At 73.2% G+C, this 57671-nt stretch carries 17 protein-coding genes (1 of these 17 running past the window's edge); 4 read left to right on the forward strand and 13 right to left on the reverse strand.

Translation table 11 applies throughout. The features are described 5' to 3' along the window. Nucleotides 1-292 precede the first annotated feature (292 nt). The 6 genes from NOD94_RS09610 to NOD94_RS09635 form a co-directional block, all read right to left on the reverse strand. On the reverse strand, nucleotides 293-15052 hold the full coding sequence (locus NOD94_RS09610) for a non-ribosomal peptide synthetase (RefSeq protein ID WP_281205366.1): 14760 nt from the start codon (nucleotides 15050-15052) through the stop codon (nucleotides 293-295). Between the two features lie 17 nt (nucleotides 15053-15069). After that, entirely contained in the window at nucleotides 15070-30591 is a 15522-nt protein-coding gene (locus NOD94_RS09615) for a non-ribosomal peptide synthetase (protein WP_281205367.1), read from the reverse strand. After that, a complete protein-coding gene (locus NOD94_RS09620) occupies nucleotides 30592-36891 on the reverse strand; it encodes a non-ribosomal peptide synthetase (RefSeq protein ID WP_281205368.1) in 6300 nt (2099 codons plus the stop codon). A gap of 262 nt (nucleotides 36892-37153) precedes the next feature. Continuing rightward, the gene (locus tag NOD94_RS09625; protein WP_281205369.1) at nucleotides 37154-38386 is read right to left on the reverse strand and encodes a cytochrome P450; all 1233 of its coding nucleotides are present in this window, start codon (nucleotides 38384-38386) and stop codon (nucleotides 37154-37156) included. Between the two features lie 2 nt (nucleotides 38387-38388). Beyond that, entirely contained in the window at nucleotides 38389-39357 is a 969-nt protein-coding gene (locus tag NOD94_RS09630; protein ID WP_281205370.1) for a TauD/TfdA family dioxygenase, read from the reverse strand. Then, a complete protein-coding gene (locus NOD94_RS09635; protein WP_281205371.1) occupies nucleotides 39357-43415 on the reverse strand; it encodes a PA14 domain-containing protein in 4059 nt (1352 codons plus the stop codon). Before NOD94_RS09635 ends, NOD94_RS09630 begins: the two co-directional genes overlap by 1 nt. 159 nt (nucleotides 43416-43574) lie before the next feature. Here NOD94_RS09635 and NOD94_RS09640 point away from each other — a divergent pair, with 159 nt between their 5' ends. Then, nucleotides 43575-44225 carry a response regulator transcription factor gene (locus NOD94_RS09640; RefSeq protein WP_281205372.1) on the forward strand — a complete coding sequence of 217 codons (651 nt, stop codon included), beginning with the start codon at nucleotides 43575-43577 and terminating at the stop codon, nucleotides 44223-44225. Nucleotides 44226-44258: 33 nt separating this feature from the next. Here the strand turns inward: NOD94_RS09640 and NOD94_RS09645 are convergent, their stop codons facing one another. The 3 genes from NOD94_RS09645 to NOD94_RS09655 all read right to left on the reverse strand — a co-directional run bounded on the left by NOD94_RS09645 (nucleotide 44259) and on the right by NOD94_RS09655 (nucleotide 48090). Further along, a complete protein-coding gene (locus tag NOD94_RS09645; RefSeq protein WP_281205373.1) occupies nucleotides 44259-44513 on the reverse strand; it encodes a LysR family transcriptional regulator in 255 nt (84 codons plus the stop codon). A gap of 248 nt (nucleotides 44514-44761) precedes the next feature. Then, nucleotides 44762-47302, reverse strand: a complete 2541-nt coding sequence (locus NOD94_RS09650; RefSeq protein WP_281205374.1) for an ABC transporter permease — start codon at nucleotides 47300-47302, stop codon at nucleotides 44762-44764. Beyond that, entirely contained in the window at nucleotides 47302-48090 is a 789-nt protein-coding gene (locus NOD94_RS09655; protein WP_281205375.1) for an ABC transporter ATP-binding protein, read from the reverse strand. The genes NOD94_RS09650 and NOD94_RS09655 overlap by 1 nt, the downstream gene beginning before the upstream one ends. Before the next feature lie 242 nt (nucleotides 48091-48332). Between NOD94_RS09655 and NOD94_RS09660 the strand changes: the two genes are divergently transcribed. Next, nucleotides 48333-49550 (forward strand): cytochrome P450, encoded by a 1218-nt coding sequence (locus NOD94_RS09660; RefSeq protein ID WP_281205376.1) that lies wholly within the window; start codon nucleotides 48333-48335, stop codon nucleotides 49548-49550. An 18-nt stretch (nucleotides 49551-49568) separates the two neighbouring features. Here NOD94_RS09660 and NOD94_RS09665 read toward each other — a convergent pair whose 3' ends face one another. Further along, entirely contained in the window at nucleotides 49569-51656 is a 2088-nt protein-coding gene (locus tag NOD94_RS09665; protein WP_281205377.1) for an AarF/UbiB family protein, read from the reverse strand. Nucleotides 51657-51728: 72 nt separating this feature from the next. Then, nucleotides 51729-53282, reverse strand: coding sequence for a tryptophan 7-halogenase (locus NOD94_RS09670; protein ID WP_281205378.1), 1554 nt, complete (start codon nucleotides 53280-53282; stop codon nucleotides 51729-51731). Between the two features lie 159 nt (nucleotides 53283-53441). On the opposite strand from NOD94_RS09670, the gene NOD94_RS09675 reads away from it, so the two are divergent. Continuing rightward, nucleotides 53442-53684 carry a DUF6269 family protein gene (locus NOD94_RS09675; protein ID WP_281205379.1) on the forward strand — a complete coding sequence of 81 codons (243 nt, stop codon included), beginning with the start codon at nucleotides 53442-53444 and terminating at the stop codon, nucleotides 53682-53684. A gap of 168 nt (nucleotides 53685-53852) precedes the next feature. Here NOD94_RS09675 and NOD94_RS09680 read toward each other — a convergent pair whose 3' ends face one another. Next, a complete protein-coding gene (locus NOD94_RS09680; protein WP_281205380.1) occupies nucleotides 53853-55730 on the reverse strand; it encodes a transcriptional regulator in 1878 nt (625 codons plus the stop codon). 215 nt (nucleotides 55731-55945) lie between these two features. Here NOD94_RS09680 and NOD94_RS09685 point away from each other — a divergent pair, with 215 nt between their 5' ends. Next, nucleotides 55946-56278: a hypothetical protein gene (locus NOD94_RS09685; RefSeq protein WP_281205381.1), complete on the forward strand. Its 333-nt coding sequence runs from the start codon at nucleotides 55946-55948 to the stop codon at nucleotides 56276-56278. Between the two features lie 30 nt (nucleotides 56279-56308). On the opposite strand, the gene NOD94_RS09690 is transcribed toward NOD94_RS09685, so the two are convergent. Next, on the reverse strand, nucleotides 56309-57671 hold the final stretch of the coding sequence (locus tag NOD94_RS09690; protein WP_281205382.1) for an AfsR/SARP family transcriptional regulator. It continues 1634 nt past the right edge of the window; 1363 of the gene's 2997 nt are visible here — the last part of the coding sequence; its start codon lies off the right edge, out of view; the stop codon is at nucleotides 56309-56311.

Genomic DNA, 57671 nt, shown 5'->3' on the forward strand with positions numbered 1-57671 from the left:
AGCAGCACCAGGAAGGCCACGTACCCGATCCAGCGCGGCCAGCCGGCCAACCGACGGCGCACGACGCCCGGGGTACGAGCCTGTCGGGGTAGGACCGGGCTTTCGGTCACCTGTGTCATGGTGCTGCCTCCTTGGTGTTCTGAAATCCAGCATTCCTTGCGGGGGGGCCGGCGCACATCTGCCGAACGGCAGACCCGGGGCCGCCCGTGGAAGGCGGCAGCAGGAGGGCCCGACGCCCGTCCGCGCCGAGGCGGAGGGCGCCGGGACCCCGTCGTCCGGTGATGCCCCGCGGTCAGTCCCGCGCGGCGCGGAGCCTGTCCTGGAGGGCGCGGCCGATCTCGGCGACCGGTCCGGTCTGGAGCAACTGCCGGTGTTCGCAGTCGACCTCGACGACTTCGATGCCGCCGCTCACGTACGGGCGGAGGCCGGCCACCGAGTGCTCGGCCTTGTCGTCGGGGTGGTCGTCGTCCCGGGTGGCGACGAAGAGCAGCACGTCGCCTTCGAAGACGTCGGGCACGTAGTCGACCGTCAGTCCCCAGTTGTTGTTGTTGACCGCTCCGATCCGCAGGATGTGCTCGTCGTCGAAGGTCGCGAGCGCGCTTCCCTCCTCGCGCAGGACGGCCATGACCTCGTCGTACCGCAGCTGTTCGTCACCGAACATCCCCGGATCGCGTCCGACGAAGTCCAGCAGGGCCAGGAGGACCTTCTGTTCGTCGGCGGCCACGTACTCACCACCGAGGTCCTCGGACTTGACCGGGACCTGGTCGAGGTTGGCCAGCAGGGCGACCGTCCGGCCCTGCCGCTGGAGCTGGACGGCCACCTCGTGGGCCAGCAGCGCGCCCATCGACCAGCCCACCAGGTGGTAGGGGCCGGAGGGTTGGACCTCCAGGATCCGTTCCACGTAGTGCTCGGCCATCTGCGGTATGGACGTGGGCAGTTCCTCGGTGGCTGTCAGGCCACGGGCCTGGATCCCGTAGATCGGACGGTTCCCGTCGACGTACCGCATCAGACCCGAGTACATCCAGCTGACGCCACCCACCGGGTGCAGGCAGAACAGCGGGGGCTCCTCCCCTCCGGTACGCAGCGGCAGCACCACGTCGAAGGAGTCCTCCTGCTGTCCGCCGGACCCCATCAGGTCCATGAGGGCGGCCACGGTGGGGGCCTGGAAGACCGCCCGGTTGGACAGTTCGACGCCGAACACCGAGCGGATCCGGCTGGTCAGCTGGATGGAGACGATGCTGTCGCCGCCGAGTTCGAAGAAGTTGTCGTCGATGCCGATCCGGTCGAGCTTGAGCAGTTCGGCCCAGAGCCGGCAGAGCAGCTCCTCGCGCGGGTTGCGCGGTCCCCGGCCGCCGGCCGCGGGGCCGAAGTCCGGGGCGGGCAGGGCCTTGCGGTCGATCTTCCCGTTGGCGTTCAGGGGGAGGTCCTCAAGGACCACGAACGCCGACGGGACCATGTAGTCCGGCAGCCGTTGCGCGACCGCGTCGCGCAGTCCGGCGGTCGGGGCGCCTGCGGTCGGGACGACGTACGCGACCAGCTTCTTGTTGCCGGGCTGGTCCTCCCACACGGTCACCAGGACCCGGGAGACCTCCGGTCGGTCCTCCAGGGCCGCCTCGATCTCGCCGAGTTCGATGCGCAGGCCGCGGATCTTGACCTGGTGGTCGGCCCGGCCGACGAACTCGATCTCGGCCGCCTCGTTCCGGCGCACCACGTCGCCGGTGCGGTACATGCGCTCCCCCGCCGTCCCGAACGGGTCGGCCACGAATCGTTCCGCGGTCATGCCGGGCAGTCCGAAGTAGCCGCGCGCCGTGCCGGCGCCCGCCAGGTACAGCTCGCCGGCCACACCGGCCGGCACGGGACGCAGACGGTCGTCCAGCACGTAGGCGCGCTGGTTGTCCATCGGACGGCCGATCGGCACGTTCCGGCCGGTCCGGTACGGGGCTCGCAGGGGGTGGCAGGTGGCGTACACGGTGGTCTCGGTGGGTCCGTAGACGTGCACCACCCCGGTGTCCGGGCAGGCGTCGAGCACCCGTTGGAAGGCGGCCGGGGAGACCTGTTCGCCGCCGGTCCAGACCTCGGTGAGCCCGCCGAACACGGACGGGTCCTCCTCGGCCACCAGGTTGAACAGCGCCGTGGTCATGAACATGGCCGTGAGGCCCTCCTCCGCGACCAGCGTGCGGAGCCCGTCCGCGTCGAGCTGACCGGGGGGTGCCACCACGATCCGGCCGCCGCCCAGCAGGGGTGCCCACATCTCGTACGTCGAGGCGTCGAAGGCGTGCGGCGAGTGCAGCAGGACCCGCTCGTGTCCGGTGGTCCACCGGGCGTCGGCCGCGAGGGCGACGACGTTGCGGTGGGTGATGCCGATGCCCTTCGGCTTACCCGTGGACCCGGAGGTGTACATGATGTAGGCCAACCGGTCGGGGTGCTGCGCCACCTCGGGCGCGGTGGTGTCGTACCCGTCCGCCGGGCCGGATCCGTCGAGGGGGTCGACGGTCAGCACCTCGGCGTCGTGGCGAAACTCCACTCCGGCCATCGCCCGGTCGACGAGGAGCACCCCGCACCGGGTCTCCTCGACGATGCCCTCCAGGCGCGGCACCGGATGCCGGGCGTCGAGCGGTACGTACGCCGCCCCCGCCTTCAGTACCGCGAGGGTGGACACCACGAGGGCCACGGAGCGTTCCTGGAGGATCGCGACCCGGTCGCCCGGGGTGACACCCGCGTCGATCAGCCGGCGGGCCAGGGCGTTGGCGCGGGCATCGAGTTCCGCGTAGTCGAGGCGTTCTCCGCCGCCGACGAGGGCGAGGGCCCGCGGGGTGGCGGTGGCGCGCGCCTGGAACAGGGCGGGGACGGTGTCCTGCGGGAAGTCCCGGGCGGTGTCGTTGACCTCGCGCAGGAGGGACTCCTCCCGCGCGGAGAGCAGGTCGAGCGCGCCGACGGGCGCGGCCGGGTCGGTGACGGCTCCTTCCAGCAGCCGCACCAGGCGGTCGGCGAGGGCCTCGGCCGTGGAGCGGTCGAAGAGAGCGGTGCCGTACTCCAGGCGGCCGCCCAGGACGGTCGTCCCGTCGGGCAGCCGCTCCTCACCGAAGTGGAACGAGAGGTCGAACTTGGCGACCTCCGCGTCGGTCGGCCGCGGTGCCAGGGTCAGGCCGGGCAGCACCAGGTCGGCCTCCTCGTTGTTCTCCAGGCTGATCGCGACCTGGAACAGGGGGTTGCGGGACAGCGTGCGGACCGGATTGAGCTCCTCCACCAGCCGTTCGAAGGGCACGTCCTGATGGGAGAAGGCCGCCAGGTCCGTCGCCTTGACGCGCTCCACCAACTCCAGGAAGCCCGGGTCGCCCGAGAGGTCGGTGCGCAGGACGAGGGTGTTGACGAAGAAGCCGACGAGTTCTTCGAGGGCTTCGTCGCCTCGGCCGGCGACGACGGTGCCGAGCGGGATGTCCGTACCGGCCCCGAGGCGGTGCAGCAGGGCCGCGACGGCGGCGTGCAGCACCATGAACAGGCTGGCGCCGCTCTCGGCGGCCAGCCGGTGCACCTCTCGCGAGAGCTCCGCCGGGATCTGCAGCGGCACGTGCCCGCCGGCATTGCCCGCTTCGGCGGCGCGCGGCCGGTCGAAGGGGAGCTCCAGTTCCTCCGGCAGCCCGGCGAGGGCGGTGCGCCAGTGGTCGAGCTGTCGTCCGAAGGCGCTGTCGGGGTCGTTCTCGTCGCCGAGGACGCGCCGCTGCCACAGGGCGTAGTCGGCGTACTGGACGGGCAGCGGCACGAACTCGGGTGCGCGGCCGTCGACGCGGGCCGCGTAGGCGGTCCCGAGGTCGCGGGCCAGGGGGGCCAGCGAGGAACCGTCGCCGGCGATGTGGTGCAGGACGAGCACCAGTACGTGCTCGCGGGGGGCCGACCGCAGCAGGCGGGCGCGCAGCGGGAGGTCCTGGCTCAGGTCGAAGTCCGACACCGCGAACGTGCGGATTTCCTCGTTCAGTTCGGTCCCCGTCACCCGGAGGGTGTCGAGGGTGAACGCGTGGCCTCCGGCGGGGAGGATCCGCTGGCGCGGTACGCCCGCCTCGGCGGGGAAGACGGTGCGCAGGCTCTCGTGGCGGTCCACGACGTCGGCGAGCGCCTCCCGCAACGCGGGCTCGTCCAGTTCGCCGAGCAGCCGTACGGCGAGCTGGATGTTGTACGAGCCGGTGGTGTCCGAGACGGAGTCGATGAACCACAGCCTGCGCTGGGCGTGGGACAGCGGGATCACCTCCGGCCGTTCCACGGGGGCGAGGCGCCCGCGCGCCGCGGCGGCGTCGGTCAGTCGGGCGGCGAGTGCCGCCACCGAGGGCGCCTCGAACACCGCGCGCACGGGCACTTCGGCGCCGAAGGCGGTACGGATCCGGTTGACGAGCCGGGTCGCGAGCAGCGAGTGGCCGCCCAGGTCGAAGAAGCTGTCGTCGATGCCCACGTCCGGTACGCCGAGGACATCGGCGTACAGGGCGCACAGCACCGTCTCCCGTTCGTCGCGCGGGGCCCGCCGTCCCGCGGTGCTCGCGTACTCGGGGGCGGGCAGGGCCTTGCGGTCGATCTTCCCGTTCGCGGTGAGCGGCAAGGAGGCGACGGCCAGCAGCGCCGAGGGCACCATGTAGTCCGGCAGTTCGCCGCTCAGGTACTCCTTCAGCGCACCGGTGTCCACGGCGCCCGCGGCGCCGACCACGTATCCGACGAGGCGCTTGTCGCCGGGCCGGTCCTCGCGGATGATCACCGCTGCCTGGGAGACGTCCGGGTGGCGGGACAGCCGGTCCTCGATCTCGCCGGGTTCGATGCGGAAGCCGCGCAGCTTGACCTGCTCGTCGGCGCGGCCGACGAACTCCACGACGCCGTCGCCGCTCCACCGGGCCAGGTCGCCGGTGCGGTACATCCGGGCGCCGGCGGGGCCGAACGGGTCGGCCACGAACCGTTCGGCGGTGAGGGCCCGCCGACCGGTGTAGCCGCGGGCGAGGCCGGCGCCCCCGATGTACAGCTCGCCGGCGACCGATACCGGGACGGGGCGCAGCGCCGCGTCCAGGACGTAGACCCGCATGTTGTCGAGCGGCCGTCCGACGGGGACGTGGGCCGGTACGGGCTGGTCCGTGGCGATGACGTGGCCGAGGGCGAAGGTGGTCGTCTCGGTGGGGCCGTAGCCGTCGGCGACGACGGTGTCGGGGCAGGCCTCGCGGACCCGGCGGACCGCCGCGGCCGGTACGACGTCGCCGCCCGTCCACACCTCGCGGACGCCTGCCAGGGAGCCGGGTGCCTCTTCGGCGACGAGCCGGAACAGTCCGGCGGTGAGCCAGAGTCCGGTCACCCGGTGTTCGGTGAGGACCCGTTCCAGGCCGGCGACGTCGAGTTCCCGCGGCGGGGCGACGACCACGCAGCCGCCGGTGAGCAGCGGGACCCATACCTCGTAGGTCGAGGCGTCGAAGGCCGTCGGGGAGTGCATGAGCACCCGTCGGTGGGCCTCGCCCTCCCAGCGTCGGTCGAAGGCGAGTTCGACCACGTCCCGATGGGTGATCTCCACGCCCTTCGGCAGGCCGGTGGATCCGGACGTGTACATGATGTAGGCGAGCTGGTCGGGGAGGACGGTCACCTCCGGCGCCCCGGCCGGCGCGTCCTCGTGCGCGGGCAGGACGTGGACGCCGAGTTCCGCGGCACGTGCGGCCAGCGCGCGGTCGGTGACGACGACGGGGGCGCCCGTGTCGTCCATGACGTGCCGCAGCCGCGTCACCGGGTCGGTGTCGCGCAGCGGCACGTACGCACCGCCCGCCTTGAGGACGGCCAGCAGTGCGACCGGGAGGTCGGCGGAACCTTCCATCAACACGGCGACGGGCGTCTCGGTGCCCACTCCGAGCGCGGCGAGCCGGCCGGCCAGCCGGTCGGACCGCTCGTCGAGCTGCCGGTAGTCGAGGCGTTCGGCGCCGAAGACGACGGCCGGGGCGTCCGGGGTACGGGCGGCCTGGGCCCGGAAGAGTTCGGCGACGCTGCCCGACGGCACGGCGCGGGTCGTGTCGTTCCATGCCACGAGCAGGGTGTGGCGCTCCGCGGCGGACAGCGGGTCGAGGGCGTCGACGAGCTGACCCGGATCGGCGGCGAAGCGTTCGAGGATCAGCCGCAGCCGCTCGGCGAGGGCGGCGGCTGTCCCTTCGTCGAACAGGTCGGCCCGGTAATCGATCTTGAGGGTGATCAGCTGCCCGTTGTCCCTGGCGCCCAGTGCCAGCGGGTAGTGGGTGCCGTCCTGGATCTGGGCGTCGACGACACCGATCCCCGCGGCGGTCTCCTCCAGGGTCTCCGCGTCGACCGGGTAGTTGCTGAACTCGGTGGAGGTGTCGAAGAGCGCTCCGGTGCCGGCGATCCGCTGGATGTCGGTGAGGCCCAGGTACTTGTGCGGCAGCAGTTCGTACTGCTGCTCCTGGAGCCTGGAGAAGAGGGCCAGCAGCGAGTCGCCCCGCTCGACGCGCACCCGTACGGGCAGGGTGTTGATGAAGAGGCCCACCATCGACTCGACTCCGGGCAGGTCGGCCGGGCGGCCGTTGACCGTCTCCCCGAAGAGCACGTCGTCGCGGCCGGTGAGGCCGGAGAGCAGCAGGCCCCAGGCGCCCTGGATCACGGTGTTCTTGGTGAGTCCGTGGCGGCGCGCCTGCTCGGTGAGGGCGGCCGTCGTCGCGGCGGGGACCTCCACCTCCAGCACCCGCGGGCGCATCGGGGCGCGGGCCGGGTCGGCGGGGGCGACGAACGTGGGCTCGTCGACCCCGTCGAGCGTCCGGCGCCAGGCCTCCTCCGCGGCGGTGCGGTCCTGGCCCGCGAGCCAGGCCAGGTACTCCTTGTACGGGGTGACGCGCGGCAGGGCCGAGTCGTCGCCGCCGGTGCGGTAGAGCTCGAAGAGTTCGGCCGACAGGACCGGCCCGGACCAGCCGTCGAACAGGATGTGGTGGCTGGCGAGCATCAGACGGTGCGCCTCGGCACCCGACTTGACGAGGGTGAAGCGCAGCAGCGGCGCCCGGCGCGGGTCGAAGCGTTCGGCCAGCGCCCGCGAGGTCAGCCGGTCCAGCTCCCGGTCGCGTTCCGCCGCGTCCAGCGCGCTCAGGTCCACCTCGCTCCAGGGCAGCTCCACCTCGCGCGGGATGACCTGGAGGGACTGGCCGGAGGCACCGGGCCGGAAGGCCGCCCGCAGGTTGTCGTGCCGGCGGAGCAGGGCCTCGGCCGCCCCGCGCAGCGCGGCCGCGTCGAGTTCTCCCCGCAGTTCGAAGGCGAGGAGCGTGGTGTAGATGTCGGCCCCCCGCTCGTCGTAGAGCGCGTGGAAGAGGAGACCTTCCTGGAGCGGGGAAAGGGGCAGCACGTCGCTGATCGCGCTCTGGGCGGATTCCAGCCGTTCGATCTCGTCCTGACCGAGCGTGACGAGGGTGAGGTCGGACGGGCTGAGCCCACCGGCTCCCTGCGTGCCCTCGGCGTGCAGGACGAGGGCCTCCAGGGCCCGGAACCAGGTCTCGGCGAGGTCGCGGACGTCCTCGTCGGAGAAGAGCTGCTGGGCCCAGATCCAATGGGCGACCAGGTGCGGGCCGTCGGGGTAGGTGACGGCCGTCGCGGTGAGGTCCATCGCGTGGGGCAGCGCCATGGCCGCGTCGGCGACGCCCGAGAGGTCGTGGTCGACCTCCGGCCGCCCGGTGGGGGCGGCCTCCTCTGCTACACCCAGCCGTCCAAGGTAGTTGAAGCCGAGCTGGGGCTGCGCGTACCGGCCCAGGACCTGCGCGGTCTGCGGGTTGAGGTGGCGCAGCAGGCCGAAGCCGATGCCGTTGTCCGGCAGCGCCCGCAACTGCTCCTTGATCCGCTTGACGGCCCGGCCGGCCCCCGGGCCGCCCGCCCACAGCTCGTCGGACGGTGTTTCGCCAGGGGTCAGGCGCAGCGGGTAGAGGCTGGTGAACCAGCCCACGGTGCGGGAGAGGTCCACGCCGTCGGCGATCTCCTCGCGGCCGTGTCCCTCCAGGTCGATCAGGACGTCCGCTCCCCCGCCGCGCCCGGACCTCTCCCGCCAGTCGATGACGGCCAGCGCCAGCGCGGTCAGCAGGACGTCGTTGATCCCGGCGTTGAACAGGGCGGGAATGCGGCCCAGCAGGGGCTGGGTCAGGGCGGCGGGCAGGTTCAGGCTGAGCGCGGCCGCCGTACCGAAGGTGTCCCGGGCGGGGTCCAGCGGCTGGGGGGTCAGCAGCGGATCGGGTCCGTCGAGGATCCCCCGCCACAGCGCGAGCTCCCGCATCCGGTCCGGCTCGCCGGCCAGTTCGGTCAGCTGCTGCGCCCAACGGCGGAAGGAGGTGCCGACCGGTTCCAGCAGCACCGGCCGACCCGCCGTCAGCGCCTCGAAGGCAGCCTCCAGGTCGGGCAGCAGGATCCGCCAGGACACGCCGTCGATGACCAGGTGGTGGGCGACGACGGTCAGCCGGCCGGGGGCGTCGCCGCCCGCGTCGAACCAGACGCACCGGACCATCGCCCCGGCTCCGGGATCCAACCGGCCCTGGGCCGCGGTGATCTCCCGGGCGGCGCGGTCATCGAGCTCCGCGTCCGTCAGGCCGGAGGCGATCAGGGCGGCCGCGTCCACGCGGTGGACGAGGTCCTCGGCCCGGACCGTGCCTGCCGGGGCGGTCTCCATCGACCAGCCGAAGTCGTCCCCGATGCGTGACAGGGTCATCCGCAGGGCGTCGTGGTGGTCGAGGACCGCCTGCAGCGCCGCGGCCACCAGTGCGGCGTCCGCGCCCGCGGGAACCGGGAGGGACATGGTCTGGTTGAACTGGTCGATGGCTCCGCCGCGTTCACGGATCCAGTGGATGATCGGCGTCAGCGGAACGTCACCGACCCCGTCTCCCGCGACGGGCGCCGGAGCGGCATCCGTCTCCCGAGCCGCCTCCACCACCGCGACGAGGGCCTCCACGGTCTTCGCGGCGAAGACGTCGCGCGGGCTGAAGTGCAACCCGGCCCGGCGGGCACGGCCGACCAGTTGGATGGTGAGGATGCTGTCGCCGCCGAGCGCGAAGAAGCTGTCGTCGACGCCGACCCGCTCCACGCCGAGGACCTCGGCGTAGAGCGCCGCGAGGGTCTCCTCCGCCTGCGTGCGCGGCGGGCGCGAAGCCTCGTCGGCGTGGAACTCGGGGGCGGGCAGGGCCTTGCGGTCCACCTTGCCGTTCGGGGTCAGCGGCAGCCGGTCCAGCACCACGAACGCCGCCGGCACCATGTAGCCGGGCAACGCGCCGGCGACGTGGTCGCGCAGTACGGCCGGGTCCGCGGTGCGTCCTTCGGCGGGCATCACGTGAGCGACCAGCCGCCGGTCCCCGGGCCGATCCTCGCGCACCCCGGCCACGGCACGGCCGACGTCGGCGTGAGCGTTCAGCACTTCCTCGATCTCACCGAGCTCGATCCGGAAGCCCCGCAGTTTCACCTGGAAGTCGGTGCGGCCGAGGTAGTCGATCCGTCCCCCGTCGGTCCAGCGCACCAGGTCGCCGGTGCGGTACATCCGGGAACCCCCGGGGCCGAACGGGTCCGCCACGAACCGCTCCGCCGTCAGTGCCCGGCGGCCGTGGTAGCCGCGTGCCACCCCGGCCCCGGCGATGTACAGCTCACCGGCCACACCGGGCAGGACCGGGCGCAGCGCCGCGTCCAGGACGTACACCCTGGTGTTGGCGACCGGCCCGCCGATGGTGACCGGCTCGGCGGCGCCGATCTCGGTGCCGGTGGAGTAGACCGTCGTCTCGGTGGGGCCGTACAGGTTCGTCAGCGTGCCCCCCAGCCCGCACAGCCGGCGGGCCAGGTCGGCGGGGAGCGCCTCGCCCGCCGTGACCTTGTGCAGCCCGCGCAGCGCGTCGGGGACGGCGCTCTCCAGCACGTGCCACAGGCTCGGGGGCGCCTCCATGACGGTCGTCCCGGTCCGGGCGATCAGGGCGGCCAGCTCGTCGGGGTTCTTCACCGTCTCCGAGCCGGCGAGGACCACCGCGGCGCCGTTGAGCAGCGGAACGAAGAGCTCCATGACCGCGATGTCGAAACTGACCGTGGCCAGCGCGGCCAGCCGGTCCGCCGGGGTGACCCCCAGCCGCTGCTGCACCGCCGCCAGCAGGTTGCTCATCGCACCGCCGGGTACCACGACGCCCTTCGGCAGGCCGGTGGAACCCGAGGTGTAGATGACGTAGGAGGCCTGCGAGGGCAGCCGCGTCAGGCCCGGCGCCGTGGCCGGGTACGCGTCCAGTCCCGCGCCGGCGATCTCGTCCTCGGTCAGGGTGAGGACCGGCGCGGCATCCTCCAGCATGTAGGCGATCCGGTCCGCCGGCAGCGTGGGGTCGACCGGCACGTAGGCCGCCCCCGCCTTGAGCACGGCCAGCAGGGCCGCGACCAGGTCGGCGGAGCGGGGCAGCAGTACGGCGACGAACGTCTCGGGTCCTGCCCCGCGTGCGCGCAGCCAGTGGGCCATCCGGTTCGCCCTGGCGTCGAGCTCCCCGTAGGACAGTTCCCGGTTCTCGGTGATGAGGGCGACCGCCTTCGGGGTCCCGGCGGCCCGCGCCTCGAACAGCTCGGTCACCGAGCCGGCCGGGAACACGGCCTCGCTGTCGTTCCACTCCACCAGCAGGCGCCGGCGCTCGGCCCCGGTCAGCAGGTTGAGGTCCGCGACGGGCCGCTCGGGATCGGCCGCGAACGCCCGCAGCACACCGAGGAAGCGGTCGGCGACGGCGAGCAGCCGGTCCCCGTCCAGCAGGTCCGGTCGGTAGGACCAGTCCACCGTGATCCGGTCACCGCGCTGGGCAGCCAGCAGGGCCAGCGGGTAGTGGACGGCGTCCCGCACCTCGGCGTCGACGACGCCGAGCTCCTGCGCGGACTCCCGGAGCGGCTCGGACTCCACCGGATAGTTCTCGAACACCACGAGCGTGTCGAACAGTTCGCCGGTCCCGGCCAGGCGCTGCACGTCGGCGAGTCCCAGGTACTGGTGGGCCATCAGCCGTGACTGCTGCTCCTGGAGCCGTTGGAACAGCCCGGCCAGCGTGAGGGTGTGATCGATGTCCAGCCGCACGGGCAGGGTGTTGATGAACAGGCCGATCATGCCCTCCACCCCGGCGAGCTCCGGCGGGCGGCCCGAGACGGTGGCGCCGAACACCACGTCGTCGCGGCCCGTCAGCGCCGAGAGGACCAGGCTCCACGCGCCCTGCACCAGCGTGTTGACCGTCAGGCCGTGCCAGCGGGCCGCGTCGGTGAGTGCGACGGCCAGATCGTCCGGGATCTCCGTGCGCCGACGCTCGGGCACGGCGGGTTCCCCGGCGCCGTCCGCCGCGGGCGCGATGAGGGTGACCTCCTCGATGCCGGCCAGCGCCGCGCGCCAGGCCTCGTCGGATGCAGTCCGGTCCTGGGCGGCCAGCCAGCCCAGGTACTCCTTGTACGGGGTGACGGGCGGCAGTGCGCTCCCGTCGCCGCCGCGCCGGTACTCCCCGTACAGCTGGAAGAGGTCCCGGACGAGCAGCGGCATCGACCAGCCGTCGACGGCGATGTGGTGGACGGTGAGGACGAAGCGGTGCCGGTCGCCGCCGAGCCGGATCAGTGTGCAGCGGACCAGCGGCGGCCGGGACAGGTCGAAGCGCAGCGCCCGGTCCTCGGCGAGCAGGGCGTCCACCCGCTCGGCCGCCTCCTCCTCGCCGAGATCACTGAAGTCGACCTCCGACCAGGGCAGTTCCGCCTGGACGGGGACCACCTGGAGGGTGCGGCCGGCCGCGCCCTCGACGAAGTGGGCGCGCAGGTTGTCGTGGCGGCGCAGCAGGCCGCGGGCGGCCCGGTGCAGGACGGCGGCCTCCACGGGTCCGTGCAGTTCCAGGACGGACTGGATCGTGTAGACGTCCGAAGCCGATTCGTCGAACGAGCCGAGGAAGTGGAGGCCCTCCTGGAGCGGGGAGAGCGGGAGGAGGTCCGCGAGCCCGGTGGGGGCCGCTTCCAGCTGCTCGATCTCGCCCTGCGAGACGGTGACCAGCGGCAGGTCCGAGGGGGTGAGGCCACCGGCGTCGGGGCGCGCGGCGTGCGCGGCCAGGGCCTCCAGCGCCTCGAACCACAAGCCGGCGATCTCGCGGACCTCGGCCTCCGCGAGGAGTTCGCCGGACCAGGTCCAGGACGCGACGAGGCGCTGCCCGTCGGGGTGCTCCACGGCCGCCGCGTTCAGCTCCAGGGTGTAGGCCAACGGCATCGCCCCGTCCGCGGCGCCCGTCAGGTCACGGACCCGGACGGTGTCGGCGCGGGCGACGTCATCGGCATCGGCGCGACCCAGCCGGCCGAGGTAGTTGAAGCCGATCTGCGGTTCCTCGTACCCGGCCAGCTCCGGGCCGGTCAACGGGTTGAGATGGCGCAGCAGTCCGTAGCCGATGCCCTTGTCGGGGACGGCCCGCAGCTGCTCCTTGACCGCCTTGAGGGCGGCGCCGAGGGCCGGGCCGCCGGACCACGGTTCGTCCTGCGGTGCCGTGCCCGGATCGACCGCGACCGGGTGCAGGCTGGTGAACCAGCCCACCGTGCGGGACAGGTCGAGCCCGTCGGCGATCTCCTCGCGCCCGTGGCCTTCGAGGCCGACCAGGACGGCGGAGCCGTCGCCGCGTCCGCGTTCCCGCCGCCAGCGGGCCACCGCCAGGGCGAGGGCCGTCAGCATGGCTTCGTCGGGGCCGGCCCGGAACAGCGTCGGGACCCGGCCCAGCAGGGACTCCGTCACCGCGGCGGGCAGGGTCACGGACAACTGCCGGGCGACGCCCACCACGTCGCGGGCGGGGTCGGTCCGGCGGCCGGCCAGCAGGGGGTCGTCGGTGGACAGCACCGAACGCCACAGGTCCAGTTCGCCCGCGCGGGCCTCGGAGCGGGCCTCCTTCGTCAGCTCCCGGGACCAGCGGCGGAAGGAGGTGCCGACGGGGTCGAGGCGTACCGGGGCGCCGGCCAGGAGCGCGGAGAAGGCGGCTCCCAGGTCGGGCAGCAGGATGCGCCAGGAGACCCCGTCGACGGCGAGGTGGTGGACGACCAGGGCGAGCCGGCCCTCGGTGTCCGGTCCGGCGTCGAACCAGACGGCCTGGACCATCCGGCCCTCGGCGGGTGCGAGCCGTTCCATGGCCGCCCGTACGTGGGCGGCCGCGGCGTCGTCGTCGCCGGGTGCCGCGCGCAGGACGCAGTCCTGTGCCCGGACCGAGCCGGGGGCGGTGACGTCCAGCTCCCAGCCGTGGGCGCCGTCGGTCAGTCGCAGCCGCAGGGCGTCGTGCCGGTCGAGGAGGGCCTGTACGGCCGTGCGGACCCGGTCCTCGTCGAGACCGGCGGGGACGGGAACCGTCATGGTCTGGTTGAAGCGGTCGACGGGACCGCCCTGGGCCTGCTGCCAGTGCATGATCGGGGTGAGCGGTACCGGTCCGGTCCCGTCGTCGGCGACGGCGGGCGCGGGCCGGCCGGCGACGGCGAGCGCGGCGAGCCGGGCGACGGTCCGGTGCTCGAAGATCTCCCGCAGGCTGAGCGTGATGCCCGCCTTGCGGGCGCGGTGGGCGAGCTGGATGGAGCTGATGGAGTCGCCGCCGCGCTCGAAGAAGCTGTCGTGGACGGAGACCGATTCGACCCCGAGCACCTCGGCGAACAGCCCCCTCAGGACGGCCTCGCGCTCGCCGTCGGGCTCGCCGGAGCCGGGGATGTCCGCGTCCCGCGCGGGAACCGCCGCGACGGGGGCGGCGGGCCCGGCCAGGACGAGGCGGGCGCGGTCGGCGTCGGTGAACAGCGGCACGGATCCGACCGGCTGACCGGGGTCGGTCGCGAAGGCCCCGAGCACGCGCAGCAGCCGGTCGAGGATCTCGCGTCCGGCGCCGGTGGCGAAGAGGTCGGTGCGGTGGTCGAGGCGGACCGTCATCCGCTCGCCCCGTACGGTCCCCTCCAGGTTGAGGGCGTAGTGCGTGGCGTCCACGGTGGCGGCCGCGACCGCGCCGATCCCCGCCGCGGAGTCCTGCAGGGTGTCGGTGTCGATCGGATAGTTCGCGAAGATCGTGATGGCGTCGAACAGCGGGCCGCTGCCCATCAGCTGCTGGATCTCCGCCAGACCGAGGTGCTTGTGGGCGAGGAGGTCGGCCTGCTGGTCCTGGAGGCCGCGGACCTGGTCGCCGAGCGTCAGCGCGGCATCGACGCGCAGCCGCACGGGCAGGGTGTTGATGAAGAGGCCGACCATCTTCTCGACGCCGGACAGCTCCGGCGGCCGGCCGGAGACGGTCTCGCCGAAGACGACGTCGTCGCGGCCGGTCAGCGAGCCGAGCACCATGCCCCAGGCCGTCTGGACCACGCTGTTGAGGGTGAGGCCCAGCGACCGGGCCCGCTCGATCAGCGCCGCCGAAAGCCGCGGGGGAACCTCTTCGATGAGGGTCGCGGGCAGGGCGACGACCCCGGCTCCGTCGCCGGCCACCAGGGTCGGCTCGGTACCCGCCAGGGCCCGCTTCCAGGCCAGCTCAGCCTCGGAGCGGTCCTGCCGGCCCAGCCAGCCGAGGTACTCCTTGTACGGGATGACCGGCGGCAACTGCTCGGTGTCGCCGCCGTTGTTGTACAGCGCCATCAGCTCACCGAGCACCAGCGGCATGGACCAGCCGTCGAGCAGGATGTGGTGGGCGGTGAAGACGAACCGGTACTCCTGCTCCGCCAGCCTGATCAGCGAGAACCGCAGCGGCGGCCGGGAGAGGTCGAACTTGCGGGTGCGGTCGGCGTCGAGCAGGCGCTGGAGCTCCGTCCCGCGCTCGCCGGGCTCGACACCACTGATGTCGGTCTCGGACCAGTCGGGTTCCGCGTCACGAAGGATGACCTGGACCGGCTCGCCCGACGCACGATTGCGGAACGAGGCCCGCAGGTTGTCGTGGCGGCGCAATACACCGGTGACCGCTTCGCGCAGTCCGGCCACGTCGAGGTCGCGCCGCAGGTCGAGCGCCATCTGAATGACGTACACGTCCGCGCCCTGCTCCTCGTAGAGGGCATGGAAGAGCATGCCCTTCTGGAGCGGGGACAGCGGCCAGATGTCGACGAATCCAGCCTTCGTCACTTTGCTGTTTCCTTTCATCAGCTCAGATCACTTTCGAATTCATCGATCTCGTCCTGCGACAGTTCGAGGAGGGACAGGTCGGACGGGGTGAGGCCACCGGCCTCGGGGCGGGCCGCGAATTCGGTCAGGGCCTCCAGCGCCCGGAACCACAGGCGGGCGAGCCCGCGGATCTCCGGCTCTTCGAACAGTTCGCCGGGCCAGGACCAGATGGCGACGAGCCGCACGCCGTCGGGCCGGTCCTGCGCCACGGCGCTCAGGCCGACGGCGTGGGACAGCGGCCTGACGTCGTCGCCGCCGCTGCCGAGGGTCTCGGTGGCCTCGGGCGGCGCCGTCCAGTCGTCGGACCGGGTGGCGGCCTCGTCCACGGCTCCGAACCGGCCGAGGTAGTTGAAGCCGATCTGCGGTTCCGGTCGGCCGGCCAGCAGCGCCCGGGTCTCCGGGTTGAGATGGCGCAGCAGGCCGTAGCCGATGCCCTTGTCGGGGACGGCCCGGAGTTGTTCCTTGACCCGCTTCAGCGCGGTGCCGAGGTCGGCTCCGGCGGGCCACGGCTCCCGGCCCGGGGGTGTGCCGGGGTCGACGGCGACCGGGTAGAGGCTGGTGAACCAGCCCACCGTGCGGGACAGGTCGATCCCGTCGGCGATCTCCTCCCGACCGTGGCCTTCGAGTCCGACCAGAACCGCGGTGCCGGCGTCGGTGCCGCGGTCCGCCCGCCAGCGCGCGACCGCCAACGCCAGGCCGGTCAGCAGCACCTCGTCGACCGCCGCGTTGAACACGGCGGGGACCCGGCCCAGCAGGGGTCCGGCCACCTCGTCCGGCAGGGTCACCGTCAGCTGTCGGGCCGTGGCGACGACGTCGCGGGCGGGGTCGAGCGGACGGTGCGACAGGAGGGGGTCGGCGGTGGCGAGGACCGTCCTCCACAGGTCCAGTTCCCCGCTCCGCGCCGGGGAGAGGGCCTGCTGCTCCAATACGGAGGACCAGCGTCGGAAGGAGGTCCCGACGGGTTCCAGCCGGGGTTCCCGACCCTCGGACAGGGCCTGCCAGGCGCTCGCCAGGTCCTCCTGGAGCACCCGCCAGGACACACCGTCCACGGCGAGGTGGTGGACCAGGACCAGGAGCCGTCCCGGCCTGTCGGGGCCCGCGTCGAACCAGACCGCGCGGACCACGGCTCCGTCGGCCGGGGAGAGTTCGGCCTGGACCCGGTTCTGGGTCGCGGCGACCACACCGAGCAGATCCTGCCGCGGTACGTCCGCGATGTCGGTGCGGCTCAGCAGCGCGGCCGCGTCGACGGCGCCCCGGGGGGCGATGTCCAGCCGGCGGCCCCCGGGCCCGGTGACGATTCGCGAGCGGAGGGTGTCGTGGTGGTCGACGACCGCCTGAAGGGTGGCCGCGAGCCGTTCCCGCGTGCAGTCCGCGGGCAGCTGGAGGAGGGCGGCCTGGTGGACGGCGTCGGTCGGGCCGCCCCGCTCGTACAGGTCGAGCATGACCGGGGTGAGGGCGAGTTCGCCGATGGCGTCCTCGGGGGCCTCGGGGGCCCGTTCCTCGTCCTCCCGCGCGATCCTGGCGAGCGCCCGGACCGTTTTGTTCTTGAAGACGTCCCGCAGGCTGATGAGCAGGCCCGCCTTGCGGGCCCGGCCCGCGAGTTGGATGGAGACGATGCTGTCGCCGCCCAGTGCGAAGAAGTCGTCGTCGGGACCGACCTCCGGAACGCCGAGGAGCTCGGCGAAGAGCCCTGCGAGCACGGCCTCCCGGGAGGCGGCGGCCGCCGCCCCGCCGTCGGCGGTGACCTCCTCGACCCCGACCCCGACCCCGACCCCGGCCGGGCCCTCGTGGGCCGCGCGCGGCGCCGAACGGGCGCGGATCCCCGACCACCAGGCGGTCAACGGGTCGTCCCCCGGTGCGGCCTGGGCCGGCAGCCCCGCCGCGAGTGCTTCGAGGACCTCGCGCAGACCCTGCGCGACGGTCTCGGCCTCGGCCTTGGTGAACAGGTCGGGGCGGTAGCCCAGTCCGCAGTGCAGCTGGTCGCCGGAGAGTCCGGCGTCCAGGGTGAGCGGGTAGTGGGTCGCGTCGTTCATCTCCAGGTCGACCGCGCGGACCCGGTCGGCGTCGCCACCGAATCCGGCGCCGTCGGCGGGAACGTTCTGGAAGACGAGCAGGGTGTCGAACAGTTCCCCCTTGCCGACGGTCCGCTGGAGGTCGACGAGCCTGATGTGCTGGTGCGGCGTCAGGTCGACCTGCTGGTTCCACAGCCGCGACAGCAGTGCCTCGGCCGGCTCGCCGGTCCGGTGGACGACGCGCACGGGAACGGTGTTGATGAAGAGCCCGACCATGCGCTCGATGCCGGGGACCTCCGGCGGCCGGCCGGAGACAGTGGCGCCGAACACCACGTCCCTCCGGCCGGTGAGCCGGGACAGCAGCAGACCCCAGGCGGCCTGGACGACCGTGTTCATGGTCGTTCCGTGCCGGCCCGCCAAGGCGGTGAGCCCGGCCACGAGCTCGCCGCCGAAGGTGACGGAGAGCTTCTCGGTGGGGACGGCGGCCCGGTCCGGGTCCGCGTGCACCAGCAGCGTCGGCTCGACGGCCGGGTCGAGGACCTCGCGCCAGGCCCGTTCGGACGCCGCACGGTCCTGCCGGCCGACCCAGTCCAGGTAACCGGCGTACGGACGGGCCTCGGGCAGACCGGCCGGGTCGCCCCCGGAGGCGTACAGCCGCATCAACTCGTCCAGCAGGATCGGCGTGGACCAGCCGTCCAGCAGGAGGTGGTGGAACGTCAGCACGAGCCGTGCCCGGCCGCCTCCGAGGCGGAGCAGGGTGCAGCGCAGCAGCGGGGGGCGAGTGGGGTCGAAGCGCTCCGATCGTGCCTCCCGCATCACCGTGGCGACCTCGGCCGTGCGCTCCCCGTCGGTCAGGTCCGCCAGGTCGCGCTCGGTCCACGGGACGTCGACCCCGGCCGGAACGAACTGGACCGGCCGGGACAGGCCCTCGTACGCGAAACCGGCGCGGAGGTTGGCGTGGCGGGCCAGCAGGGCCCCGACGGCCGCGCGCAGGACCCGGGTGCTCGGTTCGCCCTCCAGGTCCAGCCCGAACTGGACGGTGTAGACGTCCTGGTCGCGCCGGTCGTACAGCGAGTGGAAGAGGAGCCCCTCCTGGAGCGGCCCCAGGGGGAGCACGTCGGCCAGCTCGCGCCCGTCCCGCTCCAGCAGGTCGATGTCGCGCTGCTCCAGCCGGACCAGCGGGAAGTCGGAGGGGGAGCGTCCGCCGGACCGGCCGGCGTCGGCGAGGAGCGCGCGCAGCGCGTCCTGCCAGGCCCGGGCCAGCCCGGGCACGTCCCCTTCGCCGAACAGCGCGTCCGGCCAGGCCCAGCGGGCCGTCAGTCGGAGTTCGCCCCCGTCCTCGTCCACCCGGACGGTGACGTCGAGCGGGTGGACGACCGGCATGTTCGGGTCCTCGCCCGGCACCGCCCGGACGGCGCCCGCGGCGCCGAACGGCACGGAGCCGTCGGCGAGCGGTGCGTCGAAGCGGCCGTGGTAGGCGAAGCGGACCTGCGGCGCGCCGAGGGCGGCCAGCAGGGGCACCGTCTGCGGGTTGAGGTACCGCAGCAGGCCGTGGCCGCTGCCGCCGTCGGGGAGGGCGGCGAGCTGTTCCTTGACCTGCTTGACCCGGGCGCCGACGCCGGCTCCCGCCCCGTCCCCTCCCAGACGTACGGGGCGGACGGTGGTCAGGTGCCCGACGGTGCGGGCGAGGGCGGGCCCGCGGCCCCGGCCGTCGTCCTCCAGGGCGACCAGCACGCCGGTGCCGCCTTCCCTGCCGAGGTGGGCGCGCCATTCACCGACGGCGGCCGTGAGGGCGCCGAGCAGGACGTCCTGGACGTCGGTGGCGAAGGCCTGCGGGACGCTTTCCAGCAGGGCCCGGGACTCGGAGGGCGAGAAGGACACCTCGACGTGGCGGACGGTGCCCGCGGTGTCGCGGCGGGGGTCCGGCGCGTGCGGGGTGAGGGGCGCGGTGCCCGCGCCGAGGATCTCCGTCCAGACGGGCAGTTCGTCGACGAGCTCCGGGGCGGTCGCGGCGACGGCCGTGTCCTCGGCCCACGCCTTGTACGAGGTGGTCACGGGCGGCAGCAGTACGGGGGCGCCGGCGGTGACCGCGGCCCACGCGGTGCGCAGGTCGGCGGCCAGGACCTGCCAGGAGGCCTGGTCGGCGGCCAGGGTGTGCACCGCGAGCAGCAGCCGGTGCTCGCCCCCGGGACCGCCGTCGAACCACACGGCCCGGAACACGGCGCCGTCCTCGGGTGCGACGGCGGCACGGATCGATCCGGTGTGCGCGGCGAGCAGGGCGCCCAGGGCGTCCGCGTCGGCTTCCCCGACGTCGACCCGGCTGAGCAGCGAGGCGGCGTCGGCCTCGGTGCGCGGGCGGGTCTCCAGGTTCCAGACCAGGTTGCCGGCGCGCCGGGTGAGCTTCAGCCGCAGCGCGTCGTGGTGGTCGAGGAGCGCCTGGAGGACCCGCACCAGACGCGGCTCGTCGCTGTCCGGGGGGAGGGTGAGCGTGACGGTGGTGATGCTGTGGGCGGCGGGGCCTCCCCGTTCGCGCAGGGCGTGCGCGGCCGGGCTCAGCGGCACCTCGCCGATGCCGGTGCCGGTGCCGTCGGTGGTGGCCTGCTCCTCGACGGTGTCGCCGCTCCGGACGGCGGCGGCGGCCAGGTCGGCGACCGTGCGGTGGCGCAGTACGTCCGCCGCGGTGAACTCGAGGCCCGCTTCCAGGGCGCGGCTCACCAGCTGGATGGAGACGATGCTGTCTCCGCCGAGTTCGAAGAAGCTGTCCTCGACGCCGACCCGCTCGACCCCGAGGAGGTCACGGATCAGCTCGCAGAGCAGCGTCTCCTTCTCGTCGGCCGGTTCCCGGCCCTCCTCGCGGGCGCCCAGGTCGGGCTCCGGCAGGGCCTTGCGGTCGACCTTGCCGTTGGAGCTCAGGGGCAGGGCGTCGAGGGCGGTGTAGGAGGCGGGCACCATGTGATCGGGGAGCAGTCCGGCGAGGTGGTCGCGCAGGGCCTGCGTCGTCGTCCCGCCGCCGGTCGTGTCCGCGGGAACCACGTAGGCGGCGAGCTGCTTGCGGCCCGCCGCGTCCTCGTGGACCGAGACGGCCGCGTGGTCGATGCCGGGGTGGAGGGTGAGGGCCGCCTCGATCTCGCCGAGCTCGATCCGGAAGCCGCGGACCTTGACCTGGTCGTCGGCCCGACCGGCGAACTCCAGCTGGCCGTCGGCGTTCCACCGCACCAGGTCGCCGGTGCGGTAGAGCCGTTCGCCGGGCGCCCCGAAGGGGTGGGCGACGAACCGCTCCGAGGTCAGGGCGGGCAGGCCCAGGTAGCCGCGGGCCAGTCCGTCACCGGCGATGTGGAGTTCGCCGGTCACTCCGTCCGGTACCGGTCGCAGGAAGGCGTCGAGGACGTACACCCGGGTGTTCCAGAGCGGGGTGCCGATGGGCGGGTGGACCTCGCCGGTCTGGGGGCGGCTCATGGTGGAGCAGACGGTCGCTTCGCTGGGCCCGTAGACGTTGAGCAGCCTGCGACCGCGGGACCAGTGCGCGACCTGGGCGGGCGGGCAGGGCTCGCCCCCGACCGCGAGGGTGCCCAGGGTGGGCAGTTCGGTGCGCGGGAGGGTGGCGAGCACGCCAGCCGTGATCTGGAGGTGGCTGACCCGGTGTCCGTCGATCAGCGCGGCGAGTTCCTCGCCGGCGGGCGAGGTGTTGCCCGGTGCGATGACGAGTGCCGCACCCGTCAGGAGGGTCATCGCCAGGTCCGCCATGGAGACGTCGAAGCTGGGCGAAACGGCCTGGAGGATCCGGCTGTCCGGGCCGATGCCGAAGTTCTCGGCGTGCGAACCGGCCAGGCCCGCGATGCCCCGGTGGGTGACGAGGACCCCCTTGGGGCGGCCGGTGGAACCCGAGGTGTAGATGACGTACGCGGGGTGGTCCGGTCCGAGCGGGTGCGTACGGTCCGCGTCGGTGGGGTCGGTCGCGGGGGCCGCGTCGGCCTCGGCCCGGACGGGCGGGGCGTCGACGGGGACCACCGGGACGGAGCCTGGCAGGGCGAGCCGTCCGACGGTCTCCCCGGTGGTCAGGACGAGGGCGGGGCGGGCGTCCTCCACGATGTGGGCGATGCGGTCGGCCGGGTAGCCCGGGTCGACGGGCAGGTGGGTGGCGCCCGCCTTGAGGACGCCGAGGGTGATGGCGAGCCAGTCCGCCGAGCGCGGTACGGCGACGGCGACCCGCTGCTCGGGGCCGACCCCCCGGTCGATGAGCCAGTGCGCCCACCGGTTGGCCCGGGCGTTGAGCTCGGCGTAGGTCAGCTCGGTGGGGCCGGCGACCAGGGCGACCGCGTCGGGGGTGGCGGAGGCCCGCTCCTCGAACAGCACCGGGAAGGTCGCCGCGGGCACCGCGCGGGCGGTGTCGTTGCGGGTCGTCAGGACCTCGGTCAGCTCGGCGGCGCCGAGCAGCTCGACCCGGCTGATGGTGGCTTCGGGGTCGACGGTGACCGCGTCGAGCAGGGCGGCGTACCGGGCCGCGACCGACTCGACCGTGGAGCGGTCGAACAGGTCGGTGCGGTAGCTGATCAGGCCGCGCAGCCCGGCGTGTCCGCCGTCGGCGTCGAAGACCTCGGTCAGCTCGATGCCGAGGTCGGTCTTGGCGGAGGTGAGTTCGATGTCCGCCGGGGAGACCGTCAGGCCGGGCAGTTCCAGGCGCGGTGCCGCGTTGTTCTGGAAGGCGAGGAACACCTGGAACAGCGGGGTGTGCGCCAGGGTCCGCACGTCCGGACCGAGCTGGTCGACCAGCCGCTCGAAGGGCAGGTCCTGGTGGGCGTAGGCCGCGAGGTCCGTGGCCCGGACCCGGCGCAGGAGCTCGGTGAAGGACGGGTCTCCGGAGGTGTCGGTGCGCAGGACCAGCGTGTTGACGAAGAACCCGACGAGGTCCTCCAGCGCCTCGTCCGCACGTCCGGCCACGGCGGTGCCGACGGGGATGTCGGTGCCGGAACCCAGCCGGGTGAGGAGCCCCGCGAGGGCCGCCTGGGCCACCATGAAGAGGCTGACCTGGTGGGTCCGGGCGAGGGCGGCGAGCCGGCCGTGGAGCGCTGCGTCGAGGGTGAACCCGACGGTCGCGCCGTCGGCGGTCATCTCCTCGGGGCGCGGCCGGTCGGTGGGAAGGGACAGCTGCGCCGGCGCTCCGGCCAGGGTCCGCTGCCAGAAGGCGAGCTGGCGTGCTGCCAGGCTCTCCGGGTCGTCGGCGTCGCCCAGCAGCTCCCGCTGCCAGAGGGTGTAGTCGGCGTACTGGACGCGCAGCGGGGTGAAGTCCGGCGTCCGTCCGGCGGACCGGGCGGCATAGGCGGCGGACAGGTCTCGGGCGAGGGGGGCGTTGGACCATCCGTCGGAGGCGATGTGGTGCACGGTGAGCAGCAGGACGTGTTCGGTGTCGGAGACGATGAACAGGGTGGCGCGCAGCGGCGGTTCGACGGCCAGGTCGAAGCCGCGGGCGGCGGCGCGGCGGAGCTCCCCGTCGAGTTCGTGCGGCGTGGTGCGGACGGTCTCCGGTGCGACCGCGACCGCGGCCTCGGCCGCGGTGAGGACGTGCTGGCGCGGCTTGCCGGCGGTGTCGGGGAAGACGGTCCGCAGGCTTTCGTGGCGCGTCACCACGTCGGCGACGGCCTCGCGCAGCGCCTCGGGGTCGAGCGTGCCGGTGAGCCGGATGCCGATGGGGATGTTGTACGAACCGGAGGGCCCCTCCAGCCTGCCGAGGAACCACAGTCGCCGCTGGGCGGACGACAGCGGGATCTCCTGCGGCCGCGGACCCGCGGTCGGGCCGGGCCGCGCGGAGTCGCCGTGGACCATCAGGGCCGCGAGCCGGGCGGGAGTGGGCGCCTCGAAGACCGCACGGACGTCGACCTCGGAGCCGAAGGCCGAGCGGACCCGGCTCAGGAGCCGGACGGCGCTCAGCGAATTGCCGCCGAGCTCGAAGAAGTCGTCGTCGACGCCGGCGCCGGGCAGGTCCAGGACCTGCGCGAAGAGCGCGCAGAGGATCTCCTCCTGCGGGGAGCGCGGGAGGCGGGTGGTGGCCGCCGCGAACTCCGGCTCCGGCAGCGCCGCGCGGTCCAGCTTTCCGTTGACGGTCAGCGGCAGCTCGTCGAGGACGACGACGGCTTCCGGGACCATGTGCTCGGGCAGGGTGGCGGCGAGCCGGTCGCGCAGCTCCGTTCCCGTCGGTGCGGTACCGGCCGCGGGCACGGCGTAGGCGAGGAGACGGGCACCGTTCTCACCGCCGTCGCGGACGATCACCGCTTGGGCGACGACGGCGGGCAGGGCGGCGACCGCCGCGGAGACCTCACCGAGTTCGACGCGGTGGCCGCGGATCTTCACCTGGTCGTCGGCACGGCCGACGAACACCAGGTTGCCGTCGGCGAGCCGGCGGGCCACGTCTCCGGTGCGGTACATCCGCTCGCCGGCCGGCCCGTACGGGTCGGCGGTGAAGCGCTCGGAGGTCAGCGCGGGGCGACCGAGGTAGCCGCGGGCCAGGCAGGGTCCGGCGAGGTAGAGCTCGCCCGCGACCCCGGCGGGGACCGGGCGGAGCGCCGCGTCGAGGACGTAGGCCCGTACGTTGCCCTGCGGGCGGCCCATCGGTACCGGCCCGGGGGCCAGTGCGGTGCCGGGCTCGACGCGGAACTCGGTGGCGTTGACGGTGGCCTCGGTGGGCCCGTACACGTTCCACACGGTGGCGTCGGGGTGGCGCTCGCGCCACCCGGCCAGGGCCTCGCCGAGCAGGGCTTCGCCGCCGAGGAGCAGTTCCGTGGCGGGCGAGTAGGCGGCGGGCAGTGCGCCGAGCAGCGGGAGGTGGCTGGGGGTGGCCTTCATGAAGGTCACCGGGGTGGTGGCGAGCCGGGCCGAGAGGCCGGCGCTCTCCTCCAGCGCGGAGATCAGCACGGCGCCGCCGACGGTGAGCGGGGTGAACAGGGCGGTGACGGTGAGGTCGAAGGAGACCGGCGAGTGCAGCAGCGCGAGGCCGGCCGCGCCGGCGTAGGCGCTGCCCGCCCAGCCGAGGTAGTCGACCACCGAGCGGTGCTCGACGACGACGCCCTTGGGCCGGCCGGTGGAGCCGGAGGTGTAGATGACGTAGGCGGGGTGGGCCGGGTCGGGCCGGCCGGTGGGCGCGGTGGCGGGGCCGGCCGCGATGGCCGCGGCGGTCGGCGCGTCGTCGACGACGATCCGCTCGACGTCCGAGGCCGGGAGGGCGGCGGCGGCCGACCGGGTGGTCACCAGCAGGCGGGGGGCGGCGTCCTGGAGGAGGTAGGAGATCCGTTCCTGCGGGTACGCCGGATCGACCGGTACGTACGCGGCGCCGGACTTGAGGACGGCGAGCAGGGTCACGACCAGTTCGGCGGAGCGCTCCATGGCGACCGCGACCAGTTCCCCGGGGCCCGCTCCCCGGGCGGTCAGTGCGTGGGCGAGCCGGTCGGCCCGCTCGTCGAGTTCGGCGTAGCCGACCTCCAGGGCGCCGTCGACGAGCGCGACGGCGTGCGGGGTGCGGGCCGCCTGGGCGGCGATCAGCTCGTGGACGAGGGCGTCGGCGACGGGGACGACCGGTCCGGCGGAGCCGGAGGTCAGCTCCCGGGTCTCGGCGTCGTCCAGCAGGGCCAGCCGGCCCACGGGGGTGTGCGGGGCGGTGGCCACGGCCTCCAGCACCCGGCGCAGCTGCCGGGTCGCGGAGGAGACGAGCCGCTCGTCGAGCAGGTCGGGGCGGTAGTACCAGTTGAGGACGAGGCGCTGCTCGTCCTGCATCACCACCATGCCCAGCGGGTAGTGGTTGTCGCCCTTGGTGTCGACCTCGGACAGCGTCAGGCCGTGCACGGGCTCCCCCGAGCCGGGCTCCGCCGGGAAGTTCTCGAAGACGACGGCGGTGTCGAACAGAGTGCCGAGACCTGCGAGTTCCTGCAGGTCGGACAGGCCGAGGTGATGGTAGGCGAGCAGGTCGACCCGCTGGGCCTGGACCCGGGAGAGGGTGTCCGTCAGCGAAGCCGCGGGGTCGACGCGGACCCGTACGGGCACGGTGTTGCTGAAGAGACCGACCATCGACTCGACGCCGGCCAGCTCCGGCGGACGGCCGGAGACCGTCTCACCGAACAGGACGTCGTCGCGACCGGTGAGAGCGGCGAGCACGACACCCCAGGCGCCCTGCACCACGGCATTCATGGTGAGGCCGTGCGCACGGGCGGTCGCGGTGAGGGCGGCGGTCAGCCCGGCCGGCAGTTCGTCCACGATCCGGCCGGGCAGGGCCGCGGCGTGCCCGGCGGCACCGGGTGCGACCAGCGTCGGCTCCCGCACCCCGGCCAGTGCCGTGCGCCAGGCCTCCTCCGCCTCGGTACGGTCCTGGCCCGCCAGCCAGGTCAGGTAGTCCTTGTACGGGACGACCTCCGGCAGGGCGGACACGTCGCCGCGACTCCCGTACAGCTCGAAGAGCTCCCCGGCGAGCACCGGCGCGGACCAGCCGTCGAGCAGCAGGTGGTGGGCGGCGAACAGCAGGCGGTGCCGGTCGGTGCCGAGCTTGATCAGGGTGAAGCGGAGCAGCGGCGGGTGCTCGGGGTCGAATCGGCGGGAGCGCTCCTGGACCAGCAGCCGGTCCAGTTCGGCCTGCTGTTCCACCTGCGCGAGGTGGCTCAGGTCGGTCTCGTTCCAGGGGAGCGCCACCTCGGCCGGCACGAGCTGGACGGGAACGCCGTCCGCCGTGCGGTGGAAGCAGGACCGCAGGCTGGCGTGCCGGGACAGCAGCCCGGCCACGGCGGCGCGCAGAGCCGCCGTGTCGAGTACGCCGCGCACGTCCAGGGCGAGCCTGGTGATGTAGACGTCCTCGGCCCGCTGGTCGTACTCGGTGTGGAAGAGCAGGCCCTCCTGGAGCGGGGACAGCGGCAGGACGTCGGTCAGGTGCGGCTGCGCCGCTTCCAGCCGGCCGATCTCCGCCTGCGTGAGGGACACGAGCGGAAGGTCCGACGGGACGAGCCCGCCGACGCCCTCGGGCCGGTCGGCGCAGGCCACCAGGGCGCGCAGGGCGACGAACCAGGCGTCGGCGAGGCGGCGCACCTCGTCCTCGGTGAGCAGGGCGCCCGGCCAGGTCCAGGTCACGGTGAGGCGCGGGCCGTCGGCGTGGGTCTCGGAGACGGCGTTGGCGGTGAGGGTGTAGGGGAGGGGGGTGGCGCCGTCGGCGCCACCACCGAGGCCGCCGTCCTGGCCGTCGTCACCGGTTCCGCCGATGCGGCCCAGGTAGTTGAAGCCGATCTGCGGTTCGGCGAACTTCCCGAGGGCCACGGCGGTGCGCGGGTTGAGGTGGCGCAACAACCCGAAGCCGATGCCGTTGTCGGGTATGGCGCGCAGTTGTTCCTTGACCGCCTTGAGGGCGGTGACGAGGGCGGGTCCGCCCGCGGGCAGTTCGGCGGCTGGGACCTCTCCCGGGTCGAGGCGCACCGGGTAGAGGCTGGTGAACCAGCCGACCGTGCGGGACAGGTCGGCGCCTTCGAGGATGTCCTCGCGGCCGTGGCCCTCCAGGCCGACCAGCACGGAGGAGCCCTCGCCCCGGCCCAGGGACCGGCGCCAGCCGGCGACGGCGACGGCGAGCGCGGTGAGCAGGACGTCGTTGATCTGCGCGTTGAAGGCGGCCGGCACCCGGCCCAGCAGCGTCTCGGTCACCTCCGCGGGCAGCCTCAGGGTGAGGTGTCCGGCGGTGTCGAGGGTGTCGCTCCCGTCCAGCGGACGTTCGGTCAGGAGCGGGTCGGCGCCGGACAGGATGCCTCGCCACAAGGGGAGTTCACGGATGCGGGCGGGTTCGGAGGCCGCCGCGGCGAGGTGCTGCGACCAGCGGCGGAAGGAGGTGCCGACGGGTTCGGGGGTGAAGGTGGCACCTGCGGCGGCGGCCTCCAGCGCGGCCGCCATCTCCGGCAGCAGGATGCGCCAGGACACTCCGTCCACCGACAGGTGGTGGATGACGAGCAGCAGGCGGCCGGGGAGGTCGGCGCCGGAGTCGAACCAGACGGCCTGCACCATCCGGCCGCGTTCGGGGGCCAGGCGTCCCTGGGCGGCGGCGAACTCCCGCTCCGTGAGGGCGCGCAGGGCGTCGGCGTCGAGGCCTGAGGCGTCGACGCGGTGGAGGGATTCGGCGGCGGCGACGGTACCGGCCGGGGTGATCTCCAGGGTCCACTCGTCGATGTCGTCGATGCGGGTGAGCCGCAGCCGCAGCGCGTCGTGGTGGTCGATGAAGGTCTGGAGCACGGCGGTGATCCGGGACGTGTCGAGCCCCGCGGGTACGGGCAGCGGCATCGCCTGGTTGAACGCGTCGACGGGGCCGCTGTGTTCGCTGAACCAGTGGATGATCGGGGTCAGCGGGACTCCGCCGACGCCGTCGGAGGGGGCGCGGCGCCGGCGCTGGGCGCCGGTGGTCTCGGTCGCGACGGCGGCGACGGCCTCGACGGTCTTGTGGGTGAACACGTCGCGCGGGGTGAACCGCAGCCCGGCCTTGCGGGCACGGCTGATCAGCTGGATGGAGGCGATGCTGTCGCCGCCGAGCTCGAAGAAGCTCTGGTCCGCGCCGACCCGGTCCACGCCGAGGACCTCGGCGAAGAGCCCGCACAGCAGTTCCTCGCGGGCGTTGGCGGGGGCCCGGCCCTCGGAGACGGTGAACTCGGGGGCGGGCAGTGCCTTGCGGTCCAACTTGCCGTTGACCATCAGCGGTAGCGCGTCGAGCGTGATGACGACCGCCGGGACCATGTACTCGGGCAGCAGGGCGGCGAGGTGGGCGCGCAGGGCATCGCCGTCGACGGTGCGGCCCGCGGCGGGGACGGCGTAGGCCACGAGCTGTTTCACGCCCGGCTGCGCCTCGTGCACGGTCACGGCCGCCCGGTCCACGCTCTCGTGGCGGGCCAGCGCGCTCTCGATCTCGCCGGGCTCGATGCGGAAGCCGCGTACCTTGACCTGGTCGTCGGCGCGGCCGACGAACTCGAACTGGCCGTCCTCGCGGAGCCGTACGAGGTCACCGGTGCGGTACATCCGCTCGCCCGGGGTCCCGTACGGATTGGCGACGAACCGCTCCGCGGTCAGGCCGGCACGCCGGAGGTAGCCGCGGGCCAGGCCGGCGCCCGCCACGTACAGCTCGCCGGCGGCCCCCTGCGGGACCAGCCGCAGCGCACCGTCCAGGACGTAGGCGCGGGTGCCCCGCACCGGGGCGCCGATCGGCGGGGTCGTTCCGGTGGCCTCCAGCGGGGTGCTGATCGACACCGCGACGGTGGACTCGGTGGGTCCGTACGCGTTGACCATGCGCCGGCCGGGCGCCCAGCGCGCGACGAGGTCGGCCGAGGTGGCGTCGCCGCCGACGATGAGGCAGGCGAAACCGGGGAGGTCCGCGGCGGGGACGCTGGCCAGCGCGGCCGGCGGGATCAGGGCGTGGGTCACCCCGCGCGCCGCGATGACCTCGGCGAGCGGCTCGCCCGCGAGCGGTCCGGGCTCGGGCACCACGAGGGCGGCGCCGGAGGTCAGCGTCATGCACAGCTCCAGCACCGAGGCGTCGAAGCTCGGGGACGAGAACTGCAGGACACGGCTGTCGGTGTCGACGGCGAACCGCTCGCGCTCGGTCGCCGCGAAGGCCGCGAGACCGGTGTGGGTGACGACGACGCCCTTGGGGACGCCGGTCGAACCGGAGGTGTAGATCAGGTAGGCGGGTGAGTCGACCGACACCGGACCGGCGGGGCGGACGCCCTGGACGGTCGGCTCGGGAGCGCCGTCGAGCAGCACAACCCGGGTGCCCGGCGAAGGGGGCAGCGCGGCCGCGTACGCGGTGGTGGTGAGCACCGCCGCAGGGCGCGCGTCCTCGAACATGAACGCGATGCGGTCGGCGGGGTAGTCGGGGTCCACCGGCAGGTAGGCGGCGCCCGCCTTCATCACCGCGAGCGAACCGACGACGGACTCCACGGAGCGGCCGAGGACGAGCGCCACGACCTGCTCGGGACCGGTGCCCCCGGCGGCCAGTCGCGCCGCCAGTTCGTCGGTGCGCGCGTCGAGTTCCGCGTAGGTGAGGGAGAGACCGGCCGACTCGACGGCGACCGCGTCGGGGGTGCGTGCGACCTGGGCGGCGAACAGCTCGGGGAAGGTGGCGGGTGCCACCGTCTCCGCCGCGGTGGCGCGGCCCGCGGACAGCACGTTCCGCTCGGCGGCCGTGAGCAGGTCCAGGCCGGCGACGGTGCGCCCGAGGTCCTTCGCCAGCGTCTGCAGCAGCCGGACCAGGCGGCCGCCGACGGCTTCGACCTGCTCCAGGTCGAAGAGGTCGGGGCGGTAGTTGAGCAGCAGCCGGAGCCTGCCCTCGTGGACGTGCGAGACGAGGCAGATCGGGTAGTGGTTGGCGTCCAGGACGTCGAAGCCGTCGATGCTCAGGCCGCCCGCGAGGTCCCGCAGGCCCTGCAGGTCGAACGGGAAGTTCTCGAACGCGACGTAGGTGTCGAAGAGTTCGGAATGTCCCGAGAGCCGGAGGATGTCGCGCATCCCCGTGTGCTGGTGGCCCATCATCTCCAGGTGCTCGCTCTGGAGCCCGGCCAGTACGGTGCGCAGCGGGTCGGCGCCGCGCAGCCGCACGCGGACGGGCAGGGTGTTGATGAGCATGCCGACCATGCGTTCCACGCCGGGCACCTCGGGCGGGCGGCCGGAGACGACGGTGCCGAAGACCACGTCGTCGCGGCCGGTCAGTACCGACAGCAGCAGCGCCCAGGCACCGTGCACGGCGCTGGAGAAGGTCAGGTCGTTGGCGCGCAGTCGGGCGGAGAGCGCCTCGGTGTCCTCGGTGGAGAGTTCCAGGACGAGCTGTTCGGGGTGGACGACCTCGCGGGCCGGGTCCGAGGGGACCAGCCGGGTGGGGGCGTCGATGCCGGCGAGTGCCCGGCGCCAGGCGTCCTCGGAGCCCTTCTTGTCCTGCCGGGCGAGGTGGGCGAGGTGGTTGCGGAACGGGGTGACGGGCGGCAGGACGGAGGGGTCTCCGCCGTTGCCGTACACCTCGAAGAGCTCGCCGAGCAGCACCGAGGTCGACCAGCCGTCGAGCAGGATGTGGTGGAAGGTGATGAGGAGCCGGTGGGCGTCGTCCGCGAGCCGCACCAGCCGGAAGCGCATCAGTGGGGGCCGGGCCGGGTCGAAGGGGTGGGCCTTCTCCTCGGCCTGGACGCGCCGCAGCGCGTCCTCCCGGGCGGCGTCGTCCGGGCCGCGCAGGTCGGTCTCCTGCCAGGGCACCTCGACGTCCCGGGAGACGACCTGCACCGGCCTGCTCTGCTTGGGGTGCAGGAAGCCGACGCGGAGGTTGGCGTGGCGGTCCAGCAGTGCCTGGGCGGTGGTGCGCAGCGTGGCGGCGTCGAGCTCGCCGCCGAGGTCGAGCACGACCTGGACGGTGTAGACGTCGTTGCCGCTCTCGTCGTACAGCGCGTGGAAGAGCAGCCCCTCCTGGAGCGGCGACAGCGGAAGGATGTCCTCAGGACCCGACTTCGACATTTACAGCGTCCTCCACTCGGCTTCGAGCCCGTCGATCTCGTCTTGGGAAAGCTCCACCAGCGCCAGGTCCGATGGGCTGTAGCCGCCGGCGTCAGGGCGCTCGGCGTGTTCGGTCAGCGCGCGCAGGGCGCGGAACCAGGTGTCCGCGAGTTCGCGGACATCGGCGTCGGAGAGCAGCCGCCCGGGCCAGGTCCAGGTGGCGGTCAGCCGTGGGCCGTCCTCGTGGGTCAGGGCCACCGAGTTGATCTCCAGCAGGTGGGAGAGCGGCAGGTCCGCTCCCTCGGCCAGGACCAGGTCGGTCTCGGCCGCTGGGCCCCAGTCGGCGCCCGGCCCGGCGGCGGGGGCGTCGGCGCGGCCCAGGTGGTTGAAGAGCAGGGGTGCGGTGGCCAGGGCCGCCAGTCGGGGTCCGGCCTCCGGGTCGAGGTGGCGCAGCAGCCCGTAGCCGATGCCCTCGTCGGGCACGGCCCTGAGCTGTTCCTTGACGGCTCGCACCGCCCGGCCGGCCTCGGGTCCGCCCGCCCACAGGCCGGGCCAGTCCTCGACGCCGGGGTCGAGGCGGGCCGGGCGGATGGTGGTGAACCAGCCGACCGTGCGGGACAGGTCGAGTCCCTCGGCGATCTCCTGCCGGCCGTGTCCCTCCACGTCCACGAGCACGCCGCGGCCGCCGGGGAGGCCCCGCCGGTCCCGCCATTGCTCGACGGCCAGGGCCAGGGCGGTGATCAGCACTTCGTGGACGCCCGCGTTCAGCGCGCCCGGCACCACGTCCAGCAGGGCTCGCGTGACCTCGACCGGGAGTGACTGGGTGAAATTGCGGGCGCCGGCCGCCGTGTCCTGGGCGGGGTCGAGCGGGCGGAGGGTGAGGTCGGGTGCGGGGAGCCGCAGCGCGTCGGTCCACAGGTCCAGCTCGGCGGCGGCCCGGCCGGGGGTGAGCTCCTCCAGGATTTCGGCCCATCGGCGCAACGGGGTTCCGACGGGGGCCGGTTCGGGCTCCTTGCCGTCGCGGGCGGCTTCCCAGGCGGCCCGCAGGTCGGGGAGCAGGATGTTCCAGGAGACCGCGTCGACGACCAGGTGGTGGGCCGCGAGGAGCAGCCGGCCGGGGGTCGCGGGGCCGGAGTCGAACCAGACGGCCTGGACCGTGATCCCGCCTTCCGGGGCGAGCCGGTCCCATGCCGCGCGGGCCTCCCCCGCGATGGTCCCGCGCAGTTCCCCGCCGGTCAGCGCGGCGGCGTCGACGCGGCGGACGAGGTCGGACGCCGGGACGCTGCCGCGCTCGCCGATCGTGTAGGTCCACCGGCCGGAGGGGCCGCCGCGGTCGAGGCGGGTGCGCAGGGCGTCGTGCCGGTCGAGGACCGCCTGGAGGGCGTCGGTCAGTTCGCGGGTCCCGAGGCCGGCCGGGACCTGGATCAGGGCGCTCTGGTGGAAGGAGTCGACGGGGCCGCCGCGCTCCTCCAGCCAGCGCATGATCGGGGTGGCCGGGAGCGGGCCGGTTCCGGCGCCCGCGTCGGCCGCGGGCGTCGCGCTCTCCTCGGTGACCGTGGCGGCGAGCGCCGCGACGGTCTTGAGTTCGAACACCGACTTGGGGGAGAGCGCGAGGCCGCGCCGGCGGGCGCGCGCCACGAGTTGGATGGAGACGATGCTGTCGCCGCCCAGCTCGAAGAAGCTGTCGTGCAGTCCGACGCCGTCGCGGCCGAGGACCTCGGCGAAGAGGGCGGCGATGGTCTCCTGCACCTCGGTGCGCGGTGTGTCGTCGTCGGCCGTGGCCCCGGTGAACCCGGGCGCGGGCAGCGCCTTGCGGTCGAGCTTGCCGTTCGGGGTGAGCGGCAGTGCGTCGAGTACGACGATCGCGGCGGGCACCATGTAGGCGGGCAGCGGTCCCCCCAGGTACGAGAGGACCTCGGCGGGGTCGACCGGCCGCGCGTCCCGCGCCGAGCGGGGGACGACGTACCCGACGAGCTGCTTGTGGCCGGGGACGTCCTCGCGGACCGCGGCGGCGGCCCCGGACACGCCCGGGTGCCGGGCCAGGGCCGCCTCGACCTCGCCGAGTTCGATCCGGAAGCCGTTCAGCTTGACCTGGTCGTCGGCGCGGCCGAGGTATTCCAGTTGGCCGTCGGGACGCCAGCGGCCCACGTCCCCGGTGCGGTACATGCGGGCGCCCGCCGGTCCGTGCGGATCGGCGACGAAGCGTTCCGCGGTCAGCGCCGGACGGTCGAGGTAGCCGCGGGCGAGCTGGCCGCCGCCGATGTGGATCTCCCCGCTGACGCCGGGCGGCACCGGGTTCAGTTCGGCGTCGAGCACGTGGATGACCGAGTTCCACATCGGCCGGCCGATGGGGACGGGCCCGCCGGGTGCGGCCTCGTCGGGACCGATCCGGTACTCGACGCAGCCGACGGTCGCCTCGGTGGGCCCGTACTCGTTGATGACGGTGATGCCGGGCCGCTGTCGGCGCAGCTCGTCGACGACCTCGCCGATCAGCATCTCGCCGCCGACGACCAGCTCCCGGGTCGGGGAGAACTCCTCGGGCAGGACGCCGAGGAGGGCCAGGTGGGCGGGGGTCGCCTTGAGGAAGGCGGGGCGGGGCGCTCCCGTGCCGGCGCCCTCCAGGGCGGTGACGCGGACGTTGCCGCCGGAGATCAGCGGGGCGTACAGGGAGGTGACGGTCAGGTCGAAGGAGACCGGCGAGTGCAGCAGGGTGCTTTCGCGGACCGCCGGGTAGTGCTCGCGGGCGTACTCCAGGTAGACGGCGACGGACCTGTGGGCCACGACGACGCCCTTGGGGCGGCCGGTGGAGCCCGAGGTGTAGATGACGTAGGCGGGGTGGGCGGGGTCCAGGGGTGCGGTCCGCTCCTCGTCGCGCGGGTCGAGTGCGCAGGCGTGCCGCTCCTCGGTGACGTCGAGGACGGGTACGCCGACCGGCACCGCGTGCAGGGTGTCCGGACGGGCCAGGACCAGCGCGGGGGCCGCGTCCCCGAGCATGTAGGCGATCCGTTCGGCCGGGTACTCCGGGTCCACGGGTACGTACGCGGCGCCGGACTTGAGCGTCGCGAGCAGGGCGGTGACCAGGTCGGCGGAGCGGGGCAGCAGGACGGCGACCCGCTGCTCGGGGCCCGCTCCGGCGGCGATGAGGGTGTGGGCCAGCCGGTTGGCGCGGGCGTTGAGTTCGGCGTACGACCAGGTCCGGTCGCCCTCGGTCAGCGCGGGGGCGTTCGGGGTGCGGGCGGCCTGCCGCTCGAAGAGGGCGGGCAGGAGCAGGGTGGGCTCCACCACCGGGGCCTGCGCGAACGTGCCGAGCACCTGTGCGCGTTCGGTCCCGGTGAGGACGTCGATCTCGCCGATCCGCTGCTCGGGGTCGGCGGTGAAGGCCTCCAGCACCCGGACCAGCCGGCGGCTCATGGCCTCGATGGTGGCGCGGTCGAACAGGTCGGTGCTGTACTCCAGGCGGCCGGAGATGCCGGCCGCGGCCTCGTGGCCGGCCGAGCGCTCGTCCAGCCCGAACAGCAGGTCGATCTTGGTGACGCCGGGGTCCACCTGCTGCGGCGTGGTGATCAGGCCGGGCAGTTCCAGGGTGGACGCGGCGGGTGTCTGGACGTCCATCATCACCTGGAACAGCGGGTTCCTGGCGAGCGAGCGCTCCGGGTTGAGCGCCTCGACGAGCCGCTCGAAGGGCACGTCCTGGTGGGCGTGGGCGGTCAGGGACATCTCGCGGGACCGGTCGAGGAGCCGGGAGACGCTCGGGTTGCCGGACACGTCGTTGCGGAACACGACGGTGTTCACGAAGCAGCCGACGAGGTCGTCCAGCCGGGAGTCGCCCCGGCCGGCGACCGCGCTGCCCAGCGGGATGTCATGGCCCGCGCCGAGCTTGCTCAGCAGGACCGCGACCGCGCTCTGGAGCACCATGAACAGGCTGGCCCGGTGGGCTCGGCCGAGTCCGATGAGGCGCTGGTGCAGGGCGGCCCCGATGTCGAAGCGGACGATGTCCCCGCGCTGCGACAGCTCGCCGGGGCGCGGCCGGTCGGTCGGCAGGTGGAGTTCCTCGGGGAGGCCGGCCAGGGCCTGCTTCCAGTGGTTCAGCTGGGCGGCGAGCGGGCTGTCGGGGTCGCTCTCGCTGCCGAGGACGGACTGCTGCCACAGGGTGTAGTCGGCGTACTGGACCGGCATCGGCGCGAAGGCGGGCGGCTCGCCGGCCGCGCGGGCCGTGTAGGCGAAGCCCAGGTCGCGGGCGAGCGGCTCCAGCGACAGGCCGTCGCCGACGATGTGGTGGAGGACGACCAGCAGGACGTGTTCCTCGGGGCCCAGCACCAGGAGCCGCGGCCGGACGGCGAGGCCCGCGGTCAGGTCGAAGCCCTCCGCCACCACCGCGGCGACCGTGGCGTCGAGCGTGCCGGCGTCGGCGGCCACCTCGGCGAGGACCACCTGCGCGGCGGCCTCGGCCGGGGACAGGACGTGCTGGCGGGGCTTGCCGTCCGTCTCGGGGAAGGTGGTGCGCAGGCTCTCGTGGCGGGCAAGTACGTCGAGGAACGCCTCGGCCAGCGCGGCCCGGTCGAGCCGGCCGGTGAGCTTGAGCGCGAGCCCCATGTTGTAGGCGCCGCTGGGACCTTGGAGGCGGTTGACCAGCCAGAGGCGCTGCTGGGTCAGGGACAGCGGGAGCTCGGCGGGGCGGACCGCCCGCGCCGGCGGACGGCGGCGCCCGGCGGCCCCGTCGAGGTGCGCGGCGAGCCCGGCGACCGTCGGGGTCTCGAAGACGGTGCGGATGGACAGTTCGGCGCCGAAGGTCTCGCGGATCCGTCCGAGCAGCCGGATCGCGGAGAGCGAATGGCCGCCGCGCTCGAAGAAGTTGTCGTCGACGCCGATCCGGTCGAGCTTCAGTACGTCCGCCACCAGCGCGCAGAGCTTCTCCTCGCGAGGGCCGTCGGGGGCGCGGTACGCGGCGGGCGCGGCGGCCGCCTCCGCGTGCGGGGCGGCGTTCGTCGGCGGGGTCCAGCCGGCGGGCACCGTGAGCCGGACGGCGTCCAGCGGGTCGCCCGGGTCCGCGGCGGCGAGGGCGGCGAGGAAGTCGGTGAGCGCCTCGCGGTGGCCGCGGACGGCCTCCTCGGTGTAGAGGTCGGCGTTGGCGTGGAAGTCGATGAGGAAGCCGCCGTCCGGGCTCCGGTTGTCGACGATCAGTGAGAGGTCTTCCTCGGGGCCGATCGAGAAGCCGCGGACGGTCGCGCCGTGGCCGGCGAAGTCGAGGCGTTCGCCGTACATGATCAGGTTGATCTCGGGGCCCCACAGCCGCTTGCGGGCGCCGACCAGGCCGAGGTCGCGGTGGATGTCCTCGTAGCGGTAGCGCTGGTGGCGCAGGGCCTGGTGCAACTCGTCGCTCACCGAGCGGAGGAAGTCCGCCACGGTGGTCCCTGGGTGCGCGGCGATCCGGACGGGCAGGGCGTTGGAGACCATGCCCGGGGTGCGCTTGGCGGCCGCGGCGGGCCTGGCTGCGGCGGCGAGACCGAGGACGATGTCCTCGGCGCCGGTGAGGCGGTGCAGGTAGCCGGCGATGCCCGCCACGACGACGGCGGGCCAGCTGACCCGCAGTTCGCGCGCCAGGTCGCGCAGCGCGTCGGCGTCGCCGGCGGCGACCCGGCCCGCCTGACGGACGTGGTCGGTGGGAACTCGGGTGGGGCGGGGTGCGAGGGCGACCGGCTCGGCCGCTCCGGCCATCCGCCGGGACCAGAACGCGCGGTCCTCGGCGAACTGCTCGGACTCCCGGTAGCCGGAGTCGAGGGCGACGAGGTCGTCCAGGGTGCCGAAGCCGGAGGGCTTCGCAGCGGTGCCGGCGGCCAGTGCCGAGTAGAGCGCCGCGACCCGGGAGACGATCAGCGACCAGCTGTACCCGTCGACGATGGTGTGGTGCACGCGGCTGAACCAGGTGTACCGGTCCCCGGCGAGCTTGAGGAGGCCGAAGGTGAACAGCGGACCCGTGTGGACGTCCACCGGGGCCTTGACCTGTGCGAGCATCCACTGCTCGGCGGCGGCCGCCGGGTCCGGCGCAGCGGACACGTCCCGGACGTGCAGCCGCCAGTCCGGCTCCGGCACCACGGTCTGGACCGGGCCGTCATCGCCCGGCAGGAAGCGGACCCGCAGCGCGTCGGTCTCCGCCACCACGCGCCGCAGCGCGTCCTCGAAGAGCGCGGCATCGACCTCGCCCGATATCTCAACGCATTCGGCGATGCTGTACATCGGGTTTTCCGGATTCACCTGCTGAGCCAGCCACATTCCCTGCTGGGCGGCCGTCAGCGGCAATTGGAGTCCATTCCGGTCGGCCATTGCCATTCACTCCGATTGAGTAGACGCTTCGATACCCGTAGAGAACCGCTCACCGGCCTTGTCGGCGGGGCGATGCGGCTCACACTACGAATCAACCGCGGGCGCACATCGATCTCATGAAAAACTTCGATCCGCCGCCATCCGCATATCGAAGAATGCTCATCACGCTGTACAGGACGGCCCTGGAACCCTCGCCGGAGCAACGACGAGTGCCCCGCTCGCGGGAGCGGGGCACTCGTTTCGATCGGCCTGGCCGGGGGTTTTACCGGGCCGAACGCAGGGACACGGGCAGGCTGCTGTACCCGTGCAGGAAATTGGAGTGGATCGGCCGGGCGGGGCCGACGGGCACCGCCTCGGCGACATGGGTGCGCAGGGCGGTGAGCAGCGCGGCGATCTCGGCGCGGCCCAGATAGGCGCCGAGGCAGAAGTGCGGACCGTAACCGAACGACACGTGCTTGTTGGGGGTCCGGCCCAGGTCGAACACCTCCGGGTCGCGGAACACCTCCTCGTCGTAGTTGGCCGAACTGTTCCAGAGGGTCACGACGTCCCCGGCACGGATCTGCCGCCCGCCGATGCCGACGTCCGTCAGGGCGCGGCGGCCGAAGTGCATCGCGGGGGTCACCCAGCGCAGCACCTCCTCGACCGCGGTCTCGACGGAAACCTCCCCGGACTTCAGCCGCCGCCACTGGTCGGGGTGTTCGATGAGCTCGCGCATGGCGCAGATCATCGAGAGCCGGCTGGTCTCGTCGCCCCCGATGATGACGCTGTAGCAGTTGAAGACGATCTCCTGCTCGGTCAGCGGTTCGCCGTCGATGGTGGCGGTGGCCAGGACGCTCACCACGTCGTCGCGGGGATCGTCGCGCCGGTCCTCGGCCAGCTCCGAGAAGTACAGGAGCAGTTCGTTGCGCGCGACGAGCGCGTCCTCGGCCGACTGCTGCGCGTCCTCGGCGCTCAGGGCCTGTTTCGTCAGCGACAGCAGGTAGTCCCGGTCGGCGGCGGGGACACCGAGCAGGTCCGCGATGGTGGCCATCGGGATGTGCTCGGCGACGTCCTGCGCGAAGTCGCAGTCGCCGCGTGCCACCGCCTCCCGGACCAGCCGGTCGGCCCGCCGGCGCACTCCGTCGACGACGGGTTCCAGTACGCGCGGCGAGAAGGCCTTGAGCAGCAGGTTGCGCAGCTCGCGGTGGCGGCGGCCGTCCGTGACCGCCAGCATCCGGCCCGCCGCCGAATCCCCGCCTTCGAGGAGGGTGGCCAGGACGTTGCCCCGCTCCGAGGTGAACCGCTTGTTGTCGCGGTAGACGTCCATGACGTCGTGGTAGCGGGACAGCACCCAGAATCCGGGGACCTCGCGGCCTTCGACGGGATGCCAGTGGACGGGGCTCTCGGAGCGGAACCGGCGCCACAGCGGTACCAGTTCGTCCTTCCGGTCGTGGAAGGTCCGCGGGTCCGTGAGGTCGATGTCGGTCAGCGGTTGCGCCGCGGTGGCCGTGGCCATGCCTATGCCGCCTTGCGCTGGGTCATCGCCACCAGCACCTTGCGGTCGCCGGTGAAGGGTCGACGGCCGTGCGAGGTGAGGATGTTGTCGATCATCAGGAGATCGCCGGTCCCCCACGTCTCGGCCAGCACGGTCCGGTCGTAGACGCCGAGGACGGTGTCGATCTCGTCCGCGGTGATCGGGGTGCCGTCGCCGTAGTAGGCGTTGCGCGGCAGACCGTCCTCGCCGCAGATCTCCAGCAGCCCCTCTCGGACGGCCTCCGGCAGGGCGTTGACGTGGAACAGGTGGGCCTGGTTGAACCAGACCTTCTGTCCGGTGACGGGGTGCACCATGACCGCCTCGCGCCGCTGGCGGGTGCGCAGTACGTCACCGTCCCAGTCGGTCTGGATGTTGTGGTCGGCGCAGTAGCTCTCGACGTAACCCTTGTCGTCGCTCTGGAAACCCTCCTGCCACGACAGGCCCATGCCCGTGCGGTAGGTACGGGTGTAGAGGACGCCCTTCTCCTCGAAGCGGCGCACGAGGCCGGCCGGGAGCTTGCCGAGGACGGCGGCGCTGTCGGCGACCGGGGTCTCGCCCCCGCTCCGCGCGGCGAGCGCGCAGAAGAAGAAGAGGTTGTGCGGCCAGTTCTCCGAGTAGGCGCTCTCGTTGTGCTGCGGAATGCTCTGGTCGGCCGGGTACTCGGTGGAGGTGTACACCTTGCCGGTGACCCGGCTGCGCGGCGTGGAGCGCTCGTTGTAGTCGAGGGTCCGGCCGCCGACCTCCTCGGCGATCTCGGCGAGTTCCGACTGCTGGACGAGGCCGCTGTCCTTCACCATCACGGCGGCGTGCTCGTACATCGCGGAACGCAGGGCCTGCGCGTTGGCCGTGAACCAGGCCCGGTGGTCGCTTCCCGCCCGCGGGCGGACCCGGACCAGGCGCGAGCCGTTGGTCTCCAGGACTTCGGTGTCGGCGTCGGTAAAGGGCGTCTTCATCATTCCTTCTCCACGTCCAGGCTGTAGCCGTCGATGCTCGTGTGGTTGACCGGGTCTCCGGCCGCGTACTCGTAGGGGTTGAGGAAGGGACCGGCCGCAACCGGGGCGGAGAACCGGCCGAGGGCGGGGTTGAACACCCGGGTGTCCAGGACGACTTCGTACAGCGCGCCCTGGTGTTCGGTGCCCACCTGGTACCGGCCGAGCCAGCCGTAGTCGTAGTCGCCGGGCAGGTTGTCGGGCAGCCGCCGCGGGTCGACGGTGCCGTCGGGGGCCAACGGCTCGCCGTTCAGGCCGAACCGGTGGAGGTCGCCGACCTGCCGGCCCTCGTCCGAGGTGACCAGGAGGATGTCGCCGCGGACGGTGGGCAGGCTCCAGGTGGTGCTGCCCGTCCGGTTCGCCGCTCCCTTCGCGGACAGGACCACCCCGCCGGGGAGCCCGATCACGCGGGCCTGCACCCGCTTGTCGGTGCCCAGCACCAGGTCCGCGTCGGGGTTCGTCATGTCGGTGTGCCCGTACAGGTACTGCTGGGTATTGCCGCCGGAGGTCGCCCTGCGGGCCATCAGGTGGTCGCCGATGTCCTTGGTGTAGACGACGTCCGCCGCGCCGGGACCGGTCACGGAGGCACCGAGGTAGCGTTCCACCGCGTCCTGCCGCTGTGTCACCTTCCTGCCATCGCCGGCGTATCCGGTGAGGTGGCCGTTCGGGGCGTAGGTCCCGTCGCCGAAGGTGTTCCGGCCGGTGGTGGCGAGCAGCCGGTCGGCGTTGTCGTAGCAGTAGCCGGTGACCTGGGTGCCGGCCGCCGTACGGTCCGTGACCTCGACCACGTTGCCGTTGCTCCCGGCTTGCGGGCCGGTGCCCGCCGGGCAGCCGGCCGGCGTTGCGGCGGTGAAGTCACGGCCGTACTCGTGGCCGCCGATCCAGGCCTTGACCAGCCTGCCCGTGGCGTCGTACCGGAAGTCGGGTCCGCCGGGCAGACCGTCCCGGCCCGCGACCGATTCGTCGACGACCGTCCCGGACCGGGAGCGCGTGACCGCGGCGGGCACGCTCGTGCCGTCCGCGAGGGTCCAGTTCTTGGCCGTGACGCGGCCGGCCCCGTCGCGGTCCACGGACAGCCGGGTGCCGTTGGCGTACCGGACCTGGCGCACCGTGCCGGCGGCGTCGTACTCGGTGTCGGCCAGCTGCCTCCCATCCAGTGCGACCGAGAGGGTGCGTCCCGCCGTGTCGTACGCGGTACGCCTGACCTGCACGGCGTCGGCCTTGGACGGCGGGGTGACCCGTTCCTGAACGGTGCGGCCCGCCCGGTCGAGGAGCGTGTCGGTGCGCACGCCCTGGCCGTCGGTGTGGTGCACCGTGCGGCCGAGCAGGTCGACGGTGTTGACCAGGGAGTGGTCGCGCTGGACGGCCTTGAGGGTCAACGGGTCGCCCGCGTACGCGCTGTCGTAGTCGACGGTCCAGGCGTCGAGGCTGGAGTTCCCCGGCATGGACATCCCGGTGATGCGGCCCCGGGCGTCGTACCGGACACAGGTCCAGTCGGGTCCGCCGAAGGTCACGGCCACCGGCAGGCCGCGGGCGCCGAAGACGAACTTCTCGATCCGTGCCGTCCCGTCCGCCGCCGCGGGCAGTTGGACCGTCCTGGGCAGGCCGCGCTGGGGGGCCGGATCGTTCTCCTTGGTGCAGGGGTTGTCGGCGTTCTCCGTCGCCCCGTAGTAGGAGAAGACCTGCTTGGCTCCGTTGGGCTGGATCTTGCCCACGGGCCGGAAGAACTCGTCGAACTCGAAGCCGGTCCGCAGGGCCAGGCCCGCCGGGTCCGCGATGGAGGCCACGGGCAGACCGAATTCGTTGAGCCGGGTCGTCACGGTCCGGTGCGGTACCCCGTGCGAGTCCTCGCGTTCCGTGGTGATGCCCTCCGGACCGTACGCGGTGGTCTGTGCCGGGAGCCCGACGCAGGCCGTGGGGGCGGGGAGCAGCGGACGCAGGTCCGGGCCGAAGCACTCCTGCGGTCCCGGTCCGTAGGTGCCGACGGGCATCCCGGACGGGTCGTGGACGGTGGTCGTCAGCCGGCCGGCGGGGTCGGTCGCCGAGGCCTGCTGGTCGGCGGGGGTCCAGGTGAAGCGCCGGGTGCGCCGGGTCCCGTCGGTGTCGGAGAGGATCCGGCCCGCCGGGTCGTGGGTGACCTCGCGCGTCCAGCCCTGCGGAGTGCTCACCCCGGCGACCTGGAGGCGGGTGGTTCCCGCCCCGATCGTGTAGCTCCGCTGCGGGCGTCCGTCGGGGCGTCCGGGGGTGCCGGCGGGGTGCGGACCGGTCAGGCGCAGGGCCTCGGCGGTTCCGGGTCGGTAGTCGATCCGGTACCGGGAGGCCTCGTGGTCCCTGCGGGCGCGGTCGACGGCGACCCAGTCGGTGACGAGCGGGGGCCGGACCTCCGTGAGCAGGTGGTCGGTGGAGAAGCCGAGGTCGGTGGTCTCGCCGCCCGGGTTGAGGAAGCGGGCGAGCTTGCCGGAGCGGTAGACGAGCCGGGTCGTGCCGGCGCCGGGTACTCGGACGGCGCACACGTGACCGGCCGGGGCGCCGCTGTCCTCGCACTCCTCGCTGCCCGCGTAGAGGAAGGCGAGGCCGTCCTCCTCGGCGGCCGCGATGGCGGCCGCCGTGCCGTCGGTCCCGGCCTTCACCGGGGCGGTGTTCGTACGTGCGGCGGACTTCTTCCGGGCCGTGCCGGGCTGCTTCGGGACGCCGTCGGGGTTCCGGGGGACGGCGGGGGCCAGATCGGTCCGGCCGGTGGTCGCGGCCTTCAGGGAGGCCGCGGCGTCGGTGAGGGGGTCCGTCCGGGTGGCGGGGGCGTCGGTCCGGGTGGTGGGGGCGTCCGTCGCGCTGCCGGTGGCGGGTACGGCGGCCGGGGTCACCGTCCAACCCGGCGGCAGCACGGCACCCGACGGGCGGAGCCAGGAGGCGGGCACCGGGGCGGTGCGTCCGGCGGTGCCGAACCACAGCGCGGCCCCGCCGCCGGCCGCCTTGCGGCGGTACTCGACGGTGATCCGGTGGCCGCGACCGGCCTTGAGCGCGACCTCGTGTCCGAAGACCGGGCTGCCGCCGGTGGCGGCGGGGCGCTTCCAGTCGTCGAGGACCGGTACGCCGTCGACGAGGACGCGCAGGCCGCCGTCGTAGGTGCCGCCGAGCCGGTAACGGCCGTCCGCGGGCACGCTGAGGGTGCCGGTCCACCGGGCTCGGAACGCCGCGGCGGGGTCGGCGTCCGGGTAAGGGGCCTCGTTCCCCCAGGCGAAGTCGACGCGGGAGTCGGTGCGTGCGGCCGCGGGCTTCTCCGCGTCGGCGATGCCGGCGTCGGAATCCCCGGCGAAGTACGAGCCGGTCAGTCCCGCGGAGGACCGCACGGCCTGGGAGTCGTAGGTGAAGGTGGCGCCCACGGCGCCGAACCCGGTGCTGACCTGCGGAGTGGCCACGGAGGCCGTCACGTTGCCGGTGGCCAGGTTGACGGTGACCGGGCCGAGCGCGTCGGTGGGCACCGGGCCGCCCGTGGCCGGGGCACCCAGTCGCTGGTTCACCGCGAAGGAACGGGCGGGGGCGTCGGCGCCGACCCGTCCGGTCCGGCTCTTCGCCCGGACCGTCCAGGTGTACCGGCTGCCGTCCTTGAGCAGGCCCGCGGGAACCTTCCAGCGGGGGGACGGCAGCCAGCCGGACGAGGTCACCTGACCCGTGCGCGGGTTGCCGCCGGTCCCGATCAGGAACTCGTAGGCGACCGTGTCCGGTGCGCCGGTGGCCGACAGTTCGGGGTGGACGTCCACCAGGGCCGCCCCGTCCGCGGGACCGGCGGTCTTCGCGACGGGCCCGGCGCCGAGCTCCTGCGCGGACGTCTCCCCGAACGCGCCGTCCGGCCAGGACGGACCGCCGGGCTCGCCGGCCCCGGAGGCGATCAGGGCCACGCGCGAGGTGTCGGGCGCGGGCGCCTCCCCGGTCGTCGCGGGCGCCTCACCACCGAGCAAGGTCAGGGACAGCGCCGCGGACATCGCGGTCGCTGCCAGCACTCTGAGTTTTCCGGCGTGAGCCATGCCCAGTCACCACTCCAAAACGGGAAACGCACCGCGCGCGGCGCTCGACGTCCATCTGCCCAGATGCTGGCAGTGGCCGGTTCCCGTCCGAAGGCCGCAGAGAATCTTTGAATACGATTCGGTGGTTGCCCGAAGTGATCACCGGATACGGTTCCGATCGTGACCATCCGCATACTTCTCGCCGACGACCAGGAATCCGTTCGCCTGGGATTCCGGCTGATCCTGGATTCCCAGCCGGACATGGAAGTCGTCGGCGAGGCCGTGGACGGCCTCCAGGCCGTCGAACTCGCCGGGAGGCTGCGGCCGGACGTGGTCCTCGCGGACATCCGCATGCCGCGCCTGGACGGCCTGGAGGTGACCCGCAGACTCGCCGGACCCGAGGTGAGCGACCCGCTGCGGGTGGTCGTCGTGACCACCTTCGACCTCGACGAGTACGTCCACACCGCACTCCACAACGGCGCGTGCGGCTTCCTGCTGAAGCGGTCGGGACCGGCCCTGCTGGTGGAGGCGGTACGCGCCGCCGTGGCGGGCGACACCATGATCAGCCCCTCGGTGACGGTCCGCCTGCTGAAGCACCTGCGGAGCCCGACGAAGCCCAAGTCGCCGTTCCCGACGGAGTCGTTGACGGACCGGGAAACGGAGATCGCGCGCCTGGTGGCCAAGGGGCTGACGAACGCGGAGATCGGCAGTGAGCTCTTCATCTCGGCCGGCACCGCCAAGACCCACATCGCCAACATCCAGCGCAAGCTCGACGTGCGCAACCGGGTCGGCATCGCGGCCTGGGTGTGGGACAACGGCCTGGCGGCCTGAACCCGGCGGCTTCCGGGCCCGGAAGCCGCCGGATCACGCGGCGCAGACGCCCTTCATGCTGTCGATCAGGGCCAACACGGCCCGGGCGGACGGAAGTATCATCCGGCCCTCCCTGGTCAGCCTCGCCCCCGTGGAATCCCTCGTGAAGAGTTTCGTACCCAGCATCTGTTCCAGGCACTTGATCTGATAGCTGATGGCGGGCTGCGAATATCCCAGTGCTTTCGCGGCCTGATCCATGCGTCCGATTTCCGCTACGGACACAAAAGCGCGGAACTCACGCTCGTGCATCTCGCCCCCTGTCTGTCTGCGGACCACAACCGGACCCACCTCCGGCTCCCGCCGGGAACGGCGGGACCGCGGTGGGTCCTGGACCATGTCAGCCCACTGCCGCCGGAGCGGCAATGGAAGGTGCAGGAAGCTGCCGATCCGCCTTCGGACGTGGGGAGGGGCGGGGGTGCGCGGACACACCGGGGCGCCCCCGGGGCATGCCCCGGGGGCGCCTGCGCGCTCCGGCCCGTCGGCCGGAACCCGTCCGGTCAGCCGTGGCTGATGGCGGTGAGCACGTTCAACCGGGCACCGCGACGGGCCGGGGCGATCGAGGCGATGACTCCGACGATCCCGGCGCCGATGAGGTAGGCGAGCATCTGGCCCCAGGGCAGTGACAGTTCGCTGACTCCCTGGTCCTTCATGGCGTGGGCCACGGCGAGTCCGAGGACCCCGCCGACCACGATGCCGAGCACCGCTCCGAAGAGGGAGATCACCACCGATTCGGTCATGACCATGCGGATGGTCTGGCCGCGGCTGAGACCGATCGCCCGCAGCGTGCCCATCTCCTTGGTCCGTTCCAGGATCGACAGGGCGAGGGTGTTGATGATGCCGAGCACCGCGATGAGCATCGCGACACCGAGCAGTCCCTGCACCACGGTGAGGATCATGGCCATGCCGCCGCTGAACATCTCGATGACCTCCTCCTTGGTCTTCACCGTGACCTCGGGGCTGTCCGCGAGCAGCTTCTCGATCTCCGGCCGCGCGGAGGCGGCCCGGTCCCCGTCGTCCAGCTGGAAGTAGGCCTGCGAGGGCTGCGTGCCGCGGAACCCGGTCGCGGCGTCGGCCCATGGCACGACCACGCTGTTCGCCAGCGACGAGTCCTTGAAGATGCCGGCGACCTCGTAGGTGCGGGCGTCACCGCGCTGGAGCTGGAGGGTGAGGCTGTCGCCGACCTTCACTCCACGGGTCTTCGCGGTGCTCGCGTTCATGACGACGGTTCCGGGGGCGGGGGCCGCGAGGGACCCCTTGGAGTCCTGGATCCCGAGGACTTCGCGGGCCTGGTCCCAGTCCTGCCAGGAGGTGAGCGCCTGGGACTCCTTGCCGACCGTCCCCGTGTCCAGCATCGCGGCCGCGACCGCCTTCACACCGGGGACCTCGGCGATCCGCTTCAGCGCGGCCGGGTCGATGGTCGACGAGGCCGCCGATCCCGCCTCGCCCATGGCCACGTAGTCCGCCTTCAGGTCACGCCTGATGTCCTTGGTGACGCTGGTCTCCGAGGAAGCGGCCACCGTGCTGATCGCGGTGACCAGCGCGACGCCGATCATCATCGCCGAGGCGGTGATGGCGGTACGGCGCGGGTTGCGGGCGGAGTTGCGGCGCCCCAGCTGTCCGGGCAGCGAACGGGAGAACGCCGCTCCGAGCACCTGCACCGACGGCCCGCTGAACAGCGGCGTCAGCAGCGCGACGCCGACGAAGGCCAGCAGGACTCCGGAGAGGATCGTCGCGACCCCGCTGGAGCCGAAGAGGCCGAGGGCCAGCAGGACGACTCCGAGACCGAGCAGGACGGACCCGGTCCAGGTCTGCTTGCGGTGCTTGCCGTCCGGGACTCCCGCGGCGCGGATCACCGCGATGGGCGGGACCTTGGAGGCCCGTACGGCGGGGAAGAGCGCGGCCAGCATCGTCACCAGGATGCCCACCGCGAAGGACGTGACCACCGCGCTCGCGGGCACCGCGAGGGAGCCGACCTTGAGGCCGTCGGTCGCCCCGGCCAGCAGGTCGGCGCCGAGGACGCCGATGCCGATGCCGGCGGCGAGACCGAGGGCGGAGGAGACCAGGCCGACCACGAAGGACTCGACCAGCACGGAGGTGATCATCTGGCCCCGGCTCGCGCCGAGGGCCCGCAGCAGGGCGAGTTCCCGCATCCGCTGGGCGATGATGATCGAGAAGGTGTTGACGATCAGGAAGACGCCGACGAGGACCGCGACTCCCGCGAACCCGAGCAGCAGCTGGTTCATCAGGTCGAGGACGCCGCGGGACTTGTCGGAGGCCTTCTTGGCGAGGCCCTCCCCCGTCAGGACCTCGAAGTCCGCGCCGAGCTCGGCGGACAGCGACTTCTGGACGGCGGCGACGGACGCGCCGGAGGCGACGTCGACCTTGATCCCGGAGAACGCGTCGGCCCGGCCGAGCATCAGCCGCTGGGCGGCCGGCTCGCTGAAGGCCACCGTCTGCTCGCCGCCGATGGAGTCGCGGTCACCCGAGTAGCCGAAGACGCCGGCGACGGTGAAGGTCTGCTTCGGCTCCGCGGTCAGCACGCTGATCGGGTCGCCCGCCTTGAGACCGGCCTTCTCGGCCAGGCCCGCGTTGACGGCGACCTCGGTGTCCGTGCGCGGCTCGTGACCGGAGCGCAGGGTGATCAGCTTGCTCTCGCCGCGCCAGCTCTCGCCGTAGCGGGGCCCTCCGGTGTCCTTGACGAGCTTGCCGTCCTTGCCGAGGACGCGTGCGCCCTCGGCAAGGACCAGGCCCTTGGCCCCGGCCACGTCGGCGGCCTTCGCCACGCGGGCGACGGCCGCGGCGTCGAGCGGGGACACGACCGCGGTCTCGCCCGTGTCGGCTGCCACCTTGGGCTTGAGCGCCACGTGCAGGTCGATGTCGGCGTAGGCACCGTTGAACTGGGCGTCGATGGACCGGTTCAGAGTGTCCTTGATGACCATCGAGCCGGAAACGAACATCACCGCGAGCACGACGGCCAGGCCGGAGAGGACCAGCCGGAGCTTGCGCGAGAGGAGGCTCTTGAGGGTCGCGTTCAGCATTACGCCACCCGCGCCTTGGAGTCGAGATTGCGCATCGTGTCGAGCACCGCGTCCGCCGTCGGCTCCCGGAGCTCGTCCACGATCCGGCCGTCGGCCAGGAAGATGACCCGGTCCGCGTACGAGGCGGCGTGCGGGTCGTGCGTGACCATGACGATCGTCTGGCCGAGCGTGCGCACCGAGTGCTGGAGGAACCTGAGCACCTCGGTACCCGAGGTGGAGTCCAGGTTTCCGGTCGGCTCGTCGGCGAAGATGACCTCCGGCTGCGACACCAGGGCGCGGGCACAGGCCACGCGCTGCTGCTGCCCGCCGGACAGTTCCGTCGGCCGGTGTCCGAGCCGCTTGCCCAGACCCACGGTGTCGATGACACGGTCGAACCAGTCCTTCGACGGCTTGCGGCCGGCGATGGCGAGCGGCAGCAGGATGTTCTCCTCGGCCGTGAGCATGGGCAGCAGGTTGAACTGCTGGAAGATGAAGCCGATCCGGGTACGGCGCAATTCGGTGAGCTTCTTGTCGGACATCCCGCTGACCTCGGCGTCGCCGATGTACACCTGACCGTCGGTGATGCTGTCCAGGCCCGCCAGGGCGTGCATGAGGGTCGACTTCCCGGAACCTGACGGACCCATGATCGCGGTGAATTCCCCGGCGGTGAATTCCACGCTGACACCGCGCAGCGCGGCGACCTGTGCCTCGCCCTCGCCGTACAGTTTCGTCACGCCGACGGCTCGGGCGGCGGTCTGCCGCTTGGTCGAAGTCGAAATGGTCGCGGTCACACGACTCACACTCCCCATACCCGGGTTGGAATTACGGACGGTCCATGACCGGAGCACTGTGCACGGTGTCCGGTGGTCGATTTGGAGCCTAGGAGCGGGCCGTGACCCGCCACATCTGCCAATCGGCATAGATCCTCCTCGCCGGAGGCCAAGATTCCGAGCGCAGATAGAACTCTTGAGACCAGGCCTGCGCCCCGGGGCCGGGCCCGCTTAACGTGCCGACGAATGGGCAGCTCCCGGTGACGGCACGGAGGACGGACATGACAGGCACGCGGGCACTCTCCAAGTACTGGATGCTCACGAACGACTTCACCCAGAACCCGTATCCGGTCCTGGAGTACGTGCGGCGCGAGAGCCCCGTGCGCGAGCTGTCCTTCCCCGACGGCGGGCGCGCCTGGGTGGTGACCCGGTACGAGGACGCCAAGGCGGCGCTCGCCGACCCCCGGCTGAGCCGGGACGTCCACGTCCACTACCGCCTCATGTCCGAGCGGACCGGCCGCACGATGACGCCTCCCCCGGAGGAGGCCAACCACCTGGCCAACCTGGAGCCGCCCCGCCACACCCCGCTGCGCCGGGCCATCAGCTTCGCCTTCACCCCGCGCAGGGCCGAGGCGCTGCGGCCGAAGGTGGAGCAGATCGCCGACGAGCTGCTGGACCGGCTGGCCGGCCTGCCCCGGCCCGACCTGATCTCCGGGTACGCCGATCCGCTGCCCGTCATCGTGATCGCCGAGTTGATGGGCGTACCGGCCGACGCGTGGCCCGATTTCCTGCGCTGGTCGACGGCGCTGCGCACCCACTCCCCCACCGAGGGCTCCGGAGCCCTGGACCGCAACATCCAGGAGCTGTCCCGCTACATGTCCGCCCTCATCGCGGAGAAGGAACGGGAGCCCGGCGAGGACCTCCTCTCCGCGCTGATCCACGCCGACCCGGAGCGGCGGCTGACCAGCACCGAGATCCTCTCCACCGGCTTCGCGCTGATGACCGGCGGCAACGACACCACCGCCAGCCTGGTCGGCGGGGTCATCGCCGCGCTCCTGGCCCACCCCGCCGAGCGGGCCGAGCTGTTGGCCGAGCCGGGACGCTGGGGCAGGTCGATGGACGAGCTGATCCGCTACGTCAGCCCGATCGGCAACGCCCTCCAGCGCGTCACCACCGAGCCGGTCGAGCTGGGCGGGGTGACCATTCCGGCCGGCGAGGTCGTCGTCGTCAGCGTGATGTCGACGAACCGCGATCCGCATCAGTTCCCCGACGATCCGGACGGGCTGGACCTGACCCGCCCGAAGCCGGCGCACCTCAGCTTCGGGTTCGGCATCCACTACTGCTCGGGCGCCCACCTCGCGAAGGTGATCACGGAGATCGCCGCCCGGCGGCTCTTCGAGCGCTTCCCCCGGGTCCGCTTCGCCGTGGACCCTTCGGAGCTGCGTTACCAACAGAACGTCGTCGTCCGCCCGCTGGAGGCGCTGCCCGTCGTGTTCTGAAACCGTCCGCCGGTCCGCTCAGGCGGGCCGGCGCATCGCGGTGTACAGGGCCCTGAGCATGAGGATGGCGCTGACGACGAGCACGTGGTAGCCGATCAACGGGAACAGCTCCAACTGCCTGGTCACCCGCGGCCCTTTGCCCGTGCCGAAGACCACCAGCATGACCCCCATCAGCCCGGTGCACGCGGCCAGCAGGGTCACCGTCACCTGGTGGATCAGGCCGGAGACGAAGCGCCGCTCCCGCTCGTCCGCGAGCACCCGGACCCGTACCCCCAGCCGGCCCTCCTCCAATGAGGCGCTGATGCGTTCGGCCCTGCGCGGCAGGCGGCGCAGCATGGGCAGGACGGACAGCAGTTCCTGGGCGGCTCCGTGCGCCAAGGCGGACAGTCCCGGCGGCGTGAAGCCGCCTCCGCCACCCTCCGCGCCGCCGGTCCGGGGCCTCGCCGCGCCGAGGGTGAACCGTTCCGTGAGCATCCCGATGGCGAACGTCCGCGCCTCCTGGAGGAGGTTGAAGCCGGGGGCGAGGTGGGTCAGCGTCCCCTCGATGGTGGCGAGCGACCGGAAGACCGCCGCCACCTCCGGGGGGACGGCCAGACCGAACCGGGAGAGCATCCGGAACAGGGCCGTGAACATTTCGGAGTCCGGCTGGGCCCCCGCTCCCAGGTGCCGGGCCATGAACCGGCCCAACTCCCTTTCCAGCAGAGCGGCGTCGGGCACGAGTTCCTCGTTGGTGGTGGCGCGGGTGCCGAGCAGGGTGAGCAGGGCGTCGTGCAGTCCCGCCGGGTCGCCCCGGTCCACGGCGACCAGCAGTTCCTGGATGGCCAGCCGTACCGAGGGATCGGTCCGCCCCACGGAACCGAAGTCGATCAGGCCGATCCTGCCGTCGTCGAGCAGCAGCATGTTGCCCGGGTGGGGATCCGCGTGGAAGACGCCCACCCGCAGGATCTGGTGGAGGATGGCGGAGAAGGCGGCGCTGGCCAGTGCCGACCGGTCCAGGCCCGCCGCGTCGGCGACCGGCCCGGCCCGGTCGAGGGTGACGCCCTCCATCCACTCCTGCACCAGGACGCGCGCCGAGGTGTACTCGAAGTACACCCGGGGGATGCGTACCGGCGCGTCGGCCTCCCAGGACCCGGTGGCCTGCGCGACCGCGGCGGCGTTGCGCCCCTCGATGCGGAAGTCCAGTTCCTCGCGCACGGACTCGGAGAAGCCGTCGCCCAGCTCGCGCAGGCCGAGGGCCTGCGCGGAGCGGACCCGGGTCTGCAGGCTCCGGCTGATGGTGAGGACGATGTCGAGGTCCCGCTCGACCGCTTCGCGTATACCGGGTCGCTGGACCTTCACCACGACCGTCGGGCCGCCGAGCAGCCGGGCGCGATGCACCTGTGCGATGGAGGCCGCCGCCAGGGGCACGTGCTCGATCCACTCGAAGACGTCGGAGACCGGCTTGCCCAGTTCCTTGTGGAGGATGGCCTCGACCTCCGGCCACGGCGCCGGGGGCACGTCGCTCTGCAGCCGGCTGAGTTCTTCGATGAAGTGGGACGGCAACAGGTCGCGCCGGGTCGACATCACCTGGCCGAACTTGATCAGCGCTCCACCGCACTCCTCCAGCGCGAGCCGGGCCGAACGGGCCGCCCTCTCCCCGACCTCACCCGGCTTCAGGGCCCGTTCCCAGCCCGAACGACCCCGCAACATCCGGCTCAGGCCGTGCCGCATGAGGATCCGGCTGATCTGGGAGTAGCGGCGTGCCCGGCGCATCCGGTCACCCAGCCCGCGCAGGACCTGGAGCGGCCGCGTCCAGCTGCCGTGGGGAAGGAACACATCGACGATCACCAGGGTGGCCATCGCCGCGAACAGGGCCAGGGGGATCTGGATCGTCGACAGCGCCCCCCGGTCCTCCTCGTCGCGCACCACTTCGTTGAAGGCGAGGAAGACGCCCAGTCCCATCAGGCCTGCGCCCAGCGCGCGCAGAGGACCGACGCGGATGCCGAGGAGTCTGCGGGAGGCCGTCGAGACTCCGAAGACGATGACCCCGAGGGCCCCCGCGGCCATCAGGAGGATGACGAGCGTGAGGGACACGTCGTCGAACGCGCCGGCGGCCGGATCGGTCATGGAACAGCTCCCTCGGTAGGTCGCCGGCCACCCTAGGCCGAACCGTCCGGGAGCCGGAGGAATCTGGCAGCTTCATGCAGCCGCCCGTTCGTGGAGCCTCTCCAGGTAGGCGTGGGCCGTCGGCAGCGTCTCCAGCAGGATGTTCTGACGGCGCTGGACACGGGTGAGCCGCTCCTCGGCCGCTCTCAACGCGGCCGGGGCCGGACCGGGGGCGGCGTCCGCGTCCGGGGCGGCGGCGATCAGCGCCGACAGCAGTGCGTGGTGCGCCTCCGCGCCCGGCCCGGGGGCCGACCCGCGGCGGTGGGCGTCCAGGTGTCGCGCCAGGGCGGCGGACGGAGGCAGGGCCCGCTGCGCCCGCCAGAACCCGGCATCGGTGCGCCCGGCCGCGGCGTAGTGGAGCTGTACGGCGTCGGCGGCGCGCTCGTACCGTTCGCGGGCGGCCCGGTTGAAGCGGGCGGCGGGGGCCTCGGGCGCGTCCGGGGAGGGGAACTCCCGGATCAGCAGGTCCACCGCTTCCATGACCTCGGTCAGCGCGTCGCCGGCCAGGGGTTCCACCTGCCCGGCGGCCGCGCCCAGGGCCACGCAGTTCTTCACCCAGGCGCGGCGACTGCGCCCGAAGCGGTTCCGGACGTGCCGCACCTCCGCACGCTCCGGGTCCAGCCCGTACAGCGCGCACAGCCTGCCCTCGGCCTCGTACGGGCCGGTCCGCGCACGGGAGTACAGGAGACCCGCGCCGAACAGGCCGGGCAGCGGCAGCTTCCAGGACCATCCTTCGGGCACGGCGGTGGCGGTGGCGAAGGGTTCGATCCCCCGGGCCCGGTCGTCGTGCGGGACGGTGACGGTGGCGGCGCCGTCGCAGAGCAGTCGGCCCTCGGCACCGACGAACGGCTCCCCCAGGACCTTCGACAACAGGAGGCCCTCCCGGCCCGTGCAGTCGACGAAGAAGTCCCCTTCGATCCTGCGCCCTTTCTCCGTGTGCAGCACGGTCAGCATTCCGTTTCCGTCACGTTCGACGGAACGGACGGAATCGTGAAGGACGCGCACCCCGAGTCGTCGTACCGCGAGGTCGCGCAGGAATGCGCCGAACCTGCCCGTGTCCACGTGCCATCCGTAGGGAAAGGCCGTCCGGCCGTCCAACCAGCGCGGTGATTTCCTGGCGTCCATCAGGGGCGGTTCGTGGAAACAGGCGTAGTCGGACGGTTCCAGGGTCCGGCCACCGCTGCGCAGATATCGCCAGTAGTGGGAGAGCGGACCGTTCTCGCATTCCGGCACGGCCGCGTAGGGGCGGTAGAAATGGTCCGCCGTTCCGTCGGCGAGGGCCCGCGCACCGGAGCCGTACGCGCCGTCGCTGCGCCAGTTCACATACCTCACGGCCGTCCTGAAGGAGGCTCCGCAGGCCCGCGTCCAGTGGTCCTCGGTCACGCCCAGCGGATCGAGGACCATCGGCTGGAACTCCGGCGGTACGGCGGTGACCTGCCCCGTTTCCATGAGGTCGGGGGCCGCCCGCGGGGTCTGGAGCACGGTGACGGCAACCGTCCCGGGCCGGGCCCGGGCGAGCCGCGCGGCGGCCGTCCAGCCGGCCGCGGAACCTCCCACGACGACGACTCTCCTCATTGTGCTGTCCATGCGCGAAATCCTTGGTCGGGTTTCTGTACGGAATCTGTACGGGGGCCCGCAAGGAGCTCTACGGGCCGGTGCAGAACGGCGCGGGAATCCGTACATCACCTCATCCGAATCTGTGTGTGCCGGACCTGAACGGGGCCCGAGAAACACACAGGAGCAGAGATGAACATGGACGAGAACACCTTCGGCGAAGCCCGCGACGTGCTGGACGTCCTGACGGAGATCGAGCAACGGGGAACGCTGGCGCAGGAATTGCAGCTGCGTGAGAGCGCGGCGCCCTGGGCGGCGCTCCTGGCGGAATACGTGGACGCGCTGACCGCCCTGGTGGCGCAGAACCCTCAATTCCAGGCCCCCGCCGAAATGACGTACACCTTCGACGAAGGCCACGCGGGCGGCTGCGGCTGATCCGGCCACCGCCGGTCCGGAGCGCGGAAGGGCCTTCGCGGGCCGGCCCCCGGTGGGGGAGGCCGGTCCGCGAAGGCCGGGGCGAAGAGGAGGGGGAGGGCGCGGGAGAGGGCGCCCGAACGGGCGTGGGAAGGGTCGTGGGGAACGGGCGGAGGAACGAGAACGGCCTCAGGCGGCGAGCAGGACGGCTGAGCTGCGCTCCCGGGCGTACAGCCGGACCAGCCCCGCGAAGCGGTAGCGCAGCCGGGAGTCCCCGTCGGTGGCCCAGCCGTCCGCGAGGCGGGCGTCGGTCAGTTGCTCCAGCGTCTCCTCGGCTTCGTCGGCTCCCGTGCCGAGGAGCGCGGCCGCGTCGGCCGCGGTCAGGTCGACCGGACCGGCCGCGGCGAGGACACCGAAGGCGTGCCGGAGTCGCGCGGGCAGCCGGTCGACCTCCCCGGCCAGCGTGGCCCGTACGTCGAGGCCGCCCAGCCGCAGCTCGCCCAGCCTGCGCTCCTCGGGCTCCAGGCGGGCGGCGAGCCGGGCGGCCGTCCACTGGGGCCGGGCGGCGAGGCGGGCGGCCGCGATCCGCAGGGCCAGCGGCGACCGGTCGCAGAACTCGGCGATGCGCGCCGCCGATTCGAGGTCGTCGGTGATCCGTCCGGGGCCCGCGACGGTCATCATCAGTCCGAGGGCCTCCCGGGGCGTCATGGGGCCGGTCCGCACCAGGCGGGTGCCTTCGAGGGAGGCCAGCGGGGCGCGGGTACCGGTGACGACGGTGCGGCTGTCGCCGCCCGGCAGGAGCGGGCGTACCTGGGCGTCGTCGTCCGCGTTGTCGAGGACGACCAGCATGCGGCGGCCGGCCAGCAGGGTCCGGTACAGCTGGACGCGCTCGTCGAGGCCCTCGGGCAGCCGGACGGGGTCGGTGCCGAGGGCCCGCAGGAACCAGCCGAGCACCTCGCCCGGTGTGCGGGGGCCGCCGGCAGGGGTGCGCAGGTCGGCGTGGAGCTGCCCGTCGGGGAACTCGGCGCGGCAGAGTTCCGCCGCCCGCAGGGCGAGCGCCGACTTGCCCGTGCCGGGGGCGCCCGTGACGACGGCGTCCTGGCCGGTGCGCAGGGCGGTGAGGATCTCGGCGGTCTCCTCCTCACGGCCGGTGAAGTCCCCGGGAGCGGCGGGCAGCAGCGCGGGAACCAGGCCCGGCCGGCCGCCGTACCCGGAAGCCGGTGCGGCGGGGGGCGTGGCGGGGAGCGGTGCCCCGGGTGCGTGCGCGGCTCCTGGGAGCCGTACCGAAGTCGCTGCCGGGCGGGCCGGGGAGGGGTGTTCGGGGGCCGCGGGTGCGGGGAGGGTGCCCGTGAGGACGTCCTGGTGCAGGGCGCGCAGGGCCGGGCCGGGGTCGATGCCGAGGTCCTCGGCGAGGACGCGGCGCCCCTCCTCGTAGACGGCGAGCGCGTCGGCCTGGCGGCCGGAGCGGAACAGCGCGGTCATCAGCTGGCCGCGCATCCGCTCCCGTACGGGGTGCAGGGTGACCTGGCGGGTCAGGCCGGGGACGGCGTCCGCGTGTCGGCCCAGCGCGAGGGCGGCCTCGGTGTGGAGCTCCAGGGCGGAGAGCCTGGCTTCTTCCAGGCGGGGGCCCTCCGCCTCCGCGAGTTGCGGGGTGACGTCGGTCAGGGCCGGTCCGCGCCACAGCGCGAGCGCGGCGCCGAGGCGGCGTTCGGCGTCCTCGTAGCGTCCGGCGGTCAGGTCGGCGCCGCCCGCGTCGGCGAGCCGGCGGAAGGCGGCCCAGTCGAAGCCGGCGTCCCCGATGTCCATCCGGTAGCCGGAGCCGATGCGCTCCAGGCCGTGGCCGGCGCCGAGGCGCGTCCGCAGCCGGGACACGTACGTGTAGAGCTGGTTGGTGCTGCCGGCCGGCGGCTCCCAGCCCCAGAGGAGGGTGGTGAGCCGCTCGTCCGTCATGACCTTGCCGCGGGCCAGCAGCAGCGCGGCGAGCACGGTGCGCTGCTTGCCGCCGTCCAGCGCCACCGGGCGGCCCCCGGTCTCGGCCGACACGGGTCCGAGGATGGTGAAGTCCATGACGCCTCCGCCTCGCACGGGCCCGCCGCGGTCGGCCGGCCTCATGCCGCGAAAGCTACTGACCTGCGATTGTTCCCCGGCATCGGGTCGATTTCGCGGCCCACGAAATCGCGGCGAAAGCGCGCGGAAAAGGGGTCTTCCTACTGTTCGGGTCATACCCCGGGGCCACGGCCACAGCGGCCCCGGACCGATCTCGGAACCCTCAGGAGCAACCCGTGAAGAACCTCGTCCGTTCCACCAAGTCCGCTGCCGCCGCCCTCGTCACGGCCCCCTTCGGCCGGCTCGCCGCCCAGGCGGTCCTCGCCCTGACCCTGGTGTCGGCCGGCGGTGCGGCCCACGCCGTCGCACAGGACACGGCGGTCCTGGCCGGCGCGCGGGTGGTGGCGGACGACCCGTGGTCGAGCGCCCCGCTCACGAAGAGCGACGACCCGTGGTCCGCCGCCCCGCTGACGAAGAGCGACGACCCGTGGTCGAGCGCCCCGCTGACGAAGAGCGACGACCCGTGGTCCGCCGCCCCCGCCACCGTGAACGACGACCCCTGGAGCTGAGCCCCTTCCCGCGCGGCCCCGTAACCGCCGTCACGGCTGGACGAGCGAGAAGAGTTCCGAGGGATCCGGTCGACCGCCGACGCCGGCGCCGTCACCGAGCAGTTCCAGCAACCGCCGGGCCCGCCCCTGCCAGGACGGCGCACCGACTTCGGCGAAGAGGTCGGACGCGGCCTTGAAGCAGCCCGCCGCACCGCTGCGGTCGCCGCGCACGGCGCGGACGCAGCCGAGTACGACACCGGCCCGTCCCTCCAGATAGCGGTCGGGGACCTTGGCCGCCGTCGCCAGGGCGTCACCGAGGACCGATTCGGCGTCCTCCGGCATGTCCCGGCACCACAGGGCCTCGCCCAGCACGCGCAGCGCGTGCGCCTCGCCCCGCCGGTCCCCGCTCGACCGGACGAGCCCCAGCGCCCGCCTCGACGCCTCCTCGGCGCGTTCCCCGTCACGCTGGTTGAGCAGCGCCTCCGCGAGCCGGACGACGCTCTGCGCCTCGCCCCGTACGGTGCCCAGGCCGCGGCTCCTGACCACCGCCTCCGAGGACAGCACCAGGCTGGCCTGCGCGTTGCCGAGTTCCAGCTCGATCTGCGCGAGCAGCCCGAGCACGTGGGCCTCCGCGTAGTGGTCGCCACCGGCCCGGAACAGTTCCAGCGACCGGTGGCCCATCTCCCTGGCCCGGTCCAGGTCGCCCCGGTACCGCCCGCACAGGGCCAGGTTGCGCAGGACCAGGGCGCGTCCCTGGTCCTGGCCCTCCTCCTCGAACAGGCGCAGCGCCAGGTTCAGGTGCTCGACGGCCGCGTCGTGCTGCCACGAGAGGATGCCGAGGGTGCCGAGCGAGTGCAGCATCACGGCCTCGCCGAGCCGGTCGCCGGTGCGGCGGGCCGCCTCCAGGGACCGCTCGGCGCAGGAGCGCCAGTCGTCGAGGTAGTTGCGGCTCTGGAAGAGGGTGACCGTGGTCATCGTCAGGTCCCAGGCGTACGCGGACTCGCCGTCCCGGGCCGTCTGGTCGACCAGGCCGGTGATCGCGACGCGTTCGGTCTCGAACCATTCCATCGGGTCTTCCAGCAGGCTGTCGACGAGGGCGGCGGGCAGCACGTGGAGCGGGGCGAGGCCGTGGATGACGGTGTAGTCGCCGCCGTAGATCCTGCGGTGGGCCTCCGCCGCGAGGCCCAGCCAGGCACCCGCCACCCGGCGGGTCGCGGCGCGCAGTTCCTCCGCGGGTTCCTCCTCCAGGGCGACTTCGCGGGCGAAGAGGCGCGGCAGGGACTGGAAGCGGTAGCGGACGTGGCCGGTGGTGGCGGACTGCGGTACGAGGAGCTGGGCGTCGACGAGTTCCTCGATGAGGTCCTCGGCGTCCAGCAGGTCGATGTCCAGCAGCGCGGCGCCGACCCAGGCCGCG

The organism is Streptomyces sp. Isolate_45 (assembly GCF_024721315.2).
GTDB lineage: Bacteria > Actinomycetota > Actinomycetes > Streptomycetales > Streptomycetaceae > Streptomyces.

What these genes read in the sequence shown, in the direction of transcription:
- NOD94_RS09615 (WP_281205367.1), bottom strand. Translation starts at nt 30,591, where the DNA reads ATGTCGAAGTCGGGTCCTGAGGACATCCTTCCGCTGTCGCCGCTCCAG.
- NOD94_RS09620 (WP_281205368.1), bottom strand. Translation starts at nt 36,891, where the DNA reads ATGGCCGACCGGAATGGACTCCAATTGCCGCTGACGGCCGCCCAGCAG.
- NOD94_RS09625 (WP_281205369.1), bottom strand. Translation starts at nt 38,386, where the DNA reads ATGGCCACGGCCACCGCGGCGCAACCGCTGACCGACATCGACCTCACG.
- NOD94_RS09630 (WP_281205370.1), bottom strand. Translation starts at nt 39,357, where the DNA reads ATGAAGACGCCCTTTACCGACGCCGACACCGAAGTCCTGGAGACCAAC.
- NOD94_RS09635 (WP_281205371.1), bottom strand. Translation starts at nt 43,415, where the DNA reads ATGGCTCACGCCGGAAAACTCAGAGTGCTGGCAGCGACCGCGATGTCC.
- NOD94_RS09645 (WP_281205373.1), bottom strand. Translation starts at nt 44,513, where the DNA reads ATGCACGAGCGTGAGTTCCGCGCTTTTGTGTCCGTAGCGGAAATCGGA.
- NOD94_RS09650 (WP_281205374.1), bottom strand. Translation starts at nt 47,302, where the DNA reads ATGCTGAACGCGACCCTCAAGAGCCTCCTCTCGCGCAAGCTCCGGCTG.
- NOD94_RS09655 (WP_281205375.1), bottom strand. Translation starts at nt 48,090, where the DNA reads ATGGGGAGTGTGAGTCGTGTGACCGCGACCATTTCGACTTCGACCAAG.
- NOD94_RS09660 (WP_281205376.1), top strand. Translation starts at nt 48,333, where the DNA reads ATGACAGGCACGCGGGCACTCTCCAAGTACTGGATGCTCACGAACGAC.
- NOD94_RS09665 (WP_281205377.1), bottom strand. Translation starts at nt 51,656, where the DNA reads ATGACCGATCCGGCCGCCGGCGCGTTCGACGACGTGTCCCTCACGCTC.
- NOD94_RS09670 (WP_281205378.1), bottom strand. Translation starts at nt 53,282, where the DNA reads ATGGACAGCACAATGAGGAGAGTCGTCGTCGTGGGAGGTTCCGCGGCC.
- NOD94_RS09675 (WP_281205379.1), top strand. Translation starts at nt 53,442, where the DNA reads ATGAACATGGACGAGAACACCTTCGGCGAAGCCCGCGACGTGCTGGAC.
- NOD94_RS09680 (WP_281205380.1), bottom strand. Translation starts at nt 55,730, where the DNA reads ATGGACTTCACCATCCTCGGACCCGTGTCGGCCGAGACCGGGGGCCGC.